Here is a 57,671-nt window from a genome sequence, read left to right as displayed (position 1 = left end):
GGGCGCATTGCCCCAGTTGCTATTGGATGAAGTGTTCGATATCACCTTCGATAAGAAAAAGGAGATAGAAGAGAATGTGAAGGCTGCCATCCGTAGGCTTTCCAACTTCCAAGTGGCAGGAGGTGGACTTTCCTATTGGCCAGGGGAACGGGAAGCGGATGATTGGGGAACCAGTTATGCAGGACATTTTATGTTAGAAGCCAAGCAAAAAGGATACGTATTGCCCATTACTTTTTTAAGTAATTGGTTGTCCTATCAAAAAAGTGCTGCACGGCAGTGGCGAAGTTCTTCAACACGATACAATTCGAGCCTCTCACAAGCATACCGTTTATATACCTTAGCACTAGCCGGGCAACCCGAGTTGGCCGCAATGAACAGATTACGGGAGTCCGGTAATTTAAGCAACGATGCGAAATGGCGATTGGCAGCCGCCTATGCATTGGCAGGTAAAAAGAATGTAGCCGAAGAGCTTTCAAAAACGGCCAACATTAGTTTTGTGCCAAACCGATACGATTATCATACCTATGGCTCTCCTTTCAGGAATAAGGCCATGGCGCTGGAAACATTGGTTCTTCTTGGAGATGCAAAACAACGGGACATGGCTGTTTCGGTGGCAAAAGAGCTATCCTCGAGCAAGTGGTACAGTACACAATCTACTGCCTATGCGTTAGTAGCCATGGCGAAAATGGTTCAGAAAAATGGAGGAAAAGCACTGGAGGTTTCCTTTACGCAGAATGGCAAAACTGTGGAAGTTCAAAGTGATCGTGCCATAGCCCAGCGGGATTTAGACATAAGCATGGGGGACAATACCATTACAGTAAGCAATAAAAAAGGTAACGTGATTTATGCAACCATTACCCAAAAAGGGAAATTACCATTAGGGGACGAATTGGCGGAACGCAAGAATTTCTCCATTAATGCATCGTACAAAGACAAAGAAGGAAACCCCTTAAACATAAAAACCCTTAGACAGGGAACCGAGATCATGGCCAAGGTAGCGATTACCAATACTTCGAATGACTTTGTCGACAATATTGCTTTGACCAAGATTTTCCCAAGTGGATGGGAAATCGTAAACACTAGTTTTACCGAATTGGGTGGTGGAGCTTCAGGATCGGCTCGTTATACAGATATTAGGGATGATCGTGTGAATTTCTATTTTGACCTGGGATCTGGAAAGACCAAAACATTTACTGTAAAGTTAAATGCTTCCTATTTAGGAACTTATTATTTGCCCGGAACACAGGTTGAAGCCATGTATGACAACAATTATTACGCACGAAACCAAGGTATTTGGGTAACCGTGGAAAAATAAACTTATGAAAGTTATAGGCACATATATCGTTCATAAAATGAAACGGCATAAAATCAAGATCGGTTTTATGGGTGTGCTTATGATTATTTGGTTGTTCTGTTTGCCAAAGCCGTTATTCAAAAATCCCACCTCTACTGTTATAGAAAGCAGGGAAGGTGCCTTGTTGGGTGCACGAATTGCGGATGATGGACAATGGCGATTTCCAGCTATGGATAGTATCCCCTTCCGGTTTGAGCAATGTATTCTTCACTTTGAAGATGAGTATTTCTATAAACATCCCGGGTTCAATCCGGTCTCCATGGCCAAAGCACTATGGCAAAATATGACCACAGAAACCCGCAGGGGTGGCAGCACCCTAACCCAACAGGTCATTCGGTTGGCCCGTAAAAACAAGAAAAGGAGTTATTTCGAAAAAGGTATAGAGTTATTTATGGCAACTCGACTGGAAGCGGGATACTCGAAGGAAGAAATACTGAATTTCTATGCTTCATACGCTCCCTTTGGGGGCAATGTAGTTGGACTTGAAACGGCTTCATGGCGTTATTTCGGAATTCCCTCCAGTGAATTGAGTTGGGGGCAAAGTGCGTCACTAGCGGTACTGCCCAATGCCCCCTCGCTCATCTTCCCCGGAAAGAACGAGCAACTCCTCCTTAACAAAAGAAATCGGTTATTGTTGAAACTTCATGAAAAAGGTATTATCGATGCGACCACCTATGAACTGGCATTAGAAGAGGCATTACCAGGAAAGCCCATGCCGTTACCTCAATTGGCCCCGCACCTATCTGAAAAAATTAGAAGTGACTTCCCTGGAGAACGAATTAGTACAACTGTCCTATTAGATGTTCAACAAAAGGTCAATAGAATAAGTGCCGCACACCATTACGGGTTGAAACAAAACGAAATCCACAATCTCGCCATACTCATTTTAGATGTGAATACCCGTGAGGTCTTGGCGTATGTGGGCAACGCTCCCACAACCGAAGACAACAACAACTTTGTAGATATTATTGACAAGCCAAGAAGTACAGGAAGCATCCTAAAGCCATTCCTTTATGCTGCAGCATTAGAAGGAGGGGAACTACTCCCAAAAACCCTGGTTACGGACGTGCCAACGACTGTTAATGGATACAGCCCAAAGAATTTCAACGGACGATTCGATGGTGCAGTTCCGGCAGACGAAGCCTTGTCCCGCTCCCTTAATATCCCTGCGGTTAGAACCCTTCAACAATATGGGCTAGAACGTTTTTACCAACGGCTTCAGGAACTGAATTTCAAACAGATTAACAAACCAGCACACTACTATGGACTTTCATTGATACTGGGAGGTGCCGAAAGTTCCCTCTGGGAGATAACCCAAGCTTATGCCGGGATGGCTTCAAGCCTTAACCATTTCAACAACTCTTCCAGCGAGTATCGCACCCATGAGTTTATGGCTCCCAACTTGGTAAAGGATACACCTGTATATTTTGGGGAAGTACAGTTTGACCACTCTGTTTTTGATGCCGGTAGTATTTATAAAACCTTCGAAGCCTTGCAGGGTGTAAATCGTCCTGAAGGGGAGGAAAACTGGCAGCATTTTACCAATTCCCAATCTATTGCGTGGAAAACAGGAACAAGTTTCGGATATAAGGATGCCTGGGCCGTAGGTGTTACTCCAAAGTATGCTGTTGGAGTATGGGTTGGTAATGCTGATGGGGAAGGAAGACCAGGCCTTACAGGAATTCAGGCAGCGGCTCCTTTGTTATTCGATGTATTCGATGTGTTGCCGAAAAGCGAGTCCTTTGCGATCCCATACGATGCATTGCAAGAAGCAAAAATCTGTCGGAAGAGCGGTCATTTGGCTGGCGTATTTTGCGATGAAACCCATATAGAATTCGTTCCTGAAAAAGGGCTAAGGACCAATCCATGTGCCTATCACAAACAGATATTTGTAGATACTTCTGAGCACTATCAGGTGAATTCTTCCTGCTATGATTTAACCGAAATGAAGCAAAAGCAATGGTTTAGTCTCGATCCTGTTCAAGAGTACTATTATGCCAATGCACATCCAGATTATCGTCCGCTACCACCTTTTAAATCAGATTGTCTTCGGGATGGGCAAAAAGTGATGGAATTCATTTTTCCCAAGCCTAACGAAACGATTTTACTGGCTAAGGATTTCGACACTCAACTAAATGAGATTGTACTGCAATTGGCGCACCGCTCTCCAGAAACACAGGTATACTGGTATTTGGACGACACCTTTTTAGGAACCACGCAGACCTTTCACGAATGGGCCTTTACCCCATTACCGGGAGAATATATATTGACCGCTGTAGATGCAGAAGGCAATGAAGTAAAACAACGGATTGTGATCGCTAGGGCTTCTTAAGGTCATGTATTCTGACTAGCTTGAAGATACGCCAAAGTAGCCTCCTTCCCAGAATTGAAAAGTTTGGTTTTTTGGGCATCGTCTATACTAAAGTTCGTAGCAGAAATACCGAAGTCATCGATTAAAATTGAAACTTTCATTTCTTCTTCGCTGGCCTCAAAATCTATCTCTTGGGCTTTCAGCAAGGTTTGGAAAAGGGACTCCACATACTTTAGGAGGTGGTCATACTCCAAATCGGAACCACTCAAATTATGCTTGTCGTGCAGGAAAAAACCCAACGTAGTATCCAATTCGAAAGCATTGATAGGATAATTGTACAACACCCCGCCATCTACATAAATGTGACTATTCGGTGCCCCTCCGGGAAATTGCCAAGCAGCAAAGAATAATGGAATAGACATAGAGGCCCGTACACTTTCAGTTAACTTTACTTCTGGAGTTATTTCGGCCGAAAATTCTTGGGCAAGTTGTGTGTTGAGATTGGTTGCGAATACTTTCAATTCTTTAAAACCTTGAGACTTCATCTCGCCGTACGTAATGTCCTTATTTGCTTTTTGGGCTACGATTCCTTCAATCCAATTCAATAAAAAATCCCCTTTGTACAATCCATACTTGGTAGACACGCGAAGTGGATTCCAGTGGTCTTCAAAATCTTTGAAATTGGTATCGTTTACCACTTTTTTTATCTCTGCAGAAGTATACCCAAGTGCTACCATTAAGGCCACCACCGAACCAGCAGAAGTCCCTGCCGACCGCTGTACATTTTGCAGAATATTTTGCTCTTCCAACACTTCAACGGCACCAGCATAGGCCATCCCCAATACGCCTCCTCCTTTAAAAACTACACTTTCTATGGGTCTCATTTGTCTTTTATTATAAAGTGGTTAAATAGTTGATCACCGAAATGGAGGGAAAGAAAAAATACTCTCCTCCTTTTATGGTAACAAATCGCTTCCAGTGATCTATATATTGATTTACGGGTTCGGCTTGTATGGTAAACCCGCTGTGCCCTGCTTTCGGATTCTTTTCATTGGGAACCCCAATAATAACGTCTATATCGTTATGCAAATGCCGCATTTGGTTATTGTTGGCCCAGGCATGTTGAATGAATTCGAATTGCAATTCAATATTTGCGTTAAAGCATATAAAGTGCAATCCTATTTCCCCTTTATCCGAACCATTTTCCGGTGGTAGTTCATACGTCCTTCCCCTTCTTATAATCCTATGGCGACGTGTCACTTTTAAGGATTGCTTCTTATCATACCAACGAAATGCGTCTCTAGGGTTGTTCCTTCGTAGATGAGAGCCGTAGGGGCAACGAAGTCCATCTGGGTCTTTGTCTGCATACCCGAAATCATCGTTCTCTAAGTCCCCTCCAGGATCCTTATCTGGGAAATTGACCAAAGATGCCCCACTCGGCCAACGGCCAACGCATTTAGCTGCCAATTTAATTTTGGCTTCCTCATTGGGTGATCCATCTGGATTTCGGGAGTTTTCTTCCATATATTTCCAGAATTCATCCACATGTTGTTCCATTTGACGGAATACCATAAAGGTTCCGTTATGACCTAAGTCTTTTTTGCCGGTTCCAGCGGCATCGTCTTTCAGCAAAGAGGTATTCCCTTCTTCTTTCTTTAGTAATGGGGAAAAAGGAAATTGATTATGCTCATTTTTATACCCCAATAGAAATTCCCCAGTTTCAATAATGTCGTTTTCTGGACCGGGCCTGCCCGACCCCTTAATAACAGGTTGTGATATTCCGTCATGAAACCCAAAGGCTTCTTTATTATCTGGACGCAAATACCCTTTCATTCCCCTTATAATGCTGAGACCACCATTCTTTTGGAGACGCTCCTTTTCCTCACTTAGAAAAGCCTCCATGTCTTCTTTGTCCTTGGCGTGGAATATTACCAAGATATCAAAGCCTTTTTGGTTTGCTCCCCAGCGCCAATTTTTAGGGTCATTTTCACCCCAATCCCCCAATATCCTATTACGGTCTTCAGTAGAGATCCCTTCGCGAAAAGGAACCGGGAAAGCCTCCACGTTTTCCTGACTCATTCCCAAGGCTGCCAACCCTTCGGCGGTAAAGGCAAGATGTATGGTTTTTTCTGAATGATCGGAAATATCGGCAGAATCTATTAAAGGAAGTACTTCCTTTATCCAATCCTTTGCTTTGCTTGCATCATCTACTTTTAGCAAATAATAAGCCGTTTCGTATAACTTACCATAACCCCGGGTAACCATCCCCTGAACGTCTTTTAAATCTATTGTCTTTGGATTGTCAATAATTGCCATTTCTAAGTGTCTTTAAATTCTACGAAGCATTTGTTTGATTTGGGTGTCGGATAATTCTCCGGAATTGAACAGTTCCGTCCTAAGTTTGGAACGATCTACAATCTGCTGCAATCCGTACCAAGGATATGCAGAATACCATATGGGTGTAGGTACTTGTGTTAATCGGCCCCAGCCCATGAATTCGGCTATTCTGTATGATCCCCTGCCAAGGGTAAAAAAGGTTCTTGGATATCCCTTAGCGGCTCCATAAATAGTATTCAGGCCCCAGCCATTATTATCCACAAAGTCTCCTAGGTATTCGTCGAAACTCCCATCGAAATTACTGAAGAACACAAAACGTTTCCCCTTGTCAATGATTACCCAACGGGCAAAGTGTATCGTAGGCGTTCCCATAAGTTGTCCGTTGATAAATATGTGTCTTGCACCAAAGCTTGTGGCCCATAAAAAGAACTTAAGTCCTAGTTTTCGAAGACCCCCTTTCAGTTCAAATACCTGAGACAGTTGATTTTGATAAATAATATCCTCTTGTTTCCTTAATTCCGATAAATGTTCCAGTGGAATTTCACTTTGGGTTTTCCCGAAAGGCTTTGCACGTAATTCATAGAAAAAATGAATCAAAATCATGTATAGTAGTAATATCGGGAGGAGCAGTAATAATAACAGTACCAAAAACACCAAGGCCGGAATATTAACCTTGGGCAAGTGATAACGTTCCCGAGCCCAATCCCATTGGGAATCGTTTGCTAGAAATCCTTTAATGGCCGAATATGCTTCTTTAGAAGATTTCCAGCCTTTGCCCTTCTCTTTTACAAACCCCCTAACGGCATCATACAACGCAGCTTCCCAATGTATTTGCTGTACACTTCGGTTCGGGGCTCCTGTATAAAAACCCTGTGTAGGAATAGTATGTTTTTTTAGATACGCCAAACGATTCTCCGAACTGGAATCGCCGGAATCAGGGTAGCCCTGACAATGCATAAGTATCTTATCCAGGTCTTCCCCCAAATGGTCCGTCAAATCTTTTAGGTGTTGCTGCTGGTCGCCATCTATATTGGAAGCATATACCAAACTAGCTTCAATCCGTTTCGTTGCAGGAACCACAATCCACCGTGCAAAATGAACAGTAGGTATCTTTTTGAAAGAAAAAAACGTTTGTTCCATGGCCGGGTTTCCGCCGCTATTCAATAGTTGGGTCACCGCTTCTACCTTATCCGGTTTTAAGGGAATCTGAAGTGAAACCGCATTTTGCTTTGTCATCCTATATTTGGTTAGTTATTAGTGTCTTTTTTTGTAAAGGTTACCACATAGTTGTTCGGGAAAGGCCCCATGGTCAACCCTGAGCCCCTACCCAAGGCTCCCTTGGACAATGCCACATTTTCTAGGCGCAATACAGCAGCAACCAATTCGGGAATTGTCACACTATTAATGTACTTTCCATAGCATTCGTGCAATGCAAATCCCCAATTCATATATCGGGCATCACGTTTAGGGTTGAATTTTTTAGGCTCAGGAAAAGTGACAGGATCGAACATAGCCCCAGAGGTTAGCGCCATAACTTTTCGGTTCCCTTTAATGGTGTACGTCTTCTTACCAGCCCCCTTTAAAATTTGTTTGGTCTCACTAAATCGTAGTACCCCAGGTTGCACTGGATTAAAACGCAAAGCCTCATATACATACCCCTTTACCGTATCCATGTCGTACGCCTTTGCTGCTTCAATTGCACCCTTTAGTTCATTAGGCCTTTTAAACAATTCCTGCAACGCATAGATTACTGCTTTGCTAGTGGTTTCCTGTATACCTGTTAGCAATCCCCCAATATTTCGGCGAATCGTATCATCGTCCACCCAATTATATTCTAGTTGTTGCTGCATTTTTATGAGGCGACTTAATAAGTTATCTTCGATTTCCTCTCCCTTGGCCAACGCCAGTTTTCTTTCTGAAATAAGCGCTCTCACCCAAGCTGTTCTCTCCTTTCCAGACTGTACGGCAGCATGATGTTTTTCAGGGTTATTGGTAAAATTGAGGAACAAGTCGAAAAACATGGTTCGCTGCCAGCGTTTCATCTGCGAATTAACTGGGGCAGGCACCCCAAAATAATATCCCAAAAGTCCCAAAAGCACATTATAGTTTAGCGTTTGCACCACATCAAGTTTTCCATACGGTTGCATGCGTTCGCAAATGGCATCTGCGTGTTCCCGAACATATTTTCGAATCATGTCCAGATCATCCTTATGTGTCGCAGCCCGAACATAATTTCGTTCCCGATCAAATTGAGGATTGTTACGGTCCATTCCCAAAAAGAAGGTTCCTTTTTGATCCGCCATTTTCTTGGCATTGATTTCCTTGATGGTAAAATCCAAATCACGTTTCAAAACCTCAACAACCAAATCGTGCCGACTTACGGCAGCAATTTTAGCGATTCCGATTCTCAATACCGGAAAACGCTTTTGAAGAAAATAAAACACCTTGCCCTGATTGCTTGTGAGTTTTATGAGTAATTTTTTCAATCCTCGCTTAAAAGCACTGGGATAGGCTGGGGGTGTTCCCAAATCTAGATTAATAGGCCGATCTTCCTGATACAAATGCAATACAAATTGTCCCGCTGAAGTAGCCCTAAGCTTCATGATTTCTTCTCGTAGTTCTTCAGATATCTCATTAAATTTGGGTAAGGTCCCACCAAACTCCACTGGAAGGAGCACTGGGGCGGCTACCGAGGCAAAAGCAATATCTGCCGCAGTGATAGTATCGCCTGTTAAATATCTTCTGCCGTCTTTAAGAAGGCCCTCGACTTGGGTAAATATTTTTTGAATTTCAACAAGATAAACCACCGAGTCATCCGCTCCCAATTCAAATTGCTGGAATAGTTTTTTCTTCAGGGAGCCATACTCCATTTTCCACTTCGAACTTTCCTTGGCAGATACGTTTTTGGTCATTAAACTAAGCGCATTCTTCTTTGAAGGAAATAATTCGGAATAGAAATATTGTAAAACAACTTTCTGAAGGGTTCCCGTGAACAACGCAAATAATTCCTCTACTTTCTCTTGACGCTCACCTCCTTGTGTGGGAAACAATTTTTGCACCTCGTCCGTTTCCAAATCGTAATGCCTTATGATACTTTCGGCTGTGTAAAGAGTGACGTCGGTCATTGAAAGTACCGGACGGTCCAACATAGCTGTATCCTTTGTAATCTTGCTTAAAGCTTCCACCGAAAGTTGCGGACTTACATTCTTTTCATTCCTTAGGATTTGGTGCATGTCCATCACCCATCGAGTTATTTCCCCTTCACCGTTTAGGCTGTTGCAAGCCAAGGTGGGTACTCTTCGATCATAATAATAGTTGGTCACAAATTTTGGTTGGGATCGATTTTTCATGCTGCACTAGTTTGGAAGTTTTGTTGCTTGATAGGTATTGAAGTCACCGCCTTCTTCCCTAAACACTTCTAATTTTGTTAGAACATCCTTGGGATCCTTGAAAAGAAAATAAACACCAAGGGATTTCCCGCGTACATCTTTTATCTTTTCTACCCGGGCAACAGGCTCAAGCGAATTTCGCGTCATAAAAGCATTGAAGTCATCTGGGTTCCCCTGAACCCCCACCATTAGAATCTCTTGGATGTTAGGAAACTCGGGTGTATTTGATGGATTGCAATAGGTCCAACTGGTTTTTAAGGTGGCTTTTGCCCTCATGTACGCCTGGCCATGAAACAATAAACCATTCATTACCTGCATATATGCTTTGGTGGACGCATAATGGGTAATGTAAATAAAAATGCGATCATCTGTTAAAAAGGGTCCTAAGGATAATGGAGTATCATATTTTAGACTTAAGGTAAGACTCCGTCGTAGGAACTCTTTGAAAAGTTCGACCTTGCCTTCTTTTACCTCCATGATATTGAACATGGGTTGATACGGTTTCCATTTTCTTTGCACAAAAGTGCGATAGGAAACCACCCGCATAATACCGAGTGTATCCTTGAGGAGATTCGTGAATGTACTCATGGTAAATAGGTTAGCTCTTAGTAGAATGACCATTTGGAAAAAGGTGCAAGCAAACAATCATCCGATTCCTAAATGTACAAACTTTGGCGGTGTTACGCAGAAAAAATCGATGAAATGACAGGTTTCAACTCAATTTTACGTATTAATACGTAGTAGCAAAAGAGCTTCTTTTTAAATTCATTAATTTCGTGAAAACCACTTACCATGCGAAGTTTTTATTGGATGTTTCTTCTTATTCTTACGACTTTCTCCTGTTCGTCGCCCGATACTGAAGAGATTACGGGACGTCCACTAATTCCTAAACCGCAGCAGGTCCAGTACCACAAAGGAATATTCGTTTTCGGTGGAAACACTACCATCTTTGCTGAGGCGGAATTCGAACTGGCAAAGGATTTTCTTCAAAATTACTTTGAAGTTAATGTAGGTTGGTCACCACAGGATGATTCAAGGGGTCATGCTACAATTGTAATTGAAAAAGGCAATGAACTTCCTGCAGAGGGATACGAAATGGAAATCTCTGGGGACAAGATACAGATTAGGGCCAGCGATCCTAGTGGTGCTTTTTATGCCATGCAAACGTTGCGCCAACTACTCCCCGATGATTTGGATAGTGCTACAAAAAGCGATCTCCTATTTTTTAAGATTCCCTCCCTTACCATTAAGGATGCTCCGGCATTCCGCTATCGCGGTATGCACTTGGATGTGGGGCGCCACTTTTTTGATAAGGAATTTATTAAGGAATACATCTCCTACCTATCGATGCTAAAAATGAACTATTTTCATTGGCATCTAACCGAAGATCAAGGTTGGAGAATTGAAATATTGCAATATCCCAATCTTACCAAGCACGGAGCTTATAGAGAAGAAACCTTGGTTGGTCATTACAACGATACTCCACAGCAATTTGATAACAAACGCTATGGAGGATATTACACACAAGAAGACATTAAGGAGGTAGTTGCTTTTGCCCAAGCCCACAATGTCACCATCATTCCTGAAATTGAAATGCCAGGTCATGCGCAGGCTGCCATTAGTGCCTACCCAGAATTGGGTTGCACAGGAGAACAGGTCCCAGTAGCGACCAAATGGGGTGTTTTCGAGAATATCTATTGCCCGAAGGAAGAAACCTTTACATTCTTAAAAAACGTGCTTTCTGAAGTCATGGAACTTTTCCCTGGCGAATATATTCATATTGGAGGGGACGAAGCTCCAAAAGCACATTGGAAAAACTGTAATCATTGTCAACAGCTTATTGCAGATTTGGGATTAAAAGACGAACATGAATTGCAGAGTTATTTCATCAAGGAAATCGAATCCTTTGTAAATAGTAAGGGTAAAAAGATTATTGGTTGGGATGAGATTTTGGAGGGAGGTCTAGCACCCAATGCCACGGTTATGTCGTGGCGTGGTACCGAAGGAGCGGTACAAGCCGCAAAAGAAGGGCACGATGTGATCCTTACACCCACTTCGCATGCGTATTTCGATTACTATCAGGCCGAACACAGTGATGAACCTCTCGCCATAGGTGGGTTTTTACCCCTAAAAAAAGTATACGGTTTCAATCCTATCCCGGAAGAATTGACCGAATCCGAAGCCAAGTTCGTTTTGGGTGCACAAGGAAATGTTTGGACCGAATATATGCCTACGGAAGAGCAGGTAGAATACATGGCATTCCCCAGAATGTTGGCAATGAGCGAGGTGGTTTGGAGTGGTCCTACGAAGGCTGTTGAAAAAGACTTTCCCGATTTCCTGTCAAGAGTGGAAGCATACCTTCCGCGAATGGATAGGTTCGATATTAATTATGCCAATCACTTGTACGATGTTTCGGGTAAGGTAATAAGGAGAAATGACAGTGTCTTTTATACCCTTACAACCGAAATGCCCAATAAAGAAATTCAATACTCCTTGAATTCCGATACTACTTCTACACCGTACGTGGGTCCTATTCCGATTAAGGAGTCCACCAAAATAAAAGCGTCCGTACTACAAAAAGAGGCTATCCATGGAAGGGTTCATTCTGCTTATATCCACTACCATAAGGGAATTGAAAGTTCCATAACATTAAATGTACCCCCTCACGCTGCCTATAGTGCTGGAGGAAAGGAAGCCTTAATCAATGGTGTTTCAGGTAGTGATTCGCGCTACGGGGATAAAGAATGGTTGGGGTTTTGGGGCGATGACGTTGAAATTACCTTCGATTTTGGGGCCCCAACCGAGATTAAAAAAGTTTCTACCCGTTATTACAATGCTCCAGGGCAATGGATTTATGCTCCAGAAATGTTTGAAATTTCTGCCTCCCATGAAAACACAAAATTCTATGCTAGTTCTATTACGAAGAGTTCATTTTTCGATACATTATTGGAGGAATCTGCGGAGTTTGAACCCTACACAACTCAATTCTTGACCATTAGAATCCCAAATTATGGAGTGATCCCAGAAGGATTGCAGGGAGCCGGGAATAAGGCTTGGACTTTTATTGATGAAATTATTATTGAATAATGATCCTAGAAATTTGTGCCAATGGTTATGAAAGTGCGAAAATCGCCAAAGAAGCGGGAGCTCACCGTATAGAACTTTGCGAAAACCTTTCGGTAGGAGGGGTCACTCCATCGCAAGAATTAATAGAAAAAGTACTTTCTAAATTACAAATTGAAACCCATGTTTTAATCCGTCCAAGGGAAGGAGATTTCTGCTATTCTGAAGAAGAACTTGAGCAAATGGTAAGTGATATTACTTTGTGCAGGAATATGGGTTGTGCCGGGATAGTTAGTGGAGTGCTGACCCCAAATGGTGACTTGAACCACGTGGCAACCCGAAGGCTTATAGAAACCGCCAAGGGAATGGAATTCACTTTTCATAGGGCTATAGACGTATCCAGGGAACCACGCCAACTTCTCAGGGAAACCATACTTATGGGTGTTACCCGTGTACTGAGTTCGGGAACAAAGGCAAAAGCTACTGATGGACTTTCCCAACTTTTAGAGTTTCAAAAAATAGCCAAAGGGCAAATTCAAATCATGCCAGGTGGGGGAATTACCCATGTAAATGCGGCATTGTTTAAGCAATCAGGATTTGAAATGATCCACAGTTCTGCCACCCTAAAAAATAGCGCTATAGATTCTCAAGATTTGATGCAATCCCAAAGCATAGGATATTCCGATCACACGGAAATTAAAAAAATACTTGCCGCCTTAGCGTAAGGGAAATCCCTTGGCAGCCCACCAGGGCTTAACTTCGATAACCAAACGACCCGCTTTAACGGAAGGATCCATATTGGCCAAACTATCTGCCATTCGCTGGGTAGGCACATTGTAAATGGTAATTCCACGGAGGTCTCCATCATCACCAAATGGTCCAGAAATATCCGCATAACCGCTGTAGTACATATTGCCAAGATGCTCCATGTGCAGGGCTTGTAGGCTATCCGCTTCTTCTTTGGTTTGCGATCTAGCGGGGCCTCTTTTTAGGAAAGCCATGAAATACTTCTGCATGATTACAGTATCGCCCGTTTTTTCATCCATATATTCGAAAATTTCGAATCCCGCGTCCCTCAATTCCTTGATTTCCTGTGCTACAGACTTTGCCTTTGATCCCTCCTCATGCTCCACATGTTCAACAGGGTGATCCCCTTCATGATCATGACCATGGTCCTCACCCTCATGTTGTTCCCCGTTATGCTTACAGCTCATTAGGACTAGGGCAATGATAGGCACCATAAGGTATCTAGGCACTTTGATTAATCGTTGTCTTTCCATTGTATATAGGGTTGTTTACTAAGTTGTGAATTATAATACCGGGGATCTCCGGTAACCTCATCCCCTAACCAATCGGGCTTAGGGAATTCTTCATTTTCGTCTTTCAGTTCTACTTCGGCTATGACCAAACCTTCATTTTCCCCATAAAACTCGTCTATTTCAAAAATATGGTTTTTAACTTTCACTTTATAGCGAAGCTTTTCGATTGTCCCTTCTTCGCATAGTAAAATCAATTCCTTGGCTTCTGAAATCGAGATTTCCTTTTCCCACTCAAACCGTGAGGTCCCCGCTTCATTCGATCTTCCCTTAATCGTTAAGTATGCCTTCTCACCTTTTATTCGCACCCTGACGGTTCTATCCGGATGAGTGTTCAGAAAACCCTGTACGATTCTTGTATGAGAATGCGCTTCGTTTTTGTAAACATTTGACCGGATCAAAAATTTTCGCTCAATTTCAATCATTCGTCTAAGATACGCCAAGGAGGGTTTTTACGGTCATCGCCCGCATGAAATATAATGATGGAATTACCATCTGGATCTTTTAGTCGTGCTTCTGTCCATAACCAACTTTGCTCTAGTACATCCGTTTCAAAAGCGACCCCTTTGCTCTTTAGTTTTTCAACAGTGGTCCAAACATCATCTACTTCAAAATATACAAATACGTCCCCACTCGGTTTGTTATCTACTTGATGAATGGAAAAAGTACTATCACCTTTTGGGCATTCAAATCGTGCATAACGTTCGTGGGTATGTACGATAAGTTTCAATCCCAGATTTTTATAGAACAAAATGGATTCTGAAACATCCTGTGATGGAACTGTGACTTGGTTTAGGTTCATTGTACTTTAAAGATAGTAAATTTACCCTATGGAACCCGCTTTCCCCATACGCAAGATCATCCATGTAGACATGGATGCTTTTTATGCTTCGGTAGAGCAACTGGACGACCCCAGTTTGCAAGGAAAACCTATTGCAGTGGGTGGAAGCAGCAAAAGGGGCGTCGTAAGTGCCGCTAGCTATGAAGCCCGTAAATTTGGTGTTCGTTCGGCCATGAGTGGTATGTTGGCCCGAAAACTCTGTGCGGATCTCATCTTTGTCCGCCCACGGTACGATCGGTATTCTGAGGTTTCTCAACAAATTCGAAAGATCTTTTTCGAATTTACCGATCTAGTGCAACCGCTTTCATTAGACGAAGCCTATTTGGACGTTACCGAAAACAAAAAAGGAAATCCTAGCGCAACCTTAGTGGCAGAAGAAATTCGGAAAAAAATAAAAGAAAAAACTGGGTTGAATGCCTCCGCGGGAATATCTATCAATAAATTCATTGCCAAGGTGGCGAGTGATGTCAATAAACCCAATGGGCAGAAAACGGTTCCTCCTGAAGAAGTGATCGAATTCTTGGAACAGTTGGATATCAAGAAATTTTATGGGGTGGGCAAAGTAATGAAGGAAAAAATGTACCTCCACGGTATTTATACGGGAAAAGACCTCAAGGCAAAGTCAAAGGAATTCCTTCAGGAGCATTTTGGTAAAAGTGGTGGTTATTATTACAATATTGTTCGTGGGATCCAACATAGCAAGGTAGAATCGGACCAAACCAGAAAATCCTTAGCTGCGGAACGCACATTTTCAGAGAATATTTCTTCCGAAATCTATATGCTCGAACGCTTGGAAGAAATCGCCAAGGAGGTCGAACGCCGGTTAAAAAAGAGCAAAGTAGCTGGAAAAACCGTTACCCTTAAAATTAAATACAGCGATTTCACGTTACAAACAAGGTCCAAGACCCTTGGCCTGTATATCTCGAACAAGGATCTGATTATGGATACTGTTAAAGATTTGTTATTTCAGGAAGGAATGAAAAATTCGGTACGCTTGTTGGGAATTAGCTTATCAAATCTCAATAACGAGGACAAAAAAGAGAAGAAACCTCCTCCCGAGAACAGTATCGATGTACAATTAAAATTGGACTTTTAGCCTATGTAAGCAAACTACTTTTTGAATCTGAATTTATTAACTCTAAAATCTGTCAATTATGAAAAAAGTAGTTTTAATTTGTACCGCAGCCGTTTTTACTTCCGTATTCTTTTCCTGTAAGAACGAATCGCAAAAAGAGCCTGAAACTTCGAATGAAGTAGAAGTCATTACCGAAACCCCTTCCAATGAAATTGCCATGGCATCCAGCAATGAGCTCAATGCCGAATCCGAAGTGCAATACCTTTATGTAACTGCTCCAAGCGGGCTAACCCTGAGGGAATTTGGAAACCTTCATAGTGAGAAATTGGCCCGAATGCCTTATGGTACTAAAGTGAAAGTAATTACTCCCGAAAAAAATGCCACCATGAATGTGCAAGGTGTAAAAGGAGGAATGGATAAGGTAGAATTCAATCATAAAAAAGGATTTGCTTTTAATGGATACCTTTCCAAATATTTCCCGCCTGAGCGTGATATCACGGCCAAAGGATATGCCAGTGAGCTGAATGCCCAGTTCCCAGATGTAATCTATGCCGAAACGACTGGTGGAACAACCAGTAATCCAGAGAATACTGAAAGTATTACACTTCCCGGGGCGCAATGGCATGAAGCCTTCCTTATGGCTCAACGTCTATTCGATTTTCCTAAAGAATTCACCTTTCCCAATCCGAAGGGAAAGAATGCCGAAACCATTTTCGATGGAAAACCTAAAAAGGGAATTTGGGTGAGTCAGCTAGAAGTAACGCGAAATGACAATGCCCTGAACAAGATTGCATATGTTTACGGTTCCTCTAAATTTGATAGTACTGTAACCATCGAAGCAGTTGACAACGGAATGAAAATTTCCAGGATCGAAATTGTGAAATAACCTTAGAATATTGTTATTGAAAGAACCCCTCTCCTAGGATAGGGGTTTTTCTTTATTAGTCTCCAACAATTCTTCTAATTTATCCAAGGAATCCATTAGCCCTTTCCGAATAGCTTTCTTTACCAAAAGCGCAAGCATGATCTTCTTTAGGGGTGACCTAGCCGTCCAAAACACCTCAACCTTAACATGTGTTTTACCCTCTGATATAGGCTTGAGAATAAAAAATTGGTAGAGTTCATCCACTGGTGGCGGACTTGTCGTTAGTTCTCCGTAAACAGTTTCATCTGGTGCCCCTTTCTTGGAAACTACTGTGAAGTTTAATTGCTTGGCACCTACCGTACATGTGTGTTCACTTCCCAACCGGGTTACTTCGTTCTCGTTCCAATCTATTTTGTCGGCGCCTACGGCCCATAAATGACGGTACTTGTAATTGGTTACGAGCTCTAAAAGTGATTTGGAATCTACCGAAAACTCCCTTTCCAACACTAGATTGGGCGCACATTTAAAGGATACTGTTTTACCAGCTTCAAAGGTGTTTAAATCTAACCGTGAAGGGTCTATTTCTGCAAAACAATACTGAATTTCTTTATCGTCATAGGTATCCACCCCCATTTGAAACTGAAACAATTTGCTTTCATAGGCTGCAGACATTTCCATTTGGCCTGCTAATTCCTCGCTAATAAGCGCATAATTATGGGTTGGGATCGAATTCTTTAATAATCGATGCGCTTGTATCACAGCTTCCCCAAAAGGTTTTCTATTGTTCTGTACCTGCAAAAACTGGAGTTCCCCAATATGAGCCACAATTTTCAACTGCAATTGTGGTGCAGTTGCACAGGCGTTGCATGGGCAAATCCGATGTTTCTCCAACAACCTCAAATGACTATAAAAAGCTGTATACATAGACTCAATTTGAGCCAATAGCTTTTCTTGCGAGGGCACATAATTTTCCCGGTAAAAGAATAGTGCGTCGCCTTCGATCTCGGCCAACTGAAGCTCTTGGGTATTTGCTGAAATGAGAACCTCCAGCAGTTCCGAAATCACATGTTGGCTGTGTTCGGCTTCAGTGGTTTGAACAAAATGGGTGAATCCAGAAATATCAGGAATGAATAGTAACGATTTTGCCATGTTTAAATGTAATTAGACTAGTTTGGTTAGTCTTAAAATAGGCGAATACTTAACATAAGTTTAGCGAGAATGATCGTATTTTCGAATCATGATTCCCAAACACATCCTTGATCGGAAAGGCGCCAGAAGCTTCAACGACCTCAATCCAGAAGTCATTTCATATCTGAATGCTGGAAAAATGGAGACCAAGAATCTTATGGAGTGGTTAAAAGTAGATCAACTGGCACTCCTAAAGCTGGTGCTGAATCAACTGGGGCACGATGACATGTATGCAGTTTGCCAAGAAGTCGTTCACCAACAGAAGAAGCCTTCGGCCAACACCAATGCTAAAATCATAGGACAAACCTTGGGTTCCCTGGTAGTTGACCCTTCTTTTTACAAAAAATTGAAGGATCATGTTTCAGATGTGGTTCGATGTTGGGCCTGTTGGGGACAGAGCATGCACCATGATGACATTCCCACCTTACTTGAAGCTATGAAACCATATGCTGCCGATCCGCATTTCGGCGTTCGTGAAGTAGTGATTTTCGCTACCAAGGAACGTATGATAGAAGACCTGGATACTGCCATACCTATTTTGACTGCGTGGACCTCTTCTGCAGATGAAAACCTGCGTCGTTTCAGTGCTGAATCCCTCCGACCAGTGGGTGTTTGGGTAAAGAAAATTGCAGCTTTTCAGCAAGAACCTGAAAGAGGCCTGCCCATTCTAGAGCCATTAAAATCTGACACCTCTAAGTATGTGAGGGATTCGGTTGGGAACTGGTTAAACGATGCCAGTAAATCAAACCCTCAATGGGTACTTGCCCTATGCGAAAAATGGGGAAAGCAATCGCATACCAAAGAAACTTCCTATATCGTCAAGAAAGCGCTGAGGACCATTCAGAAAAATATAAAATAATGAAGTGCTCTCCGGTTACACCTGTGAAACCCTTAGGGTGTTTACCATCCCTTTATCCACAATAGGCATAGCTGCAAGATTAATGAGGTAATCCCCTTTCTTTACAAATCCTTTTTCAAAAGCGATTCGGTTTACATCTTCGACTGTTTCGTCTGTACTTACAAACTTGTCGTAATAAAAGGACTTCACCCCCCACAGAAGATTAAGTCTGGAAAGGATCCTTTTATTCGACGTATACACAAGAATGTGAGCATCTGGACGCCATGCCGAAATCTGAAATGCCGTATAACCACTATTGGTTAAGGTACATATGGCCCTTGCTTCTATTTCATTGGCCATATTCGCTGCATGATAACATACCGCTTTTGTAATATATCGATTGGTTCTAATATGCGGTGGCTCTTGTGGAACCGTAATAAGTTCTGAGCTTTCTACCTGTTTGCAAATATTGGCCATCTTCTTTATTACTTCTACTGGATATTTACCAACAGAGGTCTCGCCCGAAAGCATTACTGCATCGGCACCATCCATGACCGAATTGGCAACATCGTTCACTTCAGCCCTTGTGGGTGTAAGTGAACTAATCATGGTTTCCATCATTTGTGTTGCAATAATAACGGGTATGCGTGCTTTTTTTGCGGTAAGTACCAGCTCCTTTTGAATGAGGGGGACTTCCTCCGCAGGCACCTCTACCCCTAAATCACCACGCGCTACCATTAAACCATCGCAGTATGCAACAATCTTGTCTATATTCTTTACTGCTTCAGGCTTTTCGATCTTGGCAATGATAGGAATCTTATACTCACTATGTGCTTCGATAAGGGCCTGTAATTCTTTTAAATCTTCGGCATGGCGCACAAATGAAAGTGCAATCCAATCTACTTCTTGCTGTACAGCAAAAATGGCATCTTCCTTATCCTTGGTGGTTAAGGCCGGTAAGGATATATCTGTATTGGGCAGGTTCACTCCTTTCTTAGACCGCAAAGGCCCTCCTTGGATAACTTTTGCCCGAACAGTATCCTTCTTATTGGTCGTGAGTACTTCGAAAATTAGTTTACCGTCGTCCAGAAGAATTCGTTCCTTGGGTTTAACATCTTTAGGAAAGCTATCATAATTCATATAGACCCTTTGTGAGGTGCCTTCAAACTCGTCCCCAGTACAAAAATCAATTTCATCCCCAGGCTGCACAACTACTTCTTCTTTCATAACGCCTACCCTTAGTTTGGGGCCTTGTAAATCCCCTAGTATGGCGGTAGAGGTTCCCAACTCTTCACCTAAATTCCGAATCATTTTAATTCGAGCCTTCACATCTTCATATTTAGCATGGGAGAAATTCACCCTAAATACATTTACCCCGGCCAGTATCATTTCTTTCAGAATTTTTTTCTGACTGGTGGCGGGTCCTAGGGTAGCCACAATTTTGGTTTTCTTTTGAGTTGGCATTTAGCTGAATATTAAATTGTTATTAGATTTAATCTTTTGATTTTCTATTTCATATGCCGAAATCACTTGATTTATTTCGTTGATCATGGCAATATGTTTTCGCAAAGGGACTTGAGGGTAATCAGATTCGATCTTAAGGAAATAATCCGGTTGCTCAAACTCAGGAAGTAAATATGAGGTCACGATCCTTTCTGAAGTTGTACTTCCAAAAAGCCCAATACTTTCCTGTTTCTTTTCTATCTCAGACTTACATTTATTTGCCACTAAATAGTACGTGGTATACTGAGTTTCATTGCTGAATTGAAAGATGGGAAAGCGCGCTTCAATGTCATCCTCCATAAACACTACATCTTCCTTCATACGGCCCAATTGAAATCCTAAATGACTATTGAGCAAATAGGCTAGTTTATAATCCTCTTCACTACAATGAATGGCTATTAAGGAAAATTCTTCCGTGAAATCGTCATCCAAAACTATCTTGTGGACTCCCATTACGCATAAATTTTAATAAAAATAAACATTGTTTCGGGATGAAATCCCGCATTGGTATTAATTTTAGGCTAATTCCTTTCGAAAACGTTTGCGAAAATGACAGGGTGGAGGTAATTTACACCTGCATTTGTTTCTGGAGTTTATAATAGGCACGTTTTGCCGCTCGCTCTTCAGCCTTTTTCTTCGATGTAGCTCTTGCCTTCGCTACGGTATTCTGTTCCAATTCCAGTTTAACCGCAAAATGCTTTAAAGGATCCTTACCGGTATCCTCGTATACATTGAATTTGAAAGGTTTTTTATTCTTTTGGCACCATTCTATAAACAGACTTTTATAGCTAATAATTTTACCTTCCAGTTTCTGAATGTCCACATAAGGCTTAATAACCCTTCTATGGATAAACTTCTCACAGTATTTATATCCCTTATCTAAGTAAATGGCTCCTACCAATGCCTCGAACACATTTCCATGGATGTTTTCCCCGAATTGCTTGGTCGAAATATTCGTTTTAACCAAGCTTATAAGGTTGAGGTCCCTTCCCAATTCGTTTAGATGTTCCCTACTTACCACTTTTGAGCGCATTTTGGTAAGGTATCCTTCGTTGCCTCCAGGCACCTTTTTGAAAAGATGAGCTGCTATAACACAACCCAGCATGGCATCGCCCAAAAATTCCATTCGTTCATAGTTCTGAGGTTGACCTTCATCATTGGTCGTATTCATAGAACGGTGGGTAAATGCTTCCTCATATATAGTAATATCCCCTGGCTTAAAGCCAAGGATCTTTTTTACCTTCATATAAAACTTACCGTCCTTTTCAGAACGGGAGGTGAATATGTTTTTTAAGGAGGTCATATGGTTTAGGCGTCTAACTTCTTGAAGAGAACACAAGCGTTATGACCACCAAAACCAAAGGTATTGCTCATGACGACATTGACTTCCCGTTCCTGGGCTTGATTCAATGTAAGATTGAGCGAAGGATCTATATTTTCGTCGACTGTTGTATGGTTTATGGTTGGAGGAACCACACCATGCTCCAAAGCTAGAATGGAAGCAATGGCTTCAATGGCCCCTGCTGCACCCAAAAGGTGCCCTGTCATCGACTTGGTAGAGTTAATATTTATGTTTTTGGCATGTTCACCAAACACTTTTGTAATGGCTTTCAATTCGGCCACATCACCTAGTGGAGTGGAAGTACCGTGCGTATTAATCGCATCAACCTGATCTGGAGTAATTCCTGCATTGTTAAGGCAGTTTAGCATTACCCTTTCTACACCAACACCTTCCGGATGTGGTGCGGTCATATGGTACGCATCACTAGACATTCCGCCTCCTATAACTTCGGCATAAATCTTTGCACCTCTTTTCTTAGCATGTTCGTACTCTTCCAAGATAAGAGCTCCGGCTCCTTCTCCCAACACAAAGCCATCTCTCGTGGCATCGAAGGGTCTTGAGGCCGTTTCGGGGGAATCGTTTCGGGTAGAAAGCGCATGCATTGCATTAAATCCACCCATTCCTGCTTGCGTTACAGCGGCTTCACTACCGCCCGTAACTACTATATCACAATGTCCAAGACGGATATAATTAAGTGCATCTATCATGGCATTCGCCGAAGAGGCACAAGCAGAGACCGTAGTATAATTTGGCCCCATAAACCCGTGCTTAATTGAGATATTACCAGGGGCAATGTCTGCAATCATTTTAGGAATAAAGAAGGGGTTGAAACGTGGTGTTCCATCCCCTTCTGCATAATTTATAACTTCATTTTGAAAAGTCTCTAAGCCTCCGATACCAGCACCCCAAATAACGCCTACTCGAAATTTATCTATTTCTTCAAGGTTTATGTTGGCATCTGCAATGGCTTCATCGCTAGAAACCAGCGCATATTGTGCAAATCGGTCCAATCTTCGGACTTCTTTCCTATCAAAATGATTTTGTGGATCGTAATCTTTAAGTTCGCAAGCGAATTTTGTTTTGAACTTTTCGGTATCAAAATAGGTAATGGGTGCGCATCCGCTTTTTCCATTTTTAAGTCCATCCCAATAATCGTGGATGTTATTACCAATGGGAGTAAGGGCACCAAGACCTGTTACAACAACTCGCTTCAATTCCATAAAGAAGTGGTTTTTATTTTGCTTCTTCTATGTAAGAAATAGCTTGACCAACGGTCGCTATGTTTTCAGCTTGATCGTCAGGAATCTGAATGTCGAATTCTTTTTCAAATTCCATAATAAGCTCTACCGTATCCAATGAATCGGCGCCTAAGTCGTTTGTGAAGCTCGCTTCGTTTACAACTTCATTTTCGTCAACACCTAGTTTGTCTACGATGATTGCTTTAACTCTTGATGCAATGTCTGACATAATTCTTAATTTTTAGATTTAATTTTGAGTGGCAAAAATAAAATTTTTTAATTTAAAACACCACTTTGCCAACAAAATGTGTTCTCAATTTAAACATTTTTGGGCGAAGTAAAACCCGATTGCCGTACTTTTGTAACTTATTTTAATTATTTACTTCTTAACACCTCGCAATCATATATGAAGAAGCGTATTGTTGTTTTTGCTTCGGGTAGCGGTACCAATGCCCAAAACATCATCGAATACTTTCAACAAAGAACATTTGCCGAGGTCGTTCATGTGCTGTCTAACAATGAACATGCCAAAGTACTAGATCGTGCTAAATCCCTGAATGTCAGTTGTTCTCACTTCAACCGAAAAGAGCTTCATTCTGAAAATGGTGTGCTAAAAACACTTTTGGAGCAGAAACCCGACCTCATCGTATTAGCTGGGTTTTTATGGAAATTCCCAGAATTAATCCTAAACGAGTTCCCCGATAAAGTCATAAACATTCATCCTGCATTACTTCCTAAGTATGGAGGAAAGGGAATGTATGGCATGAATGTTCATAGAGCAATAGTGGAAAATGAGGAAACCGAAACGGGCATTACCATCCATTATGTGAATCAAAACTATGACGAGGGCGCTATTGTTTGTCAGAAAACGACCACAATTGAAAAAGGGAGCACTCCCGAAGAGGTGGCCAAAAAAGTACATGAATTGGAGTATGAATACTTCCCTGTCGTCATTGAAGAATTGCTAATGAAAGAATTAGACCACTAAATCCATGGCCAAAAAACAAAAATTCTATGTAGTATGGTTTGGTAACCCGGCCGGTATTTTTGGAAGTTGGGAAGAGTGTAAAAGATCTATAAAAGGAGTAAAAGGTGCGCAGTATAAGTCTTTCGAAACTTTTGCAGAAGCCAAGGAGGCCTATAATAAGGAGTATGCAGACTACAAGGGGAAAAACACCAAAAAGAAAACCCTCACCCCAGAAGAGCTCGCCAAAATTGGAGAACCCAACCTCTACTCTATATCGGTAGATGCCGCCTCCAGTGGAAATCCGGGGAAAATGGAGTATCGCGGTGTAGATACACAAACACATCAACAATTATTTCATCAAGGACCCTTTCTACAAGGCACCAATAATGTGGGAGAATTTTTGGCGCTAGTTCACGGTCTCGCCTATTTGAAACAAATAAAAAGCGATAGACTTATCTATAGCGATTCGAGAATTGCCATGGGTTGGGTAAAGCGTAAAAAATGCAATACCAAACTGAAGGCCACTCGCAAGAATGAAAGAATTTTTGAATTGATAGCGCGTGCAGAAACCTGGTTAAAGCAAAATTCTTACGAAACCAAGATTGTTAAATGGGAGACCAAGGCTTGGGGGGAAATTCCTGCAGATTTCGGAAGAAAATAGCTTCTATTTTATCATTTTTTAACACTTCATCTGTAATGATGATGGATCAACTTCCACTAAAAGGTTGAAAAAGAAAATGATCCAACATGAAACTAGTAATCACCTTAGCCCTTCTCATACCGTTTGCATCAAGTCTTGCGCAAACCCCTTGGACCCTAAAGAAAAATGATGACGGTATTCGCATTTACACCAGAATGGTTCCCGATTCCAAATTGAAAGAGTATAAAGCTATGGTGCAAATAGCGGCTCCTATGCAGTCCATTTTAAATGAATTGCTCGAAGCTCCAAAATATACAGGAGACTGTATCTCTGGTGAGAGTTACTATGTTACCCAAAAAGGAGCAGATCAGCACGTCTTTTATGCCATTAAAAAATTGCCTTGGCCCGTTAGGGATCGAGATGTAGTGACCTTACTTACTGTCGAACAACTTTCCGATAATACAGTGAAGCTCCACATAGAAAGTCATCCCCAAGGTGTTCCTGTGCAGGAAAACGCTATCCGCATTCAGGAAGTAAAGGGGTTTTGGCTATTAGAAGAGCGTGATGGAATCACTACGGTTACTCAACAATTGCATATAGATCCCGAAGGTTCTTTGCCTCCTTTGGTCACCAATTCCCTTCTCATTAAGGGCCCCTACAAGACTTTTTCCGACTTACAACAGATAGGAAGTTAGTGCTCCAAATAGGGGTTTGTTTAGTCTTCATTTTTGAGATGGTAAAACCTGCAAAAATTGTATCTTTGCCCCTTCATTGTAAATGCTTCAAATGAGCAAACTTGTAATAGTAGGGACCGTTGCCTTCGATGCTATCGAGACTCCTTTCGGAAAAACGGATAAAATCCTTGGTGGCGCTGCCACTTTTATTGGCCTAGCCGCCTCTCAGTTTAAGGTAGACGGAGCCATTGTTTCTGTTGTCGGAGGAGATTTTCCACAGTCCTATTTAGACATGCTTTCCTCAAAAGGTTTGGATATTTCTGGTTTGGAAGTGGTCCCGGAAGGGAAAACTTTCTTTTGGTCAGGTAGGTACCACAACGATATGAACTCGAGGGATACATTGGCTACAGAACTAAATGTATTGGCAGATTTCAACCCAATAGTGCCAGAAACCTACAAAGATGCAGAAGTGGTCATGCTAGGGAATCTTCACCCCAATATTCAATTGGGTGTTATTGAACAGATGAAAAACCCTAAGCTTATCGTTTTGGATACCATGAACTTTTGGATGGAACATACTTTGAGCGAACTAAAACAGGTCATTACCAAAGTAGATGTTATTACGATAAATGATGAAGAGGCCCGTCAACTAACCGAGGAATATTCGTTAGTTAATGCCGCCAAGAAGATCCATGAAATGGGTCCTAAATATGTGGTTATTAAAAAGGGGGAACACGGAGCTTTGTTATTCCATAATGGAGAAATGTTCTACGCTCCTGCTTTGCCGTTGGCTGAGGTTTTCGATCCCACTGGTGCTGGAGATACATTTGCAGGAGGTTTTACTGGCTATTTGGCCAGAACAGGAGATTACAGTTTTGAGAATATGAAGACTGCCATTATAAATGGTTCTGCATTGGCCTCGTTTTGTGTAGAGAAATTTGGAACGGAACGCTTGCTGGATTTATCTCGGCAGGAATTATACGAGCGCCTTCAGCAATTTAAGAGCTTGACACAATTTGATATAGAATTGACATAAAACCACGCCCTGACTATACAGGGCGTTTTTATTTGAAATATTTATTTCCAAGAGCATTATGAGCGATGCATTAAAACATGAATGTGGAATAGCACTGGTTAGGTTGCTAAAACCACTTGAGTACTATAAGGAAAAGTACGGAACCGCTTTTTACGGGGTAAACAAAATGTACCTCATGATGGAAAAGCAACATAACAGGGGACAAGACGGAGCAGGATTTGCAAGCATAAAATTAGATGTTGAGCCAGGTGAGAGGTATATAAGCAGGATACGATCCAATGCACAGCAACCCATACAGGATATCTTTGCGCAAATTAACGAGCGCATTAATTCGGAATTTGAATCCTCTCCTGAATTAAAAAATGACATCGCGGCTCAGAAAAAACAAATTCCATATTTAGGTGAATTATTTTTGGGCCACGTGCGATATGGCACCTTTGGAGGGAATAGCATAGAAACGGTACACCCTTTCCTGCGCCAGAATAACTGGATGCATAGAAACCTAATCATAGCGGGTAACTTTAATATGACCAACACCAATGAGCTTTTCACCAATCTCATTCGTTTGGGGATGCATCCAAAAGAAAAGGCGGATACCATTACCGTTATGGAAAAAATTGGACATTTCTTGGATGACGCCGTTCGTAAACAATACAAAAGGGCCAAACAGAATGGTCTAAACAAACAAGAGGCTTCCCCATTTATTGCGGAGAATCTGAAAATCGATAAGATTTTAAAAAAATCTGCAAAAAACTGGGATGGCGGTTATGCCATGGCCGGACTTTTAGGGCATGGTGATGCATTTGTATTGCGTGACCCCGCAGGAATACGACCCGCCTATTATTACAAAGATGATGAGGTGGTGGTGGTTGCCAGTGAGCGTCCAGCGATACAAACGGTTTTCAATGTTCCTTTCGAAGAAGTAAAGGAATTGGATCCGGGACATGCCCTTATCGTGAAGAAAAACGGACTTGCACAAATCTCTGAAATCATTGAGCCACTGGAGCGCAAATCCTGTTCCTTTGAGCGTATCTATTTTTCAAGGGGAAGTGATGCCGAAATCTATCAGGAACGCAAAATGCTTGGGCGTTTGGTGATGCCGAAAGTGTTGGAAAACATCAATCATGATACCGAAAACACGGTTTTCTCTTTCATTCCGAATACCGCGGAAACTTCTTTTTATGGCATGTTAGAAGCCGCCCAGGACGAATTGAATCAACAAAAAAATGAAGCGATTCTTCGAGAAAAGGAGCATTTAACCAATGAAAGATTGCAGGAAATCCTATCCCATAAAATCCGTACGGAAAAACTCGCCATAAAGGACGTAAAACTGCGCACGTTTATCACGGAGGATAGTAGTCGTGATGATTTGGTGGCCCATGTCTACGATGTTACCTACGGTCTGGTAAAACCAAATGACAACCTGGTAATCATTGATGACAGTATTGTAAGGGGAACCACCTTAAAGAAAAGTATCTTGAAGATGCTGGACCGGCTTAATCCCAAACAGATAATTGTTGTTTCCTCTGCACCTCAAATACGCTATCCCGATTGCTATGGAATTGACATGGCCCGATTAGAAGACTTAGTGGCATTTAATGCCGCAAAGGCATTGCACGAAGAAAGGGGAACTGGCAATATCATCGATGAGATTTACGAGAAATGCAAAATAGAATTAGCAAAAGAAGATGATGCCGAAGTGATTAATCAGGTTAAAGCACTTTATGCTCCTTTTACGGATGAACAAATTTCTGATAAAATTGCTGAAATAATAAGTGATCCGGAAATTAGCACACAAGTAAAGGTCATTTTCCAATCTGTTGATGACCTTCACAAAGCTTGTCCTAAAAATTTAGGGGATTGGTATTTCACTGGGAACTATCCAACCAATGGAGGTAAACGGGTCGTAAATAGGGCCTTTGTCCACTTTTATGAGGGTAATCCTGCTCGAGCCTACTAACCAAATTGTTAAAAATTTTACGAAAATCCTCCTAAAAATGCACTTAGTCGATAATTAATTACAGTTTGTCCAAAAGTAGGAAAAATCCGCATGAACTTTGTTTTTAAAGTCTATATTTGCTTCATACCATAGCATAAGTAGGTTAAGTTCATGGTAAGATTTGGGGCAAAAAAGGTAAACTCTCGTTTACCTTTTTTATTTTTATATAGTATTTGAAAGCCAAAAAAGAAATCTATTTCCTACGCCTCCTACACGTTATTCATCAACATTCTGCTTTTCAACGAAAAAAAAAGCTATTGGTCTAAAAAATTATTTCTTCCGAAAAATTATACGCTATATTTGAATCATACCATAGCATAAGTAGGTTAAGTTCATGGTAGATTTGGGGCAAAAAAAGGTAGACTCTCGTCTACCTTTTTTTATTGGAATACATCCTTGAAATGTGGAGAATCATTTCCTATCTTTTGGATTCCTTACTGGCTATTTATCCCACAAAAAACCCCATTCTTAAGAACGGGGTCTAATCAAAGTTCTACTGAACCTTTTTATTTGTTTGCCGCATATCGCTCTGAAACGGCATCCCAATTAATCACATTGAAAAATGCCCCTACGTAATCCGGACGGCGGTTCTGATAGTTTAGGTAATAGGCGTGCTCCCAAACATCCAGCCCAAGAATAGGAGTTCCTCCACATGACACACCTGGCATGAGAGGATTATCTTGGTTAGGAGTAGCACATACCTCTACTCTACCTCCTTCGTGAACACATAACCAAGCCCATCCAGATCCGAATTGGGTTTTGGCAGCATTCGAAAAAGCTTCTTTAAATGCATCGAAACTTCCATAGGCCGAATTAATAGCTTCAGCCAATTCGCCCGTGGGCTCACCACCTCCATTAGGAGACATGACCTCCCAAAACAAGCAATGGTTATAATATCCACCGCCATTGTTGCGAACGGCTTTATTGTTCATATCCAATCCGGATAAAATAGATTCTATACTCTTTCCGGCCAAATCGCTTCCTTCGATGGCGGCGTTTAATTTACTGGTGTACCCAGCATGGTGTTTCCCGTGATGAATTTCCATGGTTCTGGCGTCTATATGGGGCTCTAGCGCATCGTGTGCATAGGGTAATGCAGGTAATTCGAATGACATATTGTTTATTTTTTTAGTTACTATTTGTTTTCATTCAAAATTACACATATTTAGCGGTTTCTCCTGTTATGGAATTTGTAAGTTTTTATACCCGTATAGAGATTCTTAATAGTATCTTTATGGTAACAATACCAATTCATTGAATTCTTCGGCGTCGTTTACGGTTTACAATGCATCGGCAGGAAGCGGAAAAACTTTCGCTTTGGTGAAAGCCTATATAAAGGTATTACTGCTACATCCCCAAAACGGTTATTACAAATATCTTCTCGGCATTACCTTCACGAATAAAGCAGTTGCCGAAATGAAAGAACGTATCGTGGCTACATTGTCTGCATTAGCCATGGAGGAGGTTCCTGCAAAATTTAAAGACATGCACGAGCTCCTTATTACGGAGACCTCCCTGAATGAAGATGAAATAAAAGACCGATCGAAGCGCATTCTGAAACACCTGTTGCACCATTACGCACAATTCAGCATTGAAACCATAGATAGTTTTAATCATCGATTGATCCGAACATTCGCACATGACCTGAAACTGGCTTCCAATTTCGAAGTCTCGCTGGATACCGAGGAACTACTGTCTAAGGCTGTAGACCGGTTTATCGAAAAAGCAGGAATCGATCCAGAAGTAACCCAATTGCTATTGGAGTTTGCACTTCAGAAAACGGACGAGGACAAATCATGGGACATTTCGTATGACTTGAAAAAAACCGCAGCCCTATTGGCCAGCGAAAATGATCGTTGGCATTTGCAGTCATTGCGGGAGAGATCAATCGCCGATTTTAAGAAACTACAAAAGCGACTATATGAAAAGATAACTGTTCTTCAGAAGGAAATTTCAGAAGAAGCCTCGCTTTTGCTTCAACAATTAAATGAAAAAGAAATTCCTCTAGATGTGTTTCAACGGGGTACGTTCCCCAACCACTTCAAAAAATTGAAGGAAGGGGACTATAATGTGTATAAAAACAAACTCGGGGAATATTTGGAAATGGGCGGAACAAAGCTTTATAAGGCCAGTACCCCAGAAGGTCTTCAGCTAGAAATTGACAACCTTACCCCTCGTTTTCTGACATCTTATAAAAGGTGCAAGACTCAGGTTTTTACCATTAAACTTTACAGGAACATCCTCAAGAACCTCGTACCCCTGGCTGCTTTAAATGGTGTATACCAAGAAATGGAGCTTATAAAGGAAGAGGAGAATATCCTTCCCATAAACGAATTCAATTCCTTGATATATTCTGAAATAAAAGACCAACCCGTACCTTTTATATATGAACGCCTTGGGGATCGCTATCGTCACTTTTTTATAGATGAGTTTCAGGATACATCCAAACTGCAATGGAATAATCTTATACCCCTTATAGACAATGCACTGTCACAAACTACCATGAATGAGGAAATGGGCAGTCTTCTCCTAGTAGGGGACGGAAAACAGTCCATATATCGCTGGAGGGGAGGATTGCCCGAACAGTTTATGGAGCTTTCGAAGGACGAGAATCCATTCACCGCAGCCCCAAAGCAGCTAATGCAACTGGAAACGAACTATAGAAGTGCTCAAGAGGTAATTAAGTTCAACAATGATTTCTTCACTTTCGTGGCCAACCACTTCGGAGATCCTGTTCATATAAATATGTATGAAGAAGGAAGTAAGCAACTACATACTTCAAAAAGGGATGGGTATGTAAAAATTGAATTCATTGAGACGCAAAACAAAGAGGAAGAGCATCAGCTTTATCCAGAAAAAGTCTATGAAACCATAAAGGATTTACTGGATAGGGGATATCACCCCAAAGATATTTGTGTGCTTACACGAAGAAAGAAAGATGGAGTAGTTATTAGTGAGTACATTTTAGAAAAGGACCCAACCATTCCAATAGTTTCCGAAGAAACCTTGCTGCTAAAGAATTCTTCGCTTGTTAATTTTTTGGTCAATCTACTAGATGTAACCATCGACCCTTCCAACGAAGAGGTGAAAATTCAAGTGTTGGAATTCTTCTATGACCATTTCAATTTATCGCAGGAAAGGCATTCCTTTTATTTGGATTACATTAAGAGCCCCTTGTCTTCAATTTCTGAACTAGCGGAACATCGGAACCTATCATTTAGTTTCGAAAATCTAAATCAATTACCCCTATTTGAATGCATGGAATACGCCATTGCAAGCTTACAATTGGAACCAAAAATCAATGCATTTGCAAGTAGTTTCATGGACTTGGTGTTTCGTTTTTCACAGCGACCAGGGGTAGGTAAGGTGGAGTTCTTGGAATTCTGGGGAAAAGAACAAGAGAAGGCCAGTATAATTTCCAATAATGATGCAAATGCGGTTAGGATTATGACCATACATAAATCCAAAGGGCTAGAGTTCCCCGTAGTACTATTTCCTTATGCCGATGTAAACCTGTATTCCGAAATAGATCCAAAATCATGGTATCCATGGCAAAATGACGACATGGATCATTTGCTCATAGACTATAAGAAAGAGCTAGAAGAATACAACCCCTTAGGTGCTGAACTCGTTAAACAACGACGGGAAACCTTGGAATTGGACACTATCAATATTCTTTACGTGGCTTTAACGCGACCAGAACAGGAACTTTACGTCTTCGCAAAAAAGGAAGCCATTAAAGATTCCTTGACCTCGTACAATGCTTTTTTTATAGGGTATTTAATGTCGCAAGGCCTATGGAATGAAGACAAAAAAGAATATGTGTTTGGCACCAAGAAACCTCCAACTTCTACAACGACGTCTTCACAGTCATTACCCGTGGCGATTGATTACTTGGCCTCTGCGCCAGAATCCCATAATCTAACCATAGTGACCTCTTCCGTTTGGGAAACCGAAAATCAAGCAGCTGCAATTGGATGGGGAAACATCTTTCATGATACGATGGCAAAGGTTTTTAATACAGTTGATTTGGATACCGTATTGGATGAGTTGAACACGTCTGAAGAACACGATGAGAAAACGGTTCATGAACTCAAAACCATGATCAATGCCGTAGTAGATCATCCCGTACTTAAGGAGTTTTATGAAAATCCACATGAGGTGCATAATGAAAGGGAAATTGCTACACCGAAAAAAATGGTGCGCCCTGATCGAATTGTAATCCACGAAAATAAGACTGCCACCATTATTGACTATAAAACCGGAAAACACAATCCTAAATATATAGAGCAGATTTATGAGTATTCTGACGCCATCGAGACCATGGGATATTCTGTTAGGGAAAGGTTATTGGTTTACTGTAATCCAGATGGAATAATAATAAATAAAGCCTAACTTTGAAAGCCAAAAAATCAAAGAAATGTACGGTAAGATAAAAGACCATTTACAAAAAGAACTTCAAGAAATTAAAGATGCTGGGCTCTTTAAGAAGGAGCGCATTATTACTTCCCCACAGGATGCTGTGATTAAGATTTCTACAGGGGAAGAGGTAATTAACTTCTGTGCCAATAATTATTTGGGCCTTTCTTCGAATAAGGAAGTCATTCAAGCCGCTAAAGATGCCATGGACACTCATGGCTATGGTATGTCCTCAGTACGGTTTATTTGTGGGACGCAGGATATTCATAAGGAGTTGGAGCAAAAAATTGCGGATTACTATGAAACCGAAGATACTATTTTGTATGCTGCTGCTTTTGATGCCAATGGCGGTGTTTTCGAACCACTTTTGAGTGCTGAAGATGCAATAATTTCCGATTCGTTAAACCATGCTTCCATTATTGATGGGGTACGGCTTTGTAAGGCCGCACGATATCGATATGCCAATAACGATATGGCTGATCTGGAAAAACAGCTTATTGCCGCAAACGAAAATGGGGCGCGTCATAAGATTATTGTTACAGACGGGGTCTTTTCAATGGATGGATTGGTAGCGCCTTTAGACCAAATATGTGATCTGGCAGATGCATATGATGCCATGGTTATGATCGATGAATGCCATGCAGCCGGATTTATTGGTGCCACGGGTCGTGGAACTTTGGAAGAAAAAGGCGTGATGGGACGTATAGATATCATTACAGGTACCTTAGGAAAAGCGTTAGGTGGAGCTATGGGAGGTTACACCACAGGCAAAAAAGAGATTATCGAAATCCTAAGACAAAGATCCAGACCTTATTTATTTTCAAATTCCTTAGCCCCTGCTATAGTTGGTGCTTCTATTAAGGTATTCGATATGTTGGCAAATAATACCGAATTGCGAGATCAATTGGAAGACAATACAGCCTATTTCAAAAAAGGAATGAAGGAAGCTGGATTCGATATTATAGATGGTGATTCTGCAATCGTTCCTGTAATGCTATACGATGCTAAACTGTCACAAACCATGGCCGATATGTTGTTGGAAGAAGGTATTTATGTAATAGGATTCTTCTATCCAGTGGTACCCAAAGGAAAAGCTCGGATTCGGGTGCAACTTTCAGCAGCCCATACAAAGGAGCATCTGGACAAGGCTATATCTGCTTTCATTAAAGTAAAGCAAAAACTTGGTTTATAATATTTTCCCTCAGCTTTTATTTAGGCTGCTAGACCTTTGTATTTACAAAAAATTTAATAGATTTGCTTTTGTTAATAAACTTTAACAACTTACTTTTGCTCTATTAACACTTAAAAATTAAACAATCGAATATGAAACATCTTAACAGTATTTTAGCCGCTGCCCTATTTATCTTTGCCGTAGGGGTAGTTAGCGCGCAAGACCAAAACAACCCTTGGGCTATTGAAGTTGGTGTAAACGCCGTAGATGTATACCCTGTAGGTATTACCGATAACGGTAGGTTACCGGCAATGATAGGTGATCTTGAAATTAAGGGTGACCTTTTTGATGAATACTTCAATCAGAATGACCACTGGAACATTTTACCTTCTGTATCCAGAGTTTCTGTGGGAAGATACATCGGTAACGGCTTCACTTTCACTGCAGCGGGTGCTATCAACAGAATCGACAAAGTAGGAGATTTAGATGTTGATGACCTAAATTACTATTCTGCAGATGGTGAAATCAAGTATAGCTTCAGAGATCTTATTAATGGACCTGGTGGATGGTTTGACCCATCTCTTGGTATTGGTGGTGGTTACACTTGGGTAGATGAAATCGGATTCGGTACTGCTAACGCCCTTGTAGGTGTTCGTTTTTGGGTTACTGAAAACGTAGCTCTTAACTTCCAGAGTACTTATAAGCACGCTTTCGAAGATGAGTATGGAATCATCCATTTCCAACATTCTGCTGGTGTTGCCTTCAAATTTGGAGGAAAAGATACAGACGGTGACGGAATCTATGACAAAGATGATGAGTGTCCAGAAACTCCTGGTCTTCCAGAATTCAACGGATGTCCTGATAGTGACGGTGACGGAATCGAAGATAGAAACGATGCTTGTCCTAACACTCCAGGTTTAGCCGAATTCAACGGATGTCCTGATAGTGATGGTGATGGTATTGCAGATCCTCAAGATGCTTGTCCTACAGTTCCTGGTATTGCTGCCTTGAATGGTTGTCCAGATGCTGACGGTGACGGAATCACTGACGCTGACGATCAGTGTCCAAACGAAGCTGGACCAGCTGCAAACAACGGATGTCCTTACCAAGATAGAGATAATGATGGTGTACTAGATAAAGACGATCAGTGTCCAGATGTTCCTGGAACTGTTGCAAACAATGGTTGTCCTGAAGTAACTGTTGAAGTAATCAACCAGTTGACTGAGTACGCTAAAACAATCTTATTCGATACAGGAAAATCAACAATTCGTCCTGAGTCTTACGCTGTTCTTCAGAGTATCGTAGACGTTATGAATGAGTACCCAACAGCTTCTTTCGTGATCGAAGGTCACACTGATAGTGTAGGTAGAGAAACTACTAACCAAAAGCTTTCTGATTCTAGAGCAGCTGCTGTTAGAGATTATCTAACTACTATCGGTATGGACGGAAGCAGATTGTCTTCTATCGGATACGGTGAGTCTAGACCAATCGCTCCGAACAACACTAAAGCTGGAAGACAGCAAAACAGACGTGTAGAGATTTCCTTGAAAAAGTAATCTTTCCAAATAAATCATAAAAAAACGCTTCCCTAACGGGAGGCGTTTTTTATTTTTGGGTATGCCAGCTTTCCTAGAAGAAATCGTTCAACAAATACAGCAGGAGCATGAGAGCATTTCCAATCTCATCATTGTACTTCCCAGCAAGCGTGCTGGTGGATTCTTCAAGTACTATCTAAGGCAGCACCTAAAAAAAGCAACCTTCTCACCAAAGGTCATTAGCATTGAAGAGTTCATTGAACAATTGTCTGGCCTTACCATTGTATCAGGCGACAGCCTCCTTGTGAACAGCTACGAAGCTTATCTTGCAACGAATGAAATTTTAAAGAAAGATGAATTCCCGTTATTCACTACCTGGGCCAATTCCTTACTCAATGATTTTAGTGAAATGGACCGGTATCTCATTAATCCAACATCTTTCTTTTCTTACCTGGGCGGGATTAAAAGTTTAGAAAAATGGGGCGTTCAAAATGAAGAAACAACCCTTATAAAAAACTATTTGTCCTTTTGGAACAACCTAATGCCCTTTTATGAAAACTTGACCTATCTGCTTTCAAAAGAACAGAAAGGCTATCAAGGAATGGTCTATAGAAAGGCAGCCGAAGACATTGAGCATTATATTGCCAATGAGGGCGATAAACCGCACTATTTCGTAGGATTCAATGCGCTCAACACCTCAGAGCAACATATTATACAAGCCCTATTAGAAACCGGAAACACCAAGGTATGTTGGGATATGGACACCTATTTCTATAAAGATAAAACCCATACAGCTTCTCATTTCTTAAGATCTTATATGGAAAGCTGGAAGTACTATCAACAACATCCACTACCCTCATTCCCAAATAACTATGGGAATGCAAAAAACATCAAAATCGTATCTGCCCAAAACACAATTGAAGAAGTAAAGTATGCCGGCAATTACTTGGCAAATCTAACCGAAGATAGCCTCAATAAAACAGCGGTGGTCCTGGCAGACGAAACCTTGCTCATACCATTATTATATTCTTTGCCTCCAGCTGTTTCAAAGGTAAATGTTACTATGGGCTTGCCCTTAAAATCAACGCCTGTAGCAGCCTTTTTTACCATGCTCCTTAAACTACATTCGAAAGGCAATACAACCTATTATCATAAAGATGTTCTGGCCCTACTTAATCACCCCATCTGTCGCTATCTAATAACCGACATAGAATCCATTATAAGGACCATTGTAAAGGGAAACTATTCATACATCGGCATGGATATGTTGAATGAATTTGGAAATGGGCAATCCGCACTAAAATTAATTTTTGGAAACTGGAAAAGCTTAACCCAAGAAGCCCTTGAAAATACCTCCCAACTCTTAAATATTCTTTCTGCCCAAAGTAATGCGCATGTGGTAGAAAGATTATGCTTCGATAAGCTACAGGAGATATTTCATCAGATCGCGAAGCTTCAAAGAGAACATACCTATTTAAAAAATATTGATACACTCGAACAGCTTTTTTCTGAATTGCTTTCAAATATGACTCTCGACTTTGAGGGTGATGCCTACGACGGGTTACAAATCATGGGGGTTTTGGAAACTCGAGTCTTGGACTTTGAAAATATCCTTATGTTATCCGTAAATGAAGGCGTGTTACCCGCCGGTAAATCTTCTGCATCTTTCATTACCTATGACTTGAAAAAACAATTCGGACTACCCCTATATACAGATAAAGATTCGGTGTATACCTACCACTTTTATCGTTTATTGCAAAGGGCACAATCCGTCACTATGGTATATAGTAGCTTCACGCAGGGTCTGTCCTCCGGGGAAAAAAGCCGTTTTATTACACAAATGGAAATGGATGCTATTCCTACTCACGAATTTGCTTTTGAAACGATTAGCACCCCAATCTCTCTAGAGAAGCCATCGGCACGTAGTATTAAAAAGACCCAAAAGGTTATGGAAAGGCTTGCTTCCATTGCCAATAAATACTTTTCGCCATCGGCACTTACCCTATATGTCAGGAATCCGATCGATTTTTATTACCAAAAAGTGCTCTCTATAAACGAACATGAAGCTGTTGAAGAGACCGTAGCTCTAAATACCTTAGGAACGATCGTTCATAATGCACTTGAAGAATTATATAAACCATTCATTGGTACATTTCTCACAGCCGATTCCCTTAAAGGATCGAAGGTTAGGATCGATGAACTGGTAGTTGCCGAATTTCACAAGGAATTTAAGGAGGGCGATTTCGAAAGGGGTAAAAACCTCATCATTTTCGAAGTGGCCAAAAGATATGTAAACAATATTGTTGATCTGGACATTTCAGAAATTGAAAAAGGAAATACTATTAAAATCCTTCATCTGGAAAACCAGCTTAAAACCGGAATTACAATTCCCTCCCTGGAATTTCCAGTGTTCATTGGAGGAATGGTAGATCGCATTGACGAATATAATGGCGTGGTCCGAATCATCGATTATAAAACGGGGATGGTTCAACAACGGGAGCTGGAAATCTTGAATTGGGAAGACGTTATTGAGGATTATGGATACAGCAAGGCATTTCAGGTATTGGCCTATGCCTATGTCATCCAACAAGAGTTAGGTATCAAAAGCCTTGAAGCAGGTGTTATTTCATTGAAGAACTTAACTGGCGGCTTTTTAAAATTTGCGAAACGGGACAAAGTCCGTGGCGGAACCAAGGAATCCCTTATAACCCCACAATTGCTGGCAAACTTCAAAACACAGCTAGACACATTAATTGGAGAAATATGTGATTCTAAGCATCCCTTTATGGACAATTTGGACAAAAAATAGGGTTTTTCCTCTCTGAAAAATAGGATTTTCATTCTTGACTGACTTCCATTTCTGTGCGAAATTTGTTCAAAATATTTCCCCTATGATGTTAAAAGCGACCCACCAGAGTCTTCGAGGAAAATGGCTAAAAATTCTAAGAGGCACCCCCACTGAAAACGAAGTTCAGCATTTTAATGCCGAAATAAGAGCCTATCAAGGCCGAAAACAAGTACTAAGAACCAGTGAGGTTCATTAAAAACTTTAATTCGATATAGAATTATTGGGATAGGAAACTTTCGATAAGAACAAGGCACTCCAAATAGTCCCGGCCACGCCGATAATCCCTCTTCTTTTCAAAATGCACATGGGATATCTTCCCAAAATTGTAATCCTGTTCTAGTTTGTAGACAACTTCCTGCAGGTCTTTAAACTGTCCCCTAAGTGTGAATTGATATGATGTTATTTTCACATCTTCCTGCATGAATACATGAGGTTCCAAAAATTGAGTTATTGCAATCCCTTTTTCTTCAGACTTGCTATTCAGGAATTCCAAAATGTTATTCTGAATTGATATGTTCTTTATATTGTTCTTCTTCAACAATGAATCGGCGAAGCGTTCGCGTTGCCCCAAATTGGCTGATAATTGTGCCAAATTCTCCGAATTAATGTTCTCCTCATTAAGCTTCGAAATCTCACGCTTAAGGTGAAACGTTTCGGAGAATGAAAACTGGTAGGCAATAAGCATGACAGCCACAAATCCAACACATAATAATATGTTTTTATTCCTCTGTGTCATAAATCAATGCTAGTTTTATTTCGAAAAAGTTGCCCTTCCCTTTAGAGAGACCATATTGTATTACGGTAACATTGGCAATCCAATCATGCGCCTCTAAATCTTGAATCCATTTAGAAAATTCTTCCTTATCGTAACTGTCTCCAGCTAGCAGTAAGGAATCATTTTCATATGTAATTTTCTTATCTGGACGAATATTCTTGACCAAGGGCTGAAATTGAATGTCCGAAAACAGAATGGATCCTGGACGTTGGCTTACGACCCTATTTAGATAATATGAGCTTTTAGAATGCCCACTATTCAATATATTCTCCACAACATACTCCTTCTTTTCAACATCTTCCGTTCTTTCCTGTAATATGTTTCTTTGTTCCGAAGCTACTTCTACTTGCTCCGAAAGGTTCTGAAATTGCTTGCGGTATTCAGTAAAAAAGAAAAAGTTAATCAATAAACTCAATAACACGACTGCCACAGCTAAAACCAGTCCCTTGCGGAAAAAGTTTTTTTCAAAATAGGTTTTCTTTAGTTGCTCGTTACGCTCTTCATTGGATTCGGTTTCTGCCCCTAAATAACTCAACAAAGAAGAGGTAGCCATTAAGTAATCGGAATCAACCGTTACATCCTCAAGGCGATAGTTTATCGGGGGCTTCTGGATATTCTGATAAGAAACAACCTTCCCCTCTTTCATGTGGTATTCCTTCCCTCCCGCAATAATCGAGTCTGAAGAGAGCAAAGGTGCTATGCGCTGAAGTGAACCAAAACCCAATTGGAAACTAAGGATTCCCAAACCTGCCTGTTCTGCCTCCTTAAGAAGTGAATCTATCACATCTCTCCTAGCTACTGCAACATAAACAGTATCCTGCCCTTCCTGTACATCGACATAAAAATCGCTAAGGGAAAGCCCGGGAAATGCTTTCCCAACTGCCTTCTGCATGTCCCTTTCAGGTAGTACTTCTTTTATAAGCACCCCGTCAATATTTATAATGAGATGGGCATGTTTGTTTTTCCCAATTTCAGTTACCAATTCTGAAAAAGAAATTCCCTTCACAAAATTGAAATCGGTAAACTCGCCCTTCTTTTTCTTAGCTATAGCGGCAACATAGTCATTGCGGCCATCGGAAGTTGTCACCTCAACACCGCAAAACGAATTGCCATAATTCCAATATGAAGTAACCGCTTTCAGCATTATTCGATAATAGTAGGCTTTATTAACACATTAAGGTTTCGTTTTGTAGCCTCACGCCTGCGTTTGCTAAAGAACCATTTAATAATTGGGATTCTAGCCAAAAATGGAACTCCGGAACCCGAATTATCCTTTCTAATGGATTCGATTCCACCCAAAATAACCACATCTTGATCCTCCATTCGAACAATCGATGAAAATTCCCGACTGGAAATCCCTGGAGGTGCATCTTCTGCAACCCGTTCTCCATTAAAAGCCGATTGTAATACCTGTATATCTAAGGTGATCTGCCCATCTCCAGAAACAAAAGGAAGTATCTCTAAAGCCAATTCTGCATCGATAGGGACGTAATTCCTTATTTCAGAAGTTTGCGGTATTTGGGAACCAAAAAAGCTTTGACTCGTAACCGCATAGTAAGTGGTTTCACCGCTGGACAAATAGGCTTTATGCCCATTTATAGTAGTTAATTTGGGGGTGGATTTCACTTTCAAAGTTCCTGCAGATTCCATGGCTTTAATGTCCAAATAAAAATTGGGGACCACCTTTCCAAGGTTCAAGGATCCGAAATTATCGAAATTGCCTATGATCTTATTCACATCCCCAGCTCCAATGGTGACATTTCCACTAGGAAAAAACTCTCCAGAGGTGTTAATGGGTTTGTCTCCGATTCCAAATGAAATCCCAGTTTCTGTAATAGCGCTTCTATTTACTTCAAGAATCATTACCTCAATCAAGATCACGGGAACCGGCTTATCTATAAACGAAATGAATTCTTTGAACCGCTCTACTTTGGTCCCTGGCCCGCTTATGACAAAACTATTTAGCTCAACGTCAATTTTTATGTCCAAACCTTCCTTAATGTCATCTGGAATAATTTCATCGATGGATTTAGAGTTATTGGTATTGGTTCCAGTACTCGTTGATCCTGTATTATTAAACCTATTGGATTGGTTCTGATTGCCATTGAAACCTGTTGAATTGAACTGGTTAAATCCTCCTGTGTTGAAATTATTTCTACCAGCCCTGCGCTGTCCCCCTCCGGAAGGGTCGTCTAATAGCTGTACGGATCGATGCATCATTGTCACCAATTCCACTTGCTTTAACGAAAGTTGGTTCTCTGTTCCGAAATAATAGACATTTCCTTCTTTTTTGTACGTGAATACCTGGGCATTGGAGTTATTGGGAGCTGCAGGGTTTGCTCCTACTCCGGCAGATCCATTACTGCTGCTCTGAAAGATTCTGTCTAAAAGTAAATCGAAACCAATATCGCTTGCTTCTACCGTAGCTGTTCCCGCATTATCGAGAGGTGAAGCTGTAAAAATATCGATCTTTAAATCTTGACCCAATGTATAGATTACGTCGGCAATCGATGTGTTTTGAAGGTTCACTTCAACCCTCTTGTTTACGGTATCTAACACTTTGTAATAAAAATTGCTCTGTCTTCTTCTTATGGGTCGAGACGTAGTCGTTCCGTTCCCGCCTGGCGTTTGCATAGTTTCAAAAGCTGTGTCGAACGTATAGAATCCGTCCTCTTTCTTTTCCAATAGCAAATTATTGGATTCCGCCATTTTCTGAAGTGCCACATCGAATGGAACATTTTTAATGTAAATACTCAAGGGGTTTGTCTCAATCTCTGGAGTAAAAAGCAGGTTTTTTCCTGTTTCGTCCATGATTTTCCTAAAAACCTTATCGAGGGGATCATTTTTAAGGTCCAATGTCAGATTCCCATTAGACACGGAATAGCTAGCCCGGATTTCCTTTTCCTTTGGTGTTTCCAAAGGAGCTACATATTTTTTTATGGACAGTATATTTCCGGTAAAATCGATATCCAGATCATAGGTCTTCACCAAAAATATCAGAATATCGGCTACTGGAACATCGGTAAAGTTGTTCACCAAAGTAATAGCATTGAGATCTGGTGAGACATTGATATTAACGCTATGAATTTTGGAGATGGCCAATAGGAAATTGGACAGTGTGGTTTGCGTTATATTAATATTAATGCTTTCCTCCAAACCAGGTACTTCAACTTTCAACAATTCCAGCTGATTCTGAATACTGTTTATTCTTGCGGAAGAAGAAGTCTCTTGTGCCACCCCTTTCAGGGCAACCAAGAATAGTATAATAATCAATAGTTTTTTCATAATGTTCTTAATTCGCTAATAAAGAGTATACCTCATCTATAGACGTCTCACCCGAAAGAATGAGTTGCAACGCATTACTCTTTAGCGTATTCAAATTATTTGCTGCAAGATATTCTTCAATTTGCAGCTCATTGTGTTTTATTGCTGTTTCCAATTCTGATGTAATTGGAATAATTTCATATATCGCCTTTCTACCATCGTACCCCGTAAAAAAGCAATGATTGCACCCAACGGGCACATGATGTTTTTCTATTTGATCCTTATCGGTGAAATTCTCAGGAAAAAGATCTGGTGTCGCCGTTGCTTCTTTTTTGCATTGCGTACAAAGTTTGCGCACCAATCGCTGAGCTACACTCAGGTTCAGTGTACTTGAAAGCAAATAAGGAGGCACCCCCATATCGATAAGCCTGGAAATAGTAGCCCAAGCGGAATTGGTATGAATTGTAGATAATACCAAGTGCCCCGTAAGGGCAGCTTTAATTGCCATATTAGCGGTCTTATCATCCCGTATTTCCCCAACCATAATAATGTCTGGGTCTTGTCGAAGGAAGGTGCGCAAGGCCGAAGGAAAATCGAATCCAATATCTTCTTTTAACTGTACCTGATTAATCCCTGCCAGTGTATATTCGATCGGGTCCTCAATGGTCAATATGTTGGTCTCTTCTTTATTTAAAAGGCGCAGTGTGCCATAAAGTGTAGTCGTTTTGCCGGATCCCGTGGGTCCTGAAATTAACACAATTCCATTCGGCATTTTCACTCCTTCCAAATATAGTTTTAGTTCACGCTCGTTAAACCCAAGTGTCTTTAACTCTACCGTTTCGGCATTACGTTTTAGAATACGTAACACAATTTTTTCACCATGTAGCGTGGGCATGGTAGAGACCCTAATATCGAAATCTTCGGATGCTCCCTTAACCGTAATCCTTCCGTCCTGAGAAAGACGTTTCTGCGAAATATCCAATCCAGCTTGTATCTTAATCTGATTTATGAGCTGCGGATATTCCAGCAACGGAATTTGGTATTGTTCCTTCAGTTTTCCATCTAGCCTAAAACGAACCCTGCATACATTTTCATAGGGTTCCAGGTGAATATCACTACTATTGAAATCCTTAGCCGTTTGAAGCAACTGTTCAAGGAAGTTGTTTTTGGAAAGTTCTTCACTTACTTCGGTGGTCTGTCGGTAATTATAGGTAAGATAGGACTGTATGTTGTCCGTAGTTTCTGAAACCAGTTCTGAATTGAAATTAAGTATTATGGATAATTCAGAAGAAAGCGCCCCTAAGTCAGATGCATCTGTTTTGAGCACCACCACATCATCCCTTTGTGCTACGGGAACGATTCGATAGTGAAATGCCTGATTGGAACTCACTAGCTGTTTTAAGGATGTCGGGATCTCGAAAGCCTTCATTTACATTAAATACATTACATCATACAATTTTGCCCAATGGGCAAAGTAAACCATCATTAAAAATAAAGACATCCAACCTGCGAGGGGAATTGTTGAATGCGTAAGTGATTTCCATTTCGAAAGCAACCAGTGTATTACCAATGCAAACACCATGGAGAACACAAAAAAATTAATAAAACTCACTGTCGGAAAAGAAACAGCGAACCCTATAAAAAAAAGCATATCCCCTAAACCCAATGCCTCCTTTAAAAGGTTCTTTTTCAAGACCCAACGGGCCCAAATAAATAAGACCGAAAGCAATGTGCCAATGATCAATAAATTGATTCCTAAGGCATATAGGTATGAGGTACTATCCGAATTCAAATAAAACAGGGTTGTTCCTAATACAGCAAACAAAGGAAACAGAAAAAACCACACTTGTCTTTCCTTTAGGTCTTGATAAAAGATGAGTGATAGCACAGCCGCCAAAAGTATTTTAACGAATGTTGCAATCAATCTTTTGTGATTTCCTTTGGGTTGCCATTTTCATCAATCTCCCAAACATTAAAAACCCCATCGCCGTCAAAATCAACGACTGCTTCCGCTCTAGCCTTAAATGCTGTGGTGGAAGCTTCAATAAGCTCATATCTATAGTTGGCCGTTCCTCCTTCATTCACCGTTTTTGGTGCTTCATAGTCGATATTGTTGAAATCGGCCGAAAATTTTGAATTAATAAATCGATGTTGTGTCTGTAAGTTGGCAATATGTTTTAATTGAATTTTCGCCTCTTGCCCTTTCGCTTTCGCAATAAGGGGCATGAACTGAGGCAGGGCAATAAGCAATAAAATCCCAATAATGGCCAGAACCATCAACATTTCATTAAGAGTGAATGCCTGTATCTTCTTCACTTTCATAACTTCGGTTTTCAAAATAAAAATAACATTTTAATTCTTCAGGTCAGCTCACATAGCTCAAAATCTTGTTCAACATTTTCTCCATTTATGCAATTGTCTGGTTTTTAAGTTTTTACACAATCAGGGCCTGTCGTTTTTCATGAAAACAGACCCCTATTGGAAAGAATTTCAAGATCACAGACCATGTCTATTCAATGTGATGCTAATTTAGTTGTGTTCTTTTTAACCTCGTCATGTACTCCTTCCCAACATGACCCTTTCAGACCCTAATCTTATTCTGAAAGCACGAATTTAAAAGAATCACTAACGCTTTTACAATTTATCTAACCTGTTATACAATTGGGCTTTTGTAACCCAAAAAAGGAGGGGATTTTTGAAACGCACATTTAGTAAAACTTAGTATACAACCACATTGAAAAAAGAAAATGATCATGAAAAAATTAGCATTACCATTAGCCCTTATTGCACTTATTATTAGTGTTATTTCCCTATTCGATTTCACATCCGATTCAGAATTGGTCTACGTAGACGTAAACAAATTGATGGAAGGATATGAAAGAACCGCCGTGGAGCGATCCCTGTTCGAGGAAAAATCGCAAAAAATGAAGGCCAACGTAGATAGTTTGATCGGGAACTGGCAGGAAGAATTGAAGACCTATGAAAAAGAAAGGTCCTCCATGTCCAGAAAAGAAATAGAATTAAAACAGGAACTGTTAGCTAACAAACAACAGCAGATAGGCAACTACCAGCAGGCCATCCAAAAACAGATACAGGATGAAGACCAGAAGGCTACCCAAACCGTGGTGAACGACATCAACGATTATGTAAAGGAATATGGGGAAAAGAAGGGATATAAAATCATTTTTGGGGCCAGCGGTGCAGGTAACATCATGTACGCAGATACCATGACAGATCTTACAGAAGAGGTTTTGGTAGGCCTGAACGAAGAATACAAAGGCACGGAATAGATGAAATACTTTTTCAACATAGTAGGCCTAGTTTTGGTTGTTTTGGCAAGCGCTTGTTCTCAAACTTCTTTTGAGGACAAGCCTTCGCTTTTAGCATATATAAAAAACCCAGAGAACGGATACACCCAAACCAAAGAGGTAAACGGGGTAGAGATTGCACTCACCTATCGCCCCACAGATTTGTTGGTGGCACAAGAACTGAGAGGGGAAGCATCTAAAACTACTATAGAATCAATACGAAAAAAGTACAGTAAGCACCTCTACTTCAATTTGAGTATTTCTAAGAACGGAAAAGAGATCCTCAGCAGTGTTCCAAATGATCGAAGCGAATTCGGCGCAATGGTTAACAAACTCTCCTTCGGAATGGGGCGTAGTGTCCATCTTTTTACAGATAAAAAGGACACCATTCCCATGACAGATTACATATACCCAAGGATGTATGGAATGGGGAAATCCACTTCCATGCTACTGGTTTATCCCCGTGAGAAAGAGCTTATGGATAGTAACTTTTTCAAAGTTTCATTAAAAGATATCGGGCTCTCTACTGGGGAGATCAATTTCAAATTCGATACCGAAAAAATCCATAGTGAACCCTTGCTATCCCAAACGAAATTATAAAAGAAGAATAAGAACCCACATAAATACTGTTTTATGAAAATGCCATTAAATCATCGCAGAATACTAGTAGCCCTCTCGGCGTTTTTAGTATTCACAGTTTTTATTTCTAACCAGTCCTATGCACAAGGAACGGGGCCCACCTCTCCAGAAGCTTCTGGATTTGAGCCAGTGGACGCCACAGACATGGTAAACCTCTCGACGGGAGATTTATCCTATGTGTTACCATTAATGTCTGTAGATGGGTTCCCCGTGAATTTGTCCTACCACGCTGGGATCACACCAGATTTAGATGCCTCCTGGGTTGGATTAGGGTGGTACCTAAATCCAGGTGCAATCAATAGGTCTGTTACCAATACGCCCGATGATTGGAAAAGTGGTGTGGGCATAAATTTTACCTCCTATCAAGATACGGATGTATTTTATGGAGTAAGTATCGATGTAGGGTTTCTGGAGTCTGCCACTGTTGGTGTGGGAATGAATTGGGGAGGTAATAGAGGTTTATCTGGCTCGGTAAGCGCTTCTTTTGGAACACCTTTTCATAAATCCGTTGGAGGTGCTAGTATAGGTATTTCGGCCGACACAAATGGAAATGTTACCGCTACGGGCGGTGTAGGTGTTTCTATTGGAAGTTTCGGGGCAGGAGCTTCGGCATCCTACTCTTTGAATAAAGGAAAATTTACCGGTATAGGTGTAGGAGCTGGGATTAAAACTGGAGAAAATACCTTTGCTGGCGTAGGAGCTTCTTGGGATTTCAATGGTGGAATGTCTATTGGGGGATCTGTAGGGAAGAATTTTGAAAACAAGAATTCAGGTTCTGGTAGTGTTGGTCTGGGATCCGCTAGTTTTTCCTCTGGGGATTTTAGTGTTGAACAACAATCGTTTGGGTTGTCCATACCAATTCCTATCGGCCCTATTACACTTACCCTTGGATTCAATAGACAAAAAGTGACATATTCCCTGCGCAAAGGATTTTCCACACAAGAATGGGGAACCCTATATGCCAATGATTTCAGTTCCATGACAAGTGGAAGTTCGCAGGCTGGAAGCCTAGACGGCTTTAATGATTATCTGAAAAGAACCAAAAGTTTCGATCTATATTCCGTAAGAATCCCACAACCAGAACAAGAATTTATTGGAGACTATTCCAGTGAAATTGAGAACATCAACTTCACATTCGCAGGATACGATAATTATTCAGTGGCTGCTCAAGGAATTAGCGGAAGTATTAAACCAAGGCTCTTTCAAAATATTCCGCTATTTGGAAAAGGAGAAAGAACAGCGAACCAGCAGGGAGAGGATATTCATGTATTCTGGCATACTGGAGACAACCCTGGAAATCAAAGAGCCCTTGGGAATGACTTTCATTTCTATTTTGAAAATCAATTTACAAGTGATGAGGCAATTATTGCACCCAATGGCACAGGAGGTAGTGGTAATAGTTTAAATGACTTCTTGGATAATTATGGTAATGTGTCGACTGGGTTTTCGGAAGATGGTATTTCACATAGCAGGAGAGCTAAGACCCCATCATATGTAGAGGTATATACCAATCAGCAAATCGCTGTAGGTACAGCTCAATCTGCAGGGTTAGTGACTCCAGCAAATGTTCCTGATCATCTTAGAAGCAATAATGCTCATTTCGATCCTGATGGAATTGGAGCGTATAAAATAACTTCTGGAGACGGAAAAACATATCACTTTTCATTACCTGTCTATCATTTCGAGCAGGTACAACGCAATCTAATCGAACATAAAGAAATTCCATTGGGAGCCACTGTGAATTCAAAAGAAAAAAGACAGTATAGCAAATTTGCGACCCACTGGCTACTTACTGCAGTTACAGGTTCCGATTATTTCGATGTCAATGGAAACAATAAGGTAGATGAGGGAGATTATGGGTACTGGGTAGAATTGGAATATGGGAAATGGACCGATGGAATGACTTGGCGTACTCCTTATGAAAGCGATATTTACAATTATAGCACTAACATTCTTGATGAAATTGAAGAAAAAGATAAAGGATATTACCAATTTGGACGTAAACAATTGTACTATCTGGACAAGATTAAAACAAAGAACCAAACTGCAGTATTTGTTAAAAGTTTGAGATATGATGCAGTTGGTAAAGACCTAGATTTCAACTTCTCCTATACGTCTACAATTTGCACCTCTTTCCCTTGGATTTGCGACGATAACAATGAAAGTGATTTTTATGATTCCAATGGAAACCTAAACACCACGGGGAACAACACGGGGATGAACTTTACCAGCAATATCCCGGTTAGGGAACGCTACGTAAATTATAAAAAGGAATACAGTTTAAAATTGGACAAAATTGTTTTGCTTAAAACAGATGTTGCCAATCAATTAACTAAAGATACGAATGACTATTTAGGAGATGGTCTTACCGATGGAGGATATACCCCCAACTCAACCCACGCTCCAAACTGGGAGTCCCCACTTTTTGAGCAAGAATATGGAACCAGTTATTCTTATTCCATGCACAATGAAGCTCAAGTATTCGACATTAATGATGTTTCACAAGAATTTATCGAGGATAATGCCCTAAAAGTAGTCGAGATGCAGCATGATTATGTGCTTGCCAAAAAATCTCCTTCTTCACCTGGAATTCATCCTGCCAATCCTTCATGGAAAAAAGCAAAATTAACCCTGATGGGTGTAGAAATTAAAGGAAGGGGCGGAGCAACTTATATGCCAGCCTATAGGTTCGATTACTACCTGGATCAGATGCCGAATATTGATCTTCAGTCAATACCAGACTCAAGCCCCATAGCCTATGAAAAAGCAAAACGTCAGCTTATTGATAACTGGGGTTTTATGAAGGGATCCTATGCGGGCAAGAATAAGGCAATGGCTTGGAGTTTAAAAAACATTACGACCCCAACTGGGGCTAAAATTGATATTGAATATGAAGAGGATGATTATTGGATAGAGGCCTTTTCCAGAAGAGTTTTCCAAAACCGGCTAAAATTTAGATTGTTCCACAGTTTCTTGCCCAATTGCTATGAAACAGGAACGGTTCGCGTTAAAATTGAAAAAGATGATAACGATACTAGAGATATCGATTTTACAAAATATTTTGATCCTTCCGAAACAGCCTATTTCGATTTTAGAGCAATTGCTTATCGCAATCCCCCGGGAAGAGATATCGATTGGGGAGATTTAACAATAGACCCTCAGCAGGCCACAGTGATTTCGGTGAGTCCTTCTCACGTAATGTTAGAATGTACAGGACACGTAAACTGTCACGATTCGGATAATTCCGATAATAGAGGGCGCTTATTGCAAATCACTCCATTTTCAAGGGCACGATCTTATGGAACAGGATGGCCTTACAAAGATGTAGCTAGAAATCACTTCCCTCCACCATATGTTGGGAATAGGGATGAATACTATGCTGTACAATGTAAGTTACTTGCAAATACAGTTCCTGAAGATGAAGTAGGTGGTGGATTGCGGATTGCTAAACTAACCACTACCGATGCCACCAATGGTCATGAATACCAAGTGACATACGATTATGAATTCCCACAAGAACACGAGCGTGCGGGAAGATCCTCAGGAGTTACCTCATTTGCACCTATCGATGGTATAAAATTCGTGCCATACCAGTCAGAGCTTCCGCCTCCTGGAGTGATGTACGAGTATGTGACCATGACAGAACGCACGGCCGAGGGAGATTTCGATGCGCAAACACGATATCATCACAATGTGTTGCATCCTTTAACCGATATTTTTGATCCCAACCTCTCCATGCCTGCAACTGGATCTGGCACTCCCGCCCCTGGGGAAGATGATATTTTTTGGGCTAATGTAACCGAAGACTCTGGTGGTTTGGATGGAGAAGGCAGTAAAAATGTTGAAGCAAAGAAGATAGAACTGGGAGTTAACACAGCACTTATCGGACAACTTAAATCTATTGAAGCACTGAACTCAGAAGGACACATTCTCTTCCGGACCGAGAACGAATACATCAATGGAAGAAACTTAGATACACAAGAACCCAATAAAGGAGTTGTAACCGAAAGCTTCACTTCCATGAAGTCCATTTTTAGAACGGATAGTGACGGAAACTATGAAGAAACAAAAAAGCGACTCTTAAGTATATCTTCGAAAACAGAGTATAACAACATGCTCAAGAAAACAATCACATATTCAGAAAATAAGGATAGTTACATAGAGTATGATGATGTGGATCCATGGTTAGGTAGTTTCCGAACCAGTATTTCGACCCTAGCAGATGGAACTCGAAAAAGGGACATACGGATACCGGCCTATGAAAAATATATGGGTGTAGGTCAAATGGGGCCTAAAACTTTGAATACCTCCAACAAAAACATGCTGAACCAAGAAGCCATGATGCTTAGTCAAGTGGAATTTGGTTCAGGACCCAACGACTGGAAAACAATAAATGCTTCCATTAGTACCTGGAATGATGACTGGACCTACAGGGATGCCTATGGGGCAGAATCTACAGGAAATCCGACATGGAGAAAGCACAGTTCTTTTATTTGGAAAGAAAATGTGGATGGAGACGGAGCCTACTTAACCACTGTGGATAATACGAATGATTATTTCAATTGGTCCACAGGTGAGCCGACAGTAGATTATTGGCAAAAAACAACGGAAGTCACGAGGTATGATAGATTCTCGCAACCTTTAGAGTTGCAGGATATTAACGGAAATTTCCTAGCCTCTAGAATGTCTGCAGACAATACAAAAACATTGGTTGCAGGAAATGCGGCATTAACAGAGATGTACGCTTCCAGTGCAGAAAGACCCTTATCTGGGAATTCCTTTGAAGGTGAAGTATTAGGAGCAAATTATCGTTCGAATGATATTGCACATGCTGGATTCTATTCCGTAAAGAACAATAGCACTTCCAACAAAGTGTTCGAAGTAAATTACCAAGGGGATCTCAAAGACCTGAGACCAGGAAAATATAAAGTCTCTTTTTGGGCTGCCGTAAAAGAAGGCTATGAAGAAAGCCATGCGTACTTTAATGGCACAAAATTAACCCCACAGGAAACCGTACAGGCTGCCTGTTGGGAATTACGTAACTATTACTTTACTTACGATGGCACTAGCGGATTCCATGTATATGTGCAAAACGACACCTATGTGGATCAATATTTTGATGATTTCAGAGTACATCCAATAAGCAGCTCTGTCGTCGCATATATTTATGATGATAATAATGACGATTTGTTATTCATGTTAGATGCCAACAACTTATCCTCGGCATTTAGATACGACAAAGTTGGTCGTTTGATTAAAACCTATGTAGAGACTCCAAAACAAACAGATTTTATTGGCGGTTATAATGTTGTTAGTAAAAACCGTTACATGTATCGTTATTCTGGAGCTTCAGTAGATATTTATACGGACCAGATTAACTGGGATGAATGCCTAGAAGAGCCCTTAATAGACCCCAATGATTGTCCGCAAATTGGAGATCCAACGGAACCCGACACAGACAATGATGGCTTGCCAGATGTCTGCGATGACGACATCGATAATGATGGAATACTTAACATAGATGACAACTGTGTCTATATCGTGAATCCAACACAGGAAGACCTCGATGGTGATGGAATTGGAGATGCTTGTGATGATGATATTGATGGAGATGGCATCTTAAACATAAATGACAATTGTGTATATACTCCAAACACGGATCAACTAGATTCCGATAATGATGGTGTGGGAGATGTGTGCGATGACACCCCATTTGGTGATATAGATGGAGATGGAATTCCAGATCCTGATGACAATTGTCCATATACACCAAACCCCGATCAAACCAATTCTGATGGGGATACTTTTGGGGATGTGTGTGATAATTGTCCTGAAACTACCAATGAAGACCAGGCAGATGATGATGAAGATAATATAGGGAATGTATGCGACAACTGTCCTCAAAACTTCAATCCACAACAAGAAGATGCCGACAATGATACTGTGGGTGATGTGTGCGATAATTGTCCAAATAGTTGTAATCCGAATCAGACGGATACAGACGGAGACGGAATTGGAGATGCCTGTGACAATTGCTTAACCGTAAACAATCCTAATCAAATTGATTTAGATTGCGATGGGATAGGCGACGCCTGTGATGCAATTATTGATACAGATACCGATGGGGACGGTATTCTAAATTGTGTTGATAATTGTCCAGAAAACCCAGACCCAAATTGTACAGATCCTGGTTGTGGGATGGTAGATACTGATGGAGATGGCATAAATGATATTTGCGATCCTTGTCCAAATAATCCTGACCCTTTTTGTGATAGTCCGTGTGATATTGAATGCGGCCCCGATGATAGCGATGGAGACGGTATTAATGATTTGTGTGATCCATGTCCTTTCGATCCAAATCCAGATTGCGGCACCGGCTGTGGTACCATAGACACTGATGGAGATGGTGTTTATGATTTATGTGATAATTGTCCAACCATCCAGAATCCGGACCAGACAGATACAGATGGAGATGGTATTGGAGATGCCTGTGAAGGTGGCTGTGGCTACGACGATGACGGTGATGGTTTCGGAAATGCCTGTGACAATTGCCCATTTACATACAATCCAAACCAATTTGATGGTGACAATGATGGATATGGTGACGTATGCGACAATTGCCCCCAGCATCCTAATCCAGATCAATTGGATACTGACGGGGACGGTTTAGGAGATGCTTGCGACCCAGATTGTCAATCAGGTAGCGATAGTGATCGAGATGGTCATTTCGATGAATGCGATAATTGTCCAACAGTCCCAAATCCAGATCAAACAGATACAGACGGAGATCTAGTGGGCGATGCCTGTGATAATTGTTTGAGCGTTCCAAATCCCGACCAAGCTGATAGTGATGGAGATGGAATTGGAGATGTTTGTGACGATCAAGCCTGTGGCACTTCCTTTTTGAACAGTAAGAATACAGGAACCCTTGTTCAAGGTAGTACCATGAGTGCAGATGGAACCGTATTGTATTTGAGCAATCACAATGCAAACCTTACACAGTATTCCATGTCCACACCATTCGATGTTTCAACGGCCACCTCAATCGCTTCAAATGCAGCTCTGGGACAAGGCGAAGGAATCCATGTGACCACAAATGGGCTGCACATTGTTCATGCCTTTGGGGACATTGAAGGGGAAATAAGGATGTACTCCATGAGCACTGCTCACGATCTATCCACACTTACCTTTGTGAGTTCTGTAAACCTTGGCTTTACCGTAAGGGATGTACACATCACCAACGATGGTTTAAATCTATACGTGACCAAAGATCAATCTGTACGTCACTATACCCTGTCCAGCCCATGGAATGTAGCTTCTGCAACTTTAAATGATGAGCTGAACATGTCCATAACATTATACAGTCTCACTTTTTCACAGGACATGACAACCCTGATGGGGCTTAAAACCGTTGGCGCCTCGATCAAGGAATATAAGTTGACCTCCGCTGGGGATTTAAGCACAGCAACCTTTGCAAAAACAGTTGATATTTCTCCTATTGTGCAAACAGGTAACTTCTCTAAAATTCAATTATCTGAAAACGGAGACAAGTTGTTATGGAGCGCCTATAATACAGATACTCCCTTACATGATGTGGCCATACTAGAACTGGATAAAGCCAATACGCTTGGTGATCCATGTCCTCTCAATGTTTGTTTGAACATGGACAATATTCCTAGTGTCAATGTACAAGGGGTCTATTCTGTAAGGCAGTGGTTTTGCTGGGATAAGGCGGTGCTTTTAGTGACAAGGGCAAGTGATGATGTAGATAAGTGGGTTTTCTTTGCTCCTGGCGAAAATGAAATCACGCTTAATAGTGTGACCAGCGATAATTCGATCACCCTTGTCAATCCTGGAACCCTAGGTTCCTTTATAGGTAGTGGCACTGGAAGGGTAAAAGCATGGGTAGCTCAAGAGCCCAGCTTGAACTTAGATCCAAATCTAGTGGCGAACCAATACGGGGATGGTACTAGAAGACCTTATCTCATTTCCAATGGCACGTTAGTACAGAGAAACGGAAAACCTGCATTGCAGTTCTTAACCAATGAATTCCTAATAGATAATGCAGCAAGTTATAGTGCTTTTGCTCAAGGAAATACATCGACCCTAGTCTCTGTATCCACGAATGAGCGGCCAGATGATTTTGGAGTAATCTTCGTGAACAGAAAATTTGGTGTGGGAGCTACCAATCAATATCGATTAGACAATGACAGAAGGACGGCGAGAACAAATTCTCACATTCGAGCAGATGGTGTAGTAGAAAGAACACAATATCCTGCACAATTGAATAACCAGGATCAAAAACTACAAATTGCGATTAAGAAGCCAGGAACCTTGAAAGCATGGGTAAATAACGAATTGCCAGATACCCAAGCTTGGTTAGGATCCCATGAAAATGGTGGTTTTATGATTGGAGCAAGAGGCAAAGGGTTTAATAACTTCATGAATCCATTATATGGAACCATACAGGAAATCATCATTTTAGACGGTGATGCTGAAAACGACATCGAACTATTAAAAAGCAAGGTGAACGATTATTTCGGAATCTATTCCAATTCAATTTCAAAATAACATCCTAGGTATAATATAAATAGTAAACACTATGAAAACAGTATTCAAAACTTTCTATACAAGCCTACTTCTGATAATCTTTTCAGTAATTTCATTGAATGCCCAATCCTTTGATTTGGATGATGCACCGAACCTGTGGGGGCCCCACAATCAAATAGCAAGCACTGGGTTCAATTTAAAAGGTGTTACTATAGAAAAAGGCAAAAACTATTTCAATACCTTAGGCAAGGCCAACCAAGGGTTAAGTTGGGATGTTTTAACTGGTAAAATTTGGGTCAATCAATTATTGTACGATCGTCATGGCCGACCTGCATTGCAAACACTAAATGCACCAATTAGCGGAGGTTTAGTTATGGATCCCAATTTTATATTAAATAGCAGCAATAATTCTTACACAACTAACGATTTTGATATCGGAGGTACTGTAAATAACCCGAGCCCTGTTGGCAGTAGTTCACCTCTACAAATTTTCTACAGCCCAGCCAACACAGATAATTTATATCAGGATATTACAAGCTACCCATTCATAAGAGCAGTATATAGTAAGCTAAACTCTGGATCCGGACAAAAGATTTTGGGTGGAAACAAAATAAATGGCGAATGGGTGCAGGCTTATTCTTTTAGCATGGACTCTGGCAGCGAGTTAAGTGCCCCAAATGCATTTGGAAACAGTTTTAATAATAATACGCGTGTTACCAAAAATATTTCACGTGACGTAAATAGTACAGAAGTAGTAGAATTTAAAGATGGGGATGGTAATGTTATTGCCACTGCAAAAAGTGGCAACACTTTGGAAATCGTACCTTTCACTAATGAGGTGTATATTGGGGCACAAGGATATGTCGATATACATATTCCTGAAGGAATAACAGATTTCACTATCTACAACCCTAGCAGCGCATCTAGTGGAACATTAAGAGTTTATGATCTAGTTACCGATTCTTTTCTCCAAAATGTAACGGAGACCTCTGCCACCCTCAGCACTGGAAATGGTTTCTACCGTATCGCAGTTTCAACTCCACTTAATTATGGAAAAAATGCCCCAAATACAATTAAGATTGAACATGAGGTAAATTACTATGATTACAGCCTTGCCAGCTATGATCAGATGCATCGGATGATCAAAAGAACACAACCTTTATCTAAAAATCTAGTGTCTACTTATGAGTTTAATAGCATAGGTGAAGTTTTATCAACTCAAAACCCAGATAAAGGGTTTTCTCAATTTCTCTATCGTAAAGATGGACAAATTCGATATTCTGAGAATGCTTCGAACTCCAGAAGGGTCCATTACACGAACTACGATGAACTGGGTCGGTCAATAGAAAGTGGCGTGTTCACCTGGACTGGTGCATTTTTGGCTTTGGATCCAGATGGCCCAAATATTTCAGGATTAGATACGGAATATGAAACCCATACGCTTTACGATGTGCCCGACCTGGGGACGGGGTTCGACATCCCTACCTGCCCTTTCCCTTTTGCAGAGTACAAACAAACTTTTGTCGCAGGGAACGTGTCCAAGACCTATAGTCGTAATCCAAATACCTCCACGACTTGGTTTAGTTACGATGTACAAGGGCGTGTAACCTGGGTAGTTCAAAAAATTGATGGAATGGATTGCTATAAAACGATCGACTATATCTATGACCCAGCCACAGGACAAGTAATAGAAGTGGACTTCCAAAGACATGAACCCAACGAAAGGTTTATACATAAATATGAATACAACAATGCCGGGCAACTGGTCACCGTACATACCTCCCGGACTGGGATGGACTCCGATTGGACCGAACAGGCAAGGTATACCTATGGCGAAACAGGAGAACTCATCCGTACGGTCCTTGCCGAGGACCTTCAGGGAATTGACAATGTCTATAACCTGAACGGACAACTCAAGGCCATCAACAGCCCAACATTGGATCCCTTCAAGGACCCAGGGGGCGACGGAAAACCCGGTAGCACGGTAGCGGCAGATGTCTTCGGATTTGCCATCGATTATTATAATGGGGACTATACCCGTACAGGAACTCCCACTCCAATTTCCACTGAGAACACACATGGTACCGACCAGTACAACGGGAACATAAAGGGAGTAAGGTTCAATACCAGTACCTCCAGCTCCTCCTTTGGCGGGTTCGACTCCTATATGTACCAGTATAACAAGAACAACTGGCTCCAAGGAGCCACCTTTGGGGCCGGCTCCATTAGTACAAGCGGTGATGGGTATCAGGTGAATTTCGTTCCCAATGCCAACAATGATTATGAAATATCGGGGATCAACTACGATGCCAACGGGAACATCCTTAGTCTTAAAAGAAATGGGTATACTGGAAAAGGCAGCAACAACATGGACGACTTTCAGTACCTCTACGACGGCAACCAGCTACAGAACGTGCTGGATACAGGGGACAACACCGACCCCGACCGCTACAACGACCTCAGGGACCAATCTAATAACGGAGCGCCCAACTATACCTATACTGCCATTGGGCAGCTCTACAGTGACATAGAGGGTCGTGCCATCTATGAGTACACCCCTTCAGGTTTGGTGTCAAAAATATCCACCTTTGGGGACAATACAGATCCCAATGCGCAGTTCACGCTCTACTACCAGAACCATCAAGAAGCAGGGAGCGAAGAACTCGATTTCTGGTCCGTTAGCAGTGGCACCAAACAGATCAACGACGACGGTACTTATGGTGGAGCGGGCATACTACCTAGCTGTGCCACCTTGGACAACCTATACGGTAAAAGCATGGAGTTCCATATGCCCGACAATGCCACGGTCACACGAACCTTTGACGTGCTGGATGGGGTACCGCAAACCCTGGACCTAAGCATCATTGTAGACCAGTATAAGGAGCTCGTTGAAATCGGAGAGGCCAATGAAAAGCCAGCAGGCTACGTCATCACACTCTATGACGGACCGGTGGACATTTCCATACCGACCATACTGGAAACTAGGAGCTACAACACCGACCTGCAGTACATAGACGACATAAGCCTGCCCAATACCAGCGAGTGCAGCGGACTATACACCAGACAGGAAAGCTTCTCCTTTACACCTACCAAAAACAAGGTGACCCTGACCCTTAGAAAAGAGACCATAAGCGACCAGTTGCCACTATATATTGACAATATCGAGTTAAGAACAGGTATTTTACC

At 41.2% G+C, this 57,671-nt stretch carries 42 protein-coding genes (2 of these 42 only partly in view); 21 read left to right on the top strand and 21 right to left on the bottom strand.

What is annotated here, in order from left to right; genetic code table 11:
* Positions 1–1,315 carry the 3' portion of an alpha-2-macroglobulin family protein gene (locus AC6JAD_RS07015; RefSeq protein WP_461304579.1) on the top strand. Its footprint begins 4,253 nt before the window's first position, so the window shows 1,315 of its 5,568 coding nt (coding positions 4,254–5,568); its start codon lies beyond the left edge, outside the window; it ends in the stop codon at positions 1,313–1,315.
* Positions 1,316–1,319: 4 nt separating this feature from the next.
* Positions 1,320–3,686 (top strand): penicillin-binding protein 1C, encoded by a 2,367-nt coding sequence (gene pbpC / locus AC6JAD_RS07010; protein ID WP_461304578.1) that lies wholly within the window; start codon positions 1,320–1,322, stop codon positions 3,684–3,686.
* A 2-nt stretch (positions 3,687–3,688) separates the two neighbouring features.
* Here the strand turns inward: pbpC and AC6JAD_RS07005 are convergent, their stop codons facing one another.
* Genes AC6JAD_RS07005 through AC6JAD_RS06985 form a run of 5 tightly spaced genes read right to left on the bottom strand, consistent with a single transcriptional unit; the run spans position 3,689 to position 9,979 of the window.
* Positions 3,689–4,549, bottom strand: coding sequence for a patatin-like phospholipase family protein (locus AC6JAD_RS07005; protein WP_461304577.1), 861 nt, complete (start codon positions 4,547–4,549; stop codon positions 3,689–3,691).
* 10 nt (positions 4,550–4,559) lie between these two features.
* Positions 4,560–5,981 (bottom strand): Dyp-type peroxidase, encoded by a 1,422-nt coding sequence (locus tag AC6JAD_RS07000; protein WP_461304576.1) that lies wholly within the window; start codon positions 5,979–5,981, stop codon positions 4,560–4,562.
* Positions 5,982–5,993: 12 nt separating this feature from the next.
* Positions 5,994–7,238 (bottom strand): hypothetical protein, encoded by a 1,245-nt coding sequence (locus AC6JAD_RS06995; protein ID WP_461304575.1) that lies wholly within the window; start codon positions 7,236–7,238, stop codon positions 5,994–5,996.
* An 11-nt stretch (positions 7,239–7,249) separates the two neighbouring features.
* Entirely contained in the window at positions 7,250–9,352 is a 2,103-nt protein-coding gene (locus AC6JAD_RS06990) for a cytochrome P450 (protein ID WP_461304574.1), read from the bottom strand.
* Positions 9,353–9,358: 6 nt separating this feature from the next.
* Positions 9,359–9,979 carry a hypothetical protein gene (locus AC6JAD_RS06985; RefSeq protein WP_461304573.1) on the bottom strand — a complete coding sequence of 207 codons (621 nt, stop codon included), beginning with the start codon at positions 9,977–9,979 and terminating at the stop codon, positions 9,359–9,361.
* 204 nt (positions 9,980–10,183) lie between these two features.
* On the opposite strand from AC6JAD_RS06985, the gene AC6JAD_RS06980 reads away from it, so the two are divergent.
* The gene (locus AC6JAD_RS06980) at positions 10,184–12,478 is read left to right on the top strand and encodes a beta-N-acetylhexosaminidase (RefSeq protein WP_461304572.1); all 2,295 of its coding nucleotides are present in this window, start codon (positions 10,184–10,186) and stop codon (positions 12,476–12,478) included.
* Entirely contained in the window at positions 12,478–13,179 is a 702-nt protein-coding gene (locus AC6JAD_RS06975) for a copper homeostasis protein CutC (RefSeq protein WP_461304571.1), read from the top strand. The genes AC6JAD_RS06980 and AC6JAD_RS06975 overlap by 1 nt, the downstream gene beginning before the upstream one ends.
* Here AC6JAD_RS06975 and AC6JAD_RS06970 read toward each other — a convergent pair.
* From AC6JAD_RS06970 to AC6JAD_RS06960, 3 genes are read right to left on the bottom strand one after another with little or no spacing between them, the layout of a single operon-like run.
* Entirely contained in the window at positions 13,171–13,734 is a 564-nt protein-coding gene (locus tag AC6JAD_RS06970) for a YciI family protein (protein WP_461304570.1), read from the bottom strand. The genes AC6JAD_RS06975 and AC6JAD_RS06970 overlap by 9 nt on opposite strands.
* Positions 13,716–14,195, bottom strand: a complete 480-nt coding sequence (locus AC6JAD_RS06965; protein ID WP_461304611.1) for a CYTH domain-containing protein — start codon at positions 14,193–14,195, stop codon at positions 13,716–13,718. The genes AC6JAD_RS06970 and AC6JAD_RS06965 overlap by 19 nt, the downstream gene beginning before the upstream one ends.
* On the bottom strand, positions 14,192–14,572 hold the full coding sequence (locus AC6JAD_RS06960) for a VOC family protein (RefSeq protein WP_461304569.1): 381 nt from the start codon (positions 14,570–14,572) through the stop codon (positions 14,192–14,194). Before AC6JAD_RS06960 ends, AC6JAD_RS06965 begins: the two co-directional genes overlap by 4 nt.
* Positions 14,573–14,600: 28 nt before the next feature.
* Between AC6JAD_RS06960 and dinB the strand changes: the two genes are divergently transcribed.
* A complete protein-coding gene (gene dinB, locus AC6JAD_RS06955; protein WP_461304568.1) occupies positions 14,601–15,707 on the top strand; it encodes a DNA polymerase IV in 1,107 nt (368 codons plus the stop codon).
* Positions 15,708–15,765: 58 nt separating this feature from the next.
* On the top strand, positions 15,766–16,572 hold the full coding sequence (locus AC6JAD_RS06950) for a hypothetical protein (protein ID WP_461304567.1): 807 nt from the start codon (positions 15,766–15,768) through the stop codon (positions 16,570–16,572).
* 33 nt (positions 16,573–16,605) lie between these two features.
* Here AC6JAD_RS06950 and AC6JAD_RS06945 read toward each other — a convergent pair whose 3' ends face one another.
* Positions 16,606–17,700: a DUF2652 domain-containing protein gene (locus AC6JAD_RS06945; RefSeq protein ID WP_461304566.1), complete on the bottom strand. Its 1,095-nt coding sequence runs from the start codon at positions 17,698–17,700 to the stop codon at positions 16,606–16,608.
* 88 nt (positions 17,701–17,788) lie between these two features.
* Between AC6JAD_RS06945 and AC6JAD_RS06940 the strand changes: the two genes are divergently transcribed.
* Positions 17,789–18,598, top strand: a complete 810-nt coding sequence (locus AC6JAD_RS06940) for a DNA alkylation repair protein (RefSeq protein WP_461304565.1) — start codon at positions 17,789–17,791, stop codon at positions 18,596–18,598.
* 15 nt (positions 18,599–18,613) lie between these two features.
* On the opposite strand, the gene pyk is transcribed toward AC6JAD_RS06940, so the two are convergent.
* The 5 genes from pyk to AC6JAD_RS06915 all read right to left on the bottom strand — a co-directional run bounded on the left by pyk (position 18,614) and on the right by AC6JAD_RS06915 (position 22,889).
* Positions 18,614–20,041, bottom strand: coding sequence for a pyruvate kinase (gene pyk, locus AC6JAD_RS06935; RefSeq protein ID WP_461304564.1), 1,428 nt, complete (start codon positions 20,039–20,041; stop codon positions 18,614–18,616).
* Positions 20,042–20,533 carry an IPExxxVDY family protein gene (locus AC6JAD_RS06930; RefSeq protein ID WP_461304563.1) on the bottom strand — a complete coding sequence of 164 codons (492 nt, stop codon included), beginning with the start codon at positions 20,531–20,533 and terminating at the stop codon, positions 20,042–20,044.
* A gap of 115 nt (positions 20,534–20,648) precedes the next feature.
* Positions 20,649–21,383, bottom strand: a complete 735-nt coding sequence (gene rnc / locus AC6JAD_RS06925) for a ribonuclease III (RefSeq protein WP_461304562.1) — start codon at positions 21,381–21,383, stop codon at positions 20,649–20,651.
* Between the two features lie 5 nt (positions 21,384–21,388).
* Complete coding sequence (fabF, locus tag AC6JAD_RS06920; protein ID WP_461304561.1) at positions 21,389–22,642, bottom strand: beta-ketoacyl-ACP synthase II; 1,254 nt, start codon at positions 22,640–22,642, stop codon at positions 21,389–21,391.
* A gap of 13 nt (positions 22,643–22,655) precedes the next feature.
* Entirely contained in the window at positions 22,656–22,889 is a 234-nt protein-coding gene (locus AC6JAD_RS06915) for an acyl carrier protein (RefSeq protein ID WP_034259990.1), read from the bottom strand.
* A 177-nt stretch (positions 22,890–23,066) separates the two neighbouring features.
* On the opposite strand from AC6JAD_RS06915, the gene purN reads away from it, so the two are divergent.
* From purN to AC6JAD_RS06890, 5 genes are all read left to right on the top strand, one after another.
* On the top strand, positions 23,067–23,648 hold the full coding sequence (gene purN, locus AC6JAD_RS06910) for a phosphoribosylglycinamide formyltransferase (protein ID WP_461304560.1): 582 nt from the start codon (positions 23,067–23,069) through the stop codon (positions 23,646–23,648).
* Positions 23,649–23,652: 4 nt separating this feature from the next.
* On the top strand, positions 23,653–24,288 hold the full coding sequence (locus tag AC6JAD_RS06905) for a ribonuclease H1 domain-containing protein (protein WP_461304559.1): 636 nt from the start codon (positions 23,653–23,655) through the stop codon (positions 24,286–24,288).
* An 86-nt stretch (positions 24,289–24,374) separates the two neighbouring features.
* A complete protein-coding gene (locus tag AC6JAD_RS06900) occupies positions 24,375–24,962 on the top strand; it encodes an START domain-containing protein (protein ID WP_461304558.1) in 588 nt (195 codons plus the stop codon).
* A gap of 91 nt (positions 24,963–25,053) precedes the next feature.
* Entirely contained in the window at positions 25,054–25,977 is a 924-nt protein-coding gene (locus tag AC6JAD_RS06895) for a PfkB family carbohydrate kinase (protein ID WP_461304557.1), read from the top strand.
* A gap of 58 nt (positions 25,978–26,035) precedes the next feature.
* The gene (locus AC6JAD_RS06890; protein WP_461304556.1) at positions 26,036–27,937 is read left to right on the top strand and encodes an amidophosphoribosyltransferase; all 1,902 of its coding nucleotides are present in this window, start codon (positions 26,036–26,038) and stop codon (positions 27,935–27,937) included.
* Positions 27,938–28,482: 545 nt separating this feature from the next.
* Here AC6JAD_RS06890 and AC6JAD_RS06885 read toward each other — a convergent pair.
* On the bottom strand, positions 28,483–29,091 hold the full coding sequence (locus AC6JAD_RS06885; RefSeq protein ID WP_461304555.1) for a superoxide dismutase: 609 nt from the start codon (positions 29,089–29,091) through the stop codon (positions 28,483–28,485).
* A 139-nt stretch (positions 29,092–29,230) separates the two neighbouring features.
* Here AC6JAD_RS06885 and AC6JAD_RS06880 point away from each other — a divergent pair, with 139 nt between their 5' ends.
* The 5 genes from AC6JAD_RS06880 to AC6JAD_RS06860 all read left to right on the top strand — a co-directional run bounded on the left by AC6JAD_RS06880 (position 29,231) and on the right by AC6JAD_RS06860 (position 38,145).
* Positions 29,231–32,371, top strand: coding sequence for a UvrD-helicase domain-containing protein (locus tag AC6JAD_RS06880; protein WP_461304554.1), 3,141 nt, complete (start codon positions 29,231–29,233; stop codon positions 32,369–32,371).
* 25 nt (positions 32,372–32,396) lie between these two features.
* Positions 32,397–33,587, top strand: coding sequence for a glycine C-acetyltransferase (gene kbl / locus AC6JAD_RS06875; protein WP_461304553.1), 1,191 nt, complete (start codon positions 32,397–32,399; stop codon positions 33,585–33,587).
* A 131-nt stretch (positions 33,588–33,718) separates the two neighbouring features.
* A complete protein-coding gene (locus AC6JAD_RS06870; protein ID WP_461304552.1) occupies positions 33,719–35,122 on the top strand; it encodes an OmpA family protein in 1,404 nt (467 codons plus the stop codon).
* Positions 35,123–35,183: 61 nt separating this feature from the next.
* On the top strand, positions 35,184–37,910 hold the full coding sequence (locus AC6JAD_RS06865; RefSeq protein WP_461304551.1) for a PD-(D/E)XK nuclease family protein: 2,727 nt from the start codon (positions 35,184–35,186) through the stop codon (positions 37,908–37,910).
* Between the two features lie 82 nt (positions 37,911–37,992).
* Entirely contained in the window at positions 37,993–38,145 is a 153-nt protein-coding gene (locus AC6JAD_RS06860; protein ID WP_461304550.1) for a hypothetical protein, read from the top strand.
* Between the two features lie 21 nt (positions 38,146–38,166).
* Here the strand turns inward: AC6JAD_RS06860 and AC6JAD_RS06855 are convergent, their stop codons facing one another.
* From AC6JAD_RS06855 to AC6JAD_RS06830, 6 genes are read right to left on the bottom strand one after another with little or no spacing between them, the layout of a single operon-like run.
* Positions 38,167–38,685 carry a hypothetical protein gene (locus AC6JAD_RS06855; RefSeq protein WP_461304549.1) on the bottom strand — a complete coding sequence of 173 codons (519 nt, stop codon included), beginning with the start codon at positions 38,683–38,685 and terminating at the stop codon, positions 38,167–38,169.
* Positions 38,669–39,868 (bottom strand): type IV pilus biogenesis protein PilM, encoded by a 1,200-nt coding sequence (locus tag AC6JAD_RS06850; RefSeq protein ID WP_461304548.1) that lies wholly within the window; start codon positions 39,866–39,868, stop codon positions 38,669–38,671. Before AC6JAD_RS06850 ends, AC6JAD_RS06855 begins: the two co-directional genes overlap by 17 nt.
* On the bottom strand, positions 39,868–42,009 hold the full coding sequence (locus AC6JAD_RS06845; RefSeq protein ID WP_461304547.1) for a type II secretion system protein GspD: 2,142 nt from the start codon (positions 42,007–42,009) through the stop codon (positions 39,868–39,870). Before AC6JAD_RS06845 ends, AC6JAD_RS06850 begins: the two co-directional genes overlap by 1 nt.
* A 7-nt stretch (positions 42,010–42,016) precedes the next feature.
* The gene (locus AC6JAD_RS06840) at positions 42,017–43,417 is read right to left on the bottom strand and encodes a GspE/PulE family protein (RefSeq protein ID WP_461304546.1); all 1,401 of its coding nucleotides are present in this window, start codon (positions 43,415–43,417) and stop codon (positions 42,017–42,019) included.
* Positions 43,418–43,912 (bottom strand): hypothetical protein, encoded by a 495-nt coding sequence (locus tag AC6JAD_RS06835; RefSeq protein ID WP_461304545.1) that lies wholly within the window; start codon positions 43,910–43,912, stop codon positions 43,418–43,420. It abuts the gene before it with no gap.
* Positions 43,909–44,310, bottom strand: coding sequence for a prepilin-type N-terminal cleavage/methylation domain-containing protein (locus AC6JAD_RS06830; protein WP_461304544.1), 402 nt, complete (start codon positions 44,308–44,310; stop codon positions 43,909–43,911). Before AC6JAD_RS06830 ends, AC6JAD_RS06835 begins: the two co-directional genes overlap by 4 nt.
* Before the next feature lie 431 nt (positions 44,311–44,741).
* Between AC6JAD_RS06830 and AC6JAD_RS06825 the strand changes: the two genes are divergently transcribed.
* The 4 genes in view from AC6JAD_RS06825 to AC6JAD_RS06810 are tightly spaced (at most 33 nt apart) and all read left to right on the top strand, a layout consistent with a single transcriptional unit that may run on beyond the window.
* Positions 44,742–45,278: an OmpH/Skp family outer membrane protein gene (locus AC6JAD_RS06825; protein WP_461304543.1), complete on the top strand. Its 537-nt coding sequence runs from the start codon at positions 44,742–44,744 to the stop codon at positions 45,276–45,278.
* Positions 45,279–45,896 carry a hypothetical protein gene (locus AC6JAD_RS06820; protein ID WP_461304542.1) on the top strand — a complete coding sequence of 206 codons (618 nt, stop codon included), beginning with the start codon at positions 45,279–45,281 and terminating at the stop codon, positions 45,894–45,896.
* Between the two features lie 33 nt (positions 45,897–45,929).
* Positions 45,930–54,506: a YadA C-terminal domain-containing protein gene (locus AC6JAD_RS06815; protein ID WP_461304612.1), complete on the top strand. Its 8,577-nt coding sequence runs from the start codon at positions 45,930–45,932 to the stop codon at positions 54,504–54,506.
* Between the two features lie 31 nt (positions 54,507–54,537).
* A protein-coding gene (locus AC6JAD_RS06810) for an RHS repeat domain-containing protein (protein WP_461304541.1) crosses the window boundary here: on the top strand, positions 54,538–57,671 show its 5' portion. Its footprint extends 1,249 nt past the window's final position; 3,134 of the gene's 4,383 nt are visible here — the first part of the coding sequence; its start codon is at positions 54,538–54,540; the stop codon falls past the right edge of the window.

The sequence above is a fragment of the Aureisphaera sp. genome, from assembly GCF_059726885.1.
The sequence above is the reverse complement of the archived record's forward strand: the minus strand, read 5'-3'. Positions and strand labels throughout refer to the sequence as shown.

What these genes read in the sequence shown, in the direction of transcription:
- AC6JAD_RS06905 (WP_461304559.1), top strand. Translation starts at nt 23,653, where the DNA reads ATGGCCAAAAAACAAAAATTCTATGTAGTATGGTTTGGTAACCCGGCC.
- AC6JAD_RS06830 (WP_461304544.1), bottom strand. Translation starts at nt 44,310, where the DNA reads ATGAAAGTGAAGAAGATACAGGCATTCACTCTTAATGAAATGTTGATG.
- AC6JAD_RS06985 (WP_461304573.1), bottom strand. Translation starts at nt 9,979, where the DNA reads ATGAGTACATTCACGAATCTCCTCAAGGATACACTCGGTATTATGCGG.
- dinB (WP_461304568.1), top strand. Translation starts at nt 14,601, where the DNA reads ATGGAACCCGCTTTCCCCATACGCAAGATCATCCATGTAGACATGGAT.
- AC6JAD_RS07005 (WP_461304577.1), bottom strand. Translation starts at nt 4,549, where the DNA reads ATGAGACCCATAGAAAGTGTAGTTTTTAAAGGAGGAGGCGTATTGGGG.
- AC6JAD_RS06975 (WP_461304571.1), top strand. Translation starts at nt 12,478, where the DNA reads ATGATCCTAGAAATTTGTGCCAATGGTTATGAAAGTGCGAAAATCGCC.
- AC6JAD_RS06850 (WP_461304548.1), bottom strand. Translation starts at nt 39,868, where the DNA reads ATGCTGAAAGCGGTTACTTCATATTGGAATTATGGCAATTCGTTTTGC.
- AC6JAD_RS06970 (WP_461304570.1), bottom strand. Translation starts at nt 13,734, where the DNA reads ATGGAAAGACAACGATTAATCAAAGTGCCTAGATACCTTATGGTGCCT.
- purN (WP_461304560.1), top strand. Translation starts at nt 23,067, where the DNA reads ATGAAGAAGCGTATTGTTGTTTTTGCTTCGGGTAGCGGTACCAATGCC.
- AC6JAD_RS06915 (WP_034259990.1), bottom strand. Translation starts at nt 22,889, where the DNA reads ATGTCAGACATTGCATCAAGAGTTAAAGCAATCATCGTAGACAAACTA.
- AC6JAD_RS06855 (WP_461304549.1), bottom strand. Translation starts at nt 38,685, where the DNA reads ATGACACAGAGGAATAAAAACATATTATTATGTGTTGGATTTGTGGCT.
- AC6JAD_RS06960 (WP_461304569.1), bottom strand. Translation starts at nt 14,572, where the DNA reads ATGAACCTAAACCAAGTCACAGTTCCATCACAGGATGTTTCAGAATCC.
- AC6JAD_RS06940 (WP_461304565.1), top strand. Translation starts at nt 17,789, where the DNA reads ATGATTCCCAAACACATCCTTGATCGGAAAGGCGCCAGAAGCTTCAAC.
- AC6JAD_RS06900 (WP_461304558.1), top strand. Translation starts at nt 24,375, where the DNA reads ATGAAACTAGTAATCACCTTAGCCCTTCTCATACCGTTTGCATCAAGT.
- fabF (WP_461304561.1), bottom strand. Translation starts at nt 22,642, where the DNA reads ATGGAATTGAAGCGAGTTGTTGTAACAGGTCTTGGTGCCCTTACTCCC.
- AC6JAD_RS06895 (WP_461304557.1), top strand. Translation starts at nt 25,054, where the DNA reads ATGAGCAAACTTGTAATAGTAGGGACCGTTGCCTTCGATGCTATCGAG.
- AC6JAD_RS06930 (WP_461304563.1), bottom strand. Translation starts at nt 20,533, where the DNA reads ATGGGAGTCCACAAGATAGTTTTGGATGACGATTTCACGGAAGAATTT.
- AC6JAD_RS06980 (WP_461304572.1), top strand. Translation starts at nt 10,184, where the DNA reads ATGCGAAGTTTTTATTGGATGTTTCTTCTTATTCTTACGACTTTCTCC.
- AC6JAD_RS06825 (WP_461304543.1), top strand. Translation starts at nt 44,742, where the DNA reads ATGAAAAAATTAGCATTACCATTAGCCCTTATTGCACTTATTATTAGT.
- AC6JAD_RS06890 (WP_461304556.1), top strand. Translation starts at nt 26,036, where the DNA reads ATGAGCGATGCATTAAAACATGAATGTGGAATAGCACTGGTTAGGTTG.
- AC6JAD_RS06860 (WP_461304550.1), top strand. Translation starts at nt 37,993, where the DNA reads ATGATGTTAAAAGCGACCCACCAGAGTCTTCGAGGAAAATGGCTAAAA.
- AC6JAD_RS06945 (WP_461304566.1), bottom strand. Translation starts at nt 17,700, where the DNA reads ATGGCAAAATCGTTACTATTCATTCCTGATATTTCTGGATTCACCCAT.
- AC6JAD_RS06950 (WP_461304567.1), top strand. Translation starts at nt 15,766, where the DNA reads ATGAAAAAAGTAGTTTTAATTTGTACCGCAGCCGTTTTTACTTCCGTA.
- pbpC (WP_461304578.1), top strand. Translation starts at nt 1,320, where the DNA reads ATGAAAGTTATAGGCACATATATCGTTCATAAAATGAAACGGCATAAA.
- AC6JAD_RS06990 (WP_461304574.1), bottom strand. Translation starts at nt 9,352, where the DNA reads ATGAAAAATCGATCCCAACCAAAATTTGTGACCAACTATTATTATGAT.
- AC6JAD_RS07000 (WP_461304576.1), bottom strand. Translation starts at nt 5,981, where the DNA reads ATGGCAATTATTGACAATCCAAAGACAATAGATTTAAAAGACGTTCAG.
- AC6JAD_RS06870 (WP_461304552.1), top strand. Translation starts at nt 33,719, where the DNA reads ATGAAACATCTTAACAGTATTTTAGCCGCTGCCCTATTTATCTTTGCC.
- AC6JAD_RS06865 (WP_461304551.1), top strand. Translation starts at nt 35,184, where the DNA reads ATGCCAGCTTTCCTAGAAGAAATCGTTCAACAAATACAGCAGGAGCAT.
- AC6JAD_RS06820 (WP_461304542.1), top strand. Translation starts at nt 45,279, where the DNA reads ATGAAATACTTTTTCAACATAGTAGGCCTAGTTTTGGTTGTTTTGGCA.
- kbl (WP_461304553.1), top strand. Translation starts at nt 32,397, where the DNA reads ATGTACGGTAAGATAAAAGACCATTTACAAAAAGAACTTCAAGAAATT.
- AC6JAD_RS06995 (WP_461304575.1), bottom strand. Translation starts at nt 7,238, where the DNA reads ATGACAAAGCAAAATGCGGTTTCACTTCAGATTCCCTTAAAACCGGAT.
- pyk (WP_461304564.1), bottom strand. Translation starts at nt 20,041, where the DNA reads ATGCCAACTCAAAAGAAAACCAAAATTGTGGCTACCCTAGGACCCGCC.
- rnc (WP_461304562.1), bottom strand. Translation starts at nt 21,383, where the DNA reads ATGACCTCCTTAAAAAACATATTCACCTCCCGTTCTGAAAAGGACGGT.
- AC6JAD_RS06840 (WP_461304546.1), bottom strand. Translation starts at nt 43,417, where the DNA reads ATGAAGGCTTTCGAGATCCCGACATCCTTAAAACAGCTAGTGAGTTCC.
- AC6JAD_RS06845 (WP_461304547.1), bottom strand. Translation starts at nt 42,009, where the DNA reads ATGAAAAAACTATTGATTATTATACTATTCTTGGTTGCCCTGAAAGGG.
- AC6JAD_RS06965 (WP_461304611.1), bottom strand. Translation starts at nt 14,195, where the DNA reads ATGATTGAAATTGAGCGAAAATTTTTGATCCGGTCAAATGTTTACAAA.
- AC6JAD_RS06815 (WP_461304612.1), top strand. Translation starts at nt 45,930, where the DNA reads ATGAAAATGCCATTAAATCATCGCAGAATACTAGTAGCCCTCTCGGCG.
- AC6JAD_RS06885 (WP_461304555.1), bottom strand. Translation starts at nt 29,091, where the DNA reads ATGTCATTCGAATTACCTGCATTACCCTATGCACACGATGCGCTAGAG.